Annotated in this window: 36 protein-coding genes (2 of these 36 running past the window's edge); 5 read left to right on the top strand and 31 right to left on the bottom strand. The window is 43.6% G+C overall.

What is annotated here, in order from left to right:
- From MHI16_RS03710 to MHI16_RS03630, 17 genes are all read right to left on the bottom strand, one after another.
- Nucleotides 1-2,386: the 5' portion of an SDR family NAD(P)-dependent oxidoreductase gene (locus MHI16_RS03710; protein ID WP_342498095.1), read on the bottom strand. It extends 4,847 nt beyond the left edge of the window; only the first 2,386 of its 7,233 coding nucleotides appear in the window; the start codon lies at nt 2,384-2,386; the stop codon falls past the left edge of the window.
- Between the two features lie 18 nt (nt 2,387-2,404).
- Nucleotides 2,405-6,910: a type I polyketide synthase gene (locus MHI16_RS03705; RefSeq protein ID WP_342498094.1), complete on the bottom strand. Its 4,506-nt coding sequence runs from the start codon at nt 6,908-6,910 to the stop codon at nt 2,405-2,407.
- Nucleotides 6,903-9,572 (bottom strand): non-ribosomal peptide synthetase, encoded by a 2,670-nt coding sequence (locus MHI16_RS03700; protein WP_058015503.1) that lies wholly within the window; start codon nt 9,570-9,572, stop codon nt 6,903-6,905. Before MHI16_RS03700 ends, MHI16_RS03705 begins: the two co-directional genes overlap by 8 nt.
- Nucleotides 9,573-9,592: 20 nt before the next feature.
- Complete coding sequence (locus tag MHI16_RS03695) at nt 9,593-18,682, bottom strand: amino acid adenylation domain-containing protein (RefSeq protein ID WP_342498093.1); 9,090 nt, start codon at nt 18,680-18,682, stop codon at nt 9,593-9,595.
- 19 nt (nt 18,683-18,701) lie between these two features.
- The gene (locus tag MHI16_RS03690) at nt 18,702-19,844 is read right to left on the bottom strand and encodes an acyl-CoA dehydrogenase family protein (protein ID WP_058015505.1); all 1,143 of its coding nucleotides are present in this window, start codon (nt 19,842-19,844) and stop codon (nt 18,702-18,704) included.
- Entirely contained in the window at nt 19,831-20,100 is a 270-nt protein-coding gene (locus MHI16_RS03685; protein WP_003214412.1) for an acyl carrier protein, read from the bottom strand. The genes MHI16_RS03690 and MHI16_RS03685 overlap by 14 nt, the downstream gene beginning before the upstream one ends.
- 27 nt (nt 20,101-20,127) lie before the next feature.
- Nucleotides 20,128-21,183: an HAD-IIIC family phosphatase gene (locus MHI16_RS03680; protein WP_058015506.1), complete on the bottom strand. Its 1,056-nt coding sequence runs from the start codon at nt 21,181-21,183 to the stop codon at nt 20,128-20,130.
- Between the two features lie 14 nt (nt 21,184-21,197).
- Complete coding sequence (locus MHI16_RS03675) at nt 21,198-22,055, bottom strand: 3-hydroxyacyl-CoA dehydrogenase family protein (RefSeq protein ID WP_058015507.1); 858 nt, start codon at nt 22,053-22,055, stop codon at nt 21,198-21,200.
- Nucleotides 22,052-22,762, bottom strand: coding sequence for an alpha/beta fold hydrolase (locus MHI16_RS03670; RefSeq protein ID WP_058015574.1), 711 nt, complete (start codon nt 22,760-22,762; stop codon nt 22,052-22,054). The genes MHI16_RS03675 and MHI16_RS03670 overlap by 4 nt, the downstream gene beginning before the upstream one ends.
- On the bottom strand, nt 22,759-23,739 hold the full coding sequence (locus MHI16_RS03665; protein ID WP_058015508.1) for a C39 family peptidase: 981 nt from the start codon (nt 23,737-23,739) through the stop codon (nt 22,759-22,761). The genes MHI16_RS03670 and MHI16_RS03665 overlap by 4 nt, the downstream gene beginning before the upstream one ends.
- Nucleotides 23,702-25,243 (bottom strand): serine hydrolase domain-containing protein, encoded by a 1,542-nt coding sequence (locus tag MHI16_RS03660; RefSeq protein WP_061407016.1) that lies wholly within the window; start codon nt 25,241-25,243, stop codon nt 23,702-23,704. The genes MHI16_RS03665 and MHI16_RS03660 overlap by 38 nt, the downstream gene beginning before the upstream one ends.
- Nucleotides 25,240-29,709 carry an amino acid adenylation domain-containing protein gene (locus MHI16_RS03655; RefSeq protein ID WP_342498092.1) on the bottom strand — a complete coding sequence of 1,490 codons (4,470 nt, stop codon included), beginning with the start codon at nt 29,707-29,709 and terminating at the stop codon, nt 25,240-25,242. The genes MHI16_RS03660 and MHI16_RS03655 overlap by 4 nt, the downstream gene beginning before the upstream one ends.
- A gap of 91 nt (nt 29,710-29,800) precedes the next feature.
- On the bottom strand, nt 29,801-31,000 hold the full coding sequence (locus tag MHI16_RS03650) for an MFS transporter (protein WP_058015576.1): 1,200 nt from the start codon (nt 30,998-31,000) through the stop codon (nt 29,801-29,803).
- A 133-nt stretch (nt 31,001-31,133) separates the two neighbouring features.
- Nucleotides 31,134-32,294 (bottom strand): CamS family sex pheromone protein, encoded by a 1,161-nt coding sequence (locus MHI16_RS03645; protein WP_235567085.1) that lies wholly within the window; start codon nt 32,292-32,294, stop codon nt 31,134-31,136.
- Between the two features lie 42 nt (nt 32,295-32,336).
- Nucleotides 32,337-34,343 carry an NAD-dependent DNA ligase LigA gene (gene ligA / locus MHI16_RS03640; protein WP_058015510.1) on the bottom strand — a complete coding sequence of 669 codons (2,007 nt, stop codon included), beginning with the start codon at nt 34,341-34,343 and terminating at the stop codon, nt 32,337-32,339.
- 44 nt (nt 34,344-34,387) lie between these two features.
- Nucleotides 34,388-36,610 (bottom strand): DNA helicase PcrA, encoded by a 2,223-nt coding sequence (gene pcrA / locus MHI16_RS03635; RefSeq protein ID WP_012009165.1) that lies wholly within the window; start codon nt 36,608-36,610, stop codon nt 34,388-34,390.
- 57 nt (nt 36,611-36,667) lie between these two features.
- Nucleotides 36,668-37,360 carry a heptaprenylglyceryl phosphate synthase gene (locus tag MHI16_RS03630; RefSeq protein WP_058015577.1) on the bottom strand — a complete coding sequence of 231 codons (693 nt, stop codon included), beginning with the start codon at nt 37,358-37,360 and terminating at the stop codon, nt 36,668-36,670.
- Between the two features lie 272 nt (nt 37,361-37,632).
- On the opposite strand from MHI16_RS03630, the gene MHI16_RS03625 reads away from it, so the two are divergent.
- Nucleotides 37,633-38,046 carry a DUF2283 domain-containing protein gene (locus MHI16_RS03625; RefSeq protein ID WP_058015511.1) on the top strand — a complete coding sequence of 138 codons (414 nt, stop codon included), beginning with the start codon at nt 37,633-37,635 and terminating at the stop codon, nt 38,044-38,046.
- On the opposite strand, the gene MHI16_RS03620 is transcribed toward MHI16_RS03625, so the two are convergent.
- Nucleotides 38,027-38,257: a hypothetical protein gene (locus MHI16_RS03620; RefSeq protein ID WP_058015512.1), complete on the bottom strand. Its 231-nt coding sequence runs from the start codon at nt 38,255-38,257 to the stop codon at nt 38,027-38,029. The two genes, MHI16_RS03625 and MHI16_RS03620, sit on opposite strands and share 20 nt — an antisense overlap.
- 139 nt (nt 38,258-38,396) lie before the next feature.
- Here MHI16_RS03620 and MHI16_RS03615 point away from each other — a divergent pair, with 139 nt between their 5' ends.
- Nucleotides 38,397-39,977 carry an FMN-binding glutamate synthase family protein gene (locus MHI16_RS03615; protein ID WP_058015513.1) on the top strand — a complete coding sequence of 527 codons (1,581 nt, stop codon included), beginning with the start codon at nt 38,397-38,399 and terminating at the stop codon, nt 39,975-39,977.
- Between the two features lie 102 nt (nt 39,978-40,079).
- Complete coding sequence (locus tag MHI16_RS03610) at nt 40,080-40,589, top strand: DUF3916 domain-containing protein (RefSeq protein WP_058015514.1); 510 nt, start codon at nt 40,080-40,082, stop codon at nt 40,587-40,589.
- Between the two features lie 116 nt (nt 40,590-40,705).
- On the opposite strand, the gene MHI16_RS03605 is transcribed toward MHI16_RS03610, so the two are convergent.
- Both MHI16_RS03605 and MHI16_RS03600 read right to left on the bottom strand, forming a co-directional pair.
- Nucleotides 40,706-41,020: a YerC/YecD family TrpR-related protein gene (locus MHI16_RS03605; protein ID WP_058015515.1), complete on the bottom strand. Its 315-nt coding sequence runs from the start codon at nt 41,018-41,020 to the stop codon at nt 40,706-40,708.
- A 552-nt stretch (nt 41,021-41,572) separates the two neighbouring features.
- Nucleotides 41,573-43,315: an adenine deaminase C-terminal domain-containing protein gene (locus MHI16_RS03600; RefSeq protein ID WP_061407002.1), complete on the bottom strand. Its 1,743-nt coding sequence runs from the start codon at nt 43,313-43,315 to the stop codon at nt 41,573-41,575.
- A 124-nt stretch (nt 43,316-43,439) separates the two neighbouring features.
- Here MHI16_RS03600 and MHI16_RS03595 point away from each other — a divergent pair, with 124 nt between their 5' ends.
- Nucleotides 43,440-43,661, top strand: coding sequence for a DUF2892 domain-containing protein (locus MHI16_RS03595; protein ID WP_058015517.1), 222 nt, complete (start codon nt 43,440-43,442; stop codon nt 43,659-43,661).
- Between the two features lie 31 nt (nt 43,662-43,692).
- Here the strand turns inward: MHI16_RS03595 and MHI16_RS03590 are convergent, their stop codons facing one another.
- The 4 genes from MHI16_RS03590 to MHI16_RS03575 are packed head-to-tail and all read right to left on the bottom strand — an operon-like array spanning nt 43,693 to nt 47,677.
- Nucleotides 43,693-44,958 carry a peptidase gene (locus MHI16_RS03590; RefSeq protein ID WP_058015518.1) on the bottom strand — a complete coding sequence of 422 codons (1,266 nt, stop codon included), beginning with the start codon at nt 44,956-44,958 and terminating at the stop codon, nt 43,693-43,695.
- A 14-nt stretch (nt 44,959-44,972) separates the two neighbouring features.
- Nucleotides 44,973-45,638: a 3-oxoacid CoA-transferase subunit B gene (locus MHI16_RS03585; RefSeq protein WP_058015519.1), complete on the bottom strand. Its 666-nt coding sequence runs from the start codon at nt 45,636-45,638 to the stop codon at nt 44,973-44,975.
- Complete coding sequence (locus tag MHI16_RS03580) at nt 45,614-46,300, bottom strand: CoA transferase subunit A (RefSeq protein ID WP_081042348.1); 687 nt, start codon at nt 46,298-46,300, stop codon at nt 45,614-45,616. The genes MHI16_RS03585 and MHI16_RS03580 overlap by 25 nt, the downstream gene beginning before the upstream one ends.
- 12 nt (nt 46,301-46,312) lie before the next feature.
- A complete protein-coding gene (locus tag MHI16_RS03575; protein ID WP_268467446.1) occupies nt 46,313-47,677 on the bottom strand; it encodes an aspartate aminotransferase family protein in 1,365 nt (454 codons plus the stop codon).
- A 190-nt stretch (nt 47,678-47,867) separates the two neighbouring features.
- On the opposite strand from MHI16_RS03575, the gene MHI16_RS03570 reads away from it, so the two are divergent.
- Complete coding sequence (locus MHI16_RS03570; protein WP_058015522.1) at nt 47,868-49,526, top strand: PucR family transcriptional regulator; 1,659 nt, start codon at nt 47,868-47,870, stop codon at nt 49,524-49,526.
- Here MHI16_RS03570 and ablB read toward each other — a convergent pair.
- The 7 genes from ablB to purL form a co-directional block, all read right to left on the bottom strand.
- Entirely contained in the window at nt 49,521-50,366 is an 846-nt protein-coding gene (gene ablB / locus MHI16_RS03565; RefSeq protein WP_342498091.1) for a putative beta-lysine N-acetyltransferase, read from the bottom strand. The genes MHI16_RS03570 and ablB overlap by 6 nt on opposite strands.
- Before the next feature lie 332 nt (nt 50,367-50,698).
- Entirely contained in the window at nt 50,699-51,973 is a 1,275-nt protein-coding gene (gene purD / locus MHI16_RS03560) for a phosphoribosylamine--glycine ligase (RefSeq protein WP_058015525.1), read from the bottom strand.
- A gap of 12 nt (nt 51,974-51,985) precedes the next feature.
- On the bottom strand, nt 51,986-53,524 hold the full coding sequence (purH, locus tag MHI16_RS03555; protein WP_342498090.1) for a bifunctional phosphoribosylaminoimidazolecarboxamide formyltransferase/IMP cyclohydrolase: 1,539 nt from the start codon (nt 53,522-53,524) through the stop codon (nt 51,986-51,988).
- Nucleotides 53,525-53,539: 15 nt separating this feature from the next.
- Complete coding sequence (gene purN, locus MHI16_RS03550; RefSeq protein WP_058015527.1) at nt 53,540-54,109, bottom strand: phosphoribosylglycinamide formyltransferase; 570 nt, start codon at nt 54,107-54,109, stop codon at nt 53,540-53,542.
- The gene (gene purM, locus MHI16_RS03545) at nt 54,106-55,146 is read right to left on the bottom strand and encodes a phosphoribosylformylglycinamidine cyclo-ligase (protein ID WP_061406996.1); all 1,041 of its coding nucleotides are present in this window, start codon (nt 55,144-55,146) and stop codon (nt 54,106-54,108) included. The genes purN and purM overlap by 4 nt, the downstream gene beginning before the upstream one ends.
- Nucleotides 55,147-55,241: 95 nt before the next feature.
- Entirely contained in the window at nt 55,242-56,672 is a 1,431-nt protein-coding gene (gene purF / locus MHI16_RS03540; RefSeq protein WP_058015529.1) for an amidophosphoribosyltransferase, read from the bottom strand.
- Nucleotides 56,648-57,671, bottom strand: the final stretch of a protein-coding gene (gene purL / locus MHI16_RS03535) for a phosphoribosylformylglycinamidine synthase subunit PurL (RefSeq protein ID WP_268467451.1). Its footprint extends 1,208 nt past the window's final position; 1,024 of the gene's 2,232 nt are visible here — the last part of the coding sequence; the start codon falls outside the window, past its right edge; its stop codon occupies nt 56,648-56,650. Before purL ends, purF begins: the two co-directional genes overlap by 25 nt.

Here is a 57,671-nt window from a genome sequence, read left to right as displayed (position 1 = left end):
CTTTTTGTAAAGAAGCGAGTGAAGCAAAGACACGCTGTTCATTCTGCGGCTTTTGCGGTTCAATGGCTGCCATCGTATTTGTTTGTGCAGAGAAATCGGTTTTATGAAATGGGTACCCAGGCAGCGGAATACGCTGCCTGTTCTTCTCATCTGTTAAAGGAAAGGCTAAGCCGACTCCTATTTCCCAAAGAACACCTGCGATTTGAAGCATGTCTCCATCAAGTGGTTCGGTTGTTTTTTCTACTCCCTTTTCAAATACAATCCCTTGTTTCATTGAAAGGTCAATGATCAAAGCTGGTGATTCTTGCTCAATCATTGGTGATTTTACAGGCTGATCCATATTAAGAAGACCTTTTGCAGACGATGGGTCGAAAGTGATTAGTTCCTCCCCGGTTTGCTGCAAGTAAACAGGCTGCTTTAGTGTCCTCTGAGGCAGGGAAGCCAGCCTTTGATTAACCGTCTCGGTGTCATGAAGATGATACACAATAGATACCACATCATTTAGCTCAAGGCCGCCTGCTGCATATAAAGCTGTCCAGACTCCGCTGCCTTCTCCAATCCAGCCATCTGGTTCAATTCCGATTGATCTTAGCATGTTGGCAAAAGCCGATGTCATGATCAGCATCGCCACTTCTGATTGACGGCTTTGTTTAGGATGGAACAGCTCATCTTTTTTGATAGGTACAGCGGGTTGGACAAGGCTTACGATTCGATCCACTTCTGTTTTGAAAGAAGGATCTTTCTCATACAGCTCGATGTAATCACGTAAACCTGACTCATGGTACCCCTTCAGCTTCATGTTGATCCGTTTATAAAGATGACTTTCTCTGCCTGCTGTCTCTTCATTCAGCAATTGCAGCTCCGCTAATAACTCTTCCCGCGTGGAACAGACAAACGCTTTTCGATATTTGAAAGCCTTTCTTCCACTTTGTAATGTATAAGCTGCTTCACCAAGTGAGAGATCAGGATGTGAGGAGACATATTCCTTTAAGTTTTTTGTCATGTTCTTCAGATCATGCGTTGATCTAGCTGAGAGCACAATTAATTCTTTGGACGAGGCCTTGCTGTTTGTTTTTCTCGGCTGTGCCTCTTCTAAGATGACATGAGCATTTGCTCCCCCTATACCAAAGGCACTGACTCCAGCTCTCCTTGGCAATTGAGATGTCTTCCACTCCTCTTTGTCTGTCCCAACATAAAATGGGGTTTGATCAAAAGAAATACGGTGATTCGGCTTCTCAAAGTGCGGCATCGGGGCAAATTGACGATGATGCAGCATCATGACTGTTTTGATAAAACCAGCTACGCCGCTTGCGGCATCTAAATGCCCAATATTGGCTTTGACTGATCCAATTCGGCAATAGCCTTGTTGATCTGTTTGAAAAGCACGAGTAAGCGCCTCAATCTCAATCGGATCTCCAACAGGCGTACCCGTTCCATGTGCTTCGATATAAGAAATCGTCTCTGGTTCTGTCTCAGCCATTTCTAACGCAGATTCAATAACACTTGCCTGTCCACTCACACTTGGGGCTGTATAGCCGACTTTATTACTTCCATCATTGTTCGTTGCAGATCCTTTTACGACAGCATAAATAAAATCTCCATCTTCTATCGCATCTTTTAATCGTTTTAGTGCAACAACGCCTGCACCTTCACCAAAAACGGTTCCTTTTGCTTTTTCATCAAACGGACGGCAATGACCATCAGGAGAATAAATCATTCCTTCTTGGTATTGATAGCCTGTGATTTGCGGCTGATGGAGTGTGACACCTCCTGCTAAAGCAAGGTCACATTCACCGCCGATTAATCCTTGGCAGGCCATATGGATCGCAACAAGCGATGTGGAGCAAGCCGTTTGCACCGATACGCTTGGACCTTTTAGATTTAATTTATAGGCAATTCGAGAAGCAAAGGATGGGTCATTGAGATGCATGATTTGAAACACATCTTCGTTCTTTGCAAGTGACGACATATGCTGCCCCATCCACGATAGATTGCTAGATGCCCCAGCATAAAGACCAATTAAACCTTCGTATTGCTCAGGTTCATAGCCTGCATCCTCAAGCGCATGCCATGTGCATTCATGCATCAATCGAATTTGCGGGTCCATAATCGATGCCTCTCGCGGAGAGTAGCCAAAAAAGTCTGCATCAAATGATGATGCCTGTTTTAAATATGGCTTTGCCTTGACATAATCAGAACGTTTTAGCAGCGTCTCATCTACACCCGCTGCCTTTAATTCTTCATCAGTGAAAAACGTAACGGATTCTTTCCCTTGCGACACATTTTCCCAAAACGCTTGCACATTCGGTGCCCCAGGAAATGTACCTGCTAATCCTACAACTGCAATTTCAAGTCCAGATTCGCTCCATTGCTCTTGATCAGACATACGCTGCATTTCTCCCATCTATTTTCGTTTTAATCTCTGTTTACGGCGGTTTTTCCCATCTGCCATCGCCTGTTTGCGGAGATTAGATGATTCAGTGACAGCTTGCTTTTCTTCCTTCACGCCATGTATCTTCTTCAGTTCTGCAGCCAATGACGCGATCGTTGGATGACTATACATCATGACCACTGGAACCTCTATCCCATAAATTGATTTAATATGACCGCTCATCTGCAGCAAATCAAGGGATGTCGCACCCATTTCAAAGAAGTTCTCATTCACATCCGGTTCATGAGGAAAAAAGGAGCTGAGTGCATCACTCAATGAGACTTCTAGGCGATCATCTATGACCTGCGATATTTGTTGCGACGACTCTTTTTCCTCCTGCATAGGTGTTAAGCGGTGCTTTATTCTCTCACCCATGTCTCGAACAGAAACAAGAATTTGTGGATAGTCTAGACGAAGCACTTCCTGAAAGGCCTTGATTCCTTCTTCTGGTGAAATTCCCGCCTGCTCCTCGAGCGCCATCATGTCATTGACTTTGGCCGCTAATGCTGAGTCGTGTGCCATGCCGACTTTTTCCCATCGATCCCAGTTTAATGAAATCACTGGCTTTCTTTCCTGTCTCTTCGCATGAGCAAAGCTGTCCATAAAAGCATTGGAAGCCGCATAAGCCACTTGTCCAGCCGCTCCAAGAAAAGACACTAGGGATGAACAAAGTAAAACGAAGTCGAGCGTTTCATTCTTGAGTGCTTCATCCAGCACATAGGTCCCGTTGATTTTTGCCTGACACATGCGAATTTCATCGTCTGCTGTTCTTGCTTGGATGATCTTCCCATCTGCCTCTCCTGCCGCATGGATGACACCATGTAAATCGCCAAACGTTGTATGAGCCAGCTGGACCGCTTTCTGCACAGCGTCTTTATCCGACACATCACCGTGTACAGTTAGTACATCAGCTCCTAACTCTTCAAGAGTCATCAGCTTTTTCACGGTTTCAGCTTCTTTCCCATCTGCATCACTCAGCTCATGCCATGCAGAGCGTTCACGTATCTGTGATCGGCTGAGGAACACAAGTTTTGCTTGATACGTTTCTGCTAAATGTTGAGCTAGTGTGAAGCCAATGCCTCCCATACCGCCGGTCAGGAGGTAAACACCATGAGTCCTGAAAGGCTGCGTGGACGATTCCTCTTTACTTAAAGGTGTACTTGAAGCTTTTCGAACCCACCTGCTGTTCCCCCGATACGCCACAAGCGCCTCTTGATCGTGCATTGCCACCTCATATGAAAGAAATAGCGGCCAGTCCGCCTTTGTTTCCTGACATAAATCAACGTGCTGACACGCAATATGCTGATATTCTTGAGGAATGGTCAGAGCTAGTCCAGTGCATGTTGCTTGAAGAGGATTGACCTTCTCCATCCCGATGACATCATGCGCTTGATTTGTCACAAGATGAAGACGGATGGTTGTGTTATGATGCTGACTGATGAGCCTGACGAGATCGAGTACAGATAAGTAGTTTGGCTGATCACCTGTATCTTCTGTCAGTTCATCATGCATCCAGATGATCTCTTCCGGTATAAACCCAGATTGGTGCAGTTCAGCCATAACCCACTCTAAGTGTGACAGCATATGAACGTCAGCCTTCATCAACTGGTCATTTTCTTTGATCGTATGATCACTTTGACAGACGCTGACAACTTCTGCATGCCGTTCTTTCAAATAGTCGCCAATATGACCACTTTTCTCAAAAACCAAGATACGCTTCCCTTGATGATGCTGCTCTTTTAGTACAGGTGCAGAGCGCTCCCACACCGGTATATAAAACCAGTCTTCAAAATCAGCGGAGAATTTCTCACCCTTTTCTGATGGCGCTATAGCGGTCATCAGCTGATCTGCTTTAAACTGCGGAGAGGGGAATATTTGATGCTCGAATGGATATGTTGGCAGTGACACTCGATATGGGGCCTTTTCTTTTCTGACAGCGCTCCAGTTCGGTTCCACTCCAAAACTCCACAGCTTCCCTATAGCTTTTTTCATATATTCATCATCAGCAGCTTGTTCTTTTGGGTGTCTCACCAATGAAACAGCTGCTGCTTTGTTCACATCATAGTCCTCATGTCGTTTCACAAATTGAGTCAACGTATGACCTGGCCCCACTTCAATGAAAACCACTTCTCCAAGTCCAAGTAACGTCTCTAATCCTTGACTAAATAAAACAGGCTGCCTGATATGAGATGCCCAGTAATCAGGCGATGATGCTTGCTCATTTGTTAACCAGTTCCCTGTCACATTCGAAAGAATCGGAATCTCGCCCTGTTGATAGGTGATTTCCGAGAGAACGTGCTTAAACTGTTCGGACGCTTCAGCCATCATACTCGTATGAAAGGCGTGAGAGGTTTTCAATGTTTGGACAGAAGCTCCTCTTTTTTCAGCTTGTTCGAGATAGATCTGTAATCGTTCTGAAGGACCGGAAACAACAGATAATTGCGAGCTATTCACCGCAGAAAGCTCGACACCTTCAGGAAGATCATGTTCAATCTCTTCGGCAGAGAGTGACACTCCGGCCATTTCACCCCGAGGCATTTTTTGCATCAAACTGCCTCTTTTTAAAACGATACGGATTGCATCTTCAAGGTGAATAATACCGGCCACGCAGGCAGCTGTTATTTCTCCAATGCTATGACCAATGAAATAATGCGGACGTATGCCTAGTCCCATCAGCTTCGATGCGAGCGCATACTCAAAACTAAACAAGATGATTTGTGTATATGATGTTTGCTGCATGAGCTGTTCTGCTTTTATGAACTCTTCTTCGGTTGTTGGGTATAACACGTTCTCGATCTCAACACCTGATAAAGATAAAATGATGGCAAAACATTTCTGAAGCATTTGTTTAAATTCAGGATCTTTCTCATATAAATCTTTGCCCATATTCACATACTGAGCACCTTGTCCAGAAAACATCCAGACGACTGCAGGCTGTTGAAAGGCCTTTTGCGGCTGTCCCGCTGACTGGAATGTGCGGTCAGGACCTGCAAGAAAAGCTTGTCGATAAGGAAAATGCTTTCTTCCCTCTTGCAGTGTAAAGGCAGCCTCGGATAGTGTGACACGCTTTTGATCTTTTAAATAAGATGTCATTTGTTCAGCAGATTTTTGAACCGCCTGCTTCGATCTTGCAGAAATCACCATTAGTTCATGATCTCTTTCTACTGACGGTTTGTCGGCGGCGGGTGCCTCTTCCATGATCAGATGTACATTCGTTCCACCGACTCCAAATGAACTAACTCCGGCACGCAGCGGCTGCTCTGTTTTCGTCCATGGTACGGGTGTTGTATTGACATAAAATGGACTTGATTCAAAATCAATTTTCGGATTCGGCTTTTTATAATGAAGGCTAGGCGGCAGCATCTGATGGTACAGACTAAGCGTTGTCTTGATAAAACCTGCAACCCCTGCGGCTGAATCAAGATGACCAATATTGGTTTTCACAGACCCAATCGCACAAAACTGTTTTTTATCCGTTTGAAAGGCTTTCTTTAGTGACTCAATTTCAACCGGATCTCCAAGAGTTGTACCTGTGCCATGTGCTTCAATATAAGAAATACTCTCAGCTTCTACACGACTGATGTTGAGTGCCTTTTTAATCACTTCGCTTTGTCCTTCTATACTTGGTGCTGTGTAGCCAACCTTCCGCCCACCGTCATTGTTATAGGCTGAACCTTTAATCACGCTATAGATATGGTCCTTATCTTTTAGTGCCTGCTTTAATGATTTGAGCACAACAACGCCGCAGCCCTCACCGCCTACGGTACCTTCTGCCTGTTCATCAAAAGCCCGGCAGTGCCCATCTGGCGACATGATCATCCCCTCTTGATACATGTATCCTTTTTTGTGAGGGGTCGTAATGGTGACGCCGCCTGCGAGAGCCATTTTACATTCTCCGGTAATTAAGGCGCGCGCCGCCATATGAATGGCAGTCAAAGAGGAAGAACAAGCTGTATCAACAGCTACGCTCGGCCCCTTCAAATTCAATTTATAAGATACCTTTGTGTTCATGAAGTCTTTATCTGTTAACTGAACAGCCGCAAATTGTTCGGAAGAGTGATTCGTTCTCATCAGCATGGAAGCAGCTTGCCAATATAAATTAGCAGAGGCGGCTCCAAATAAACCAATTGGTTCCTGATAGGTTTCAGGGTTATAGCCTGCATCTTCAAGAGATTCCCACGCCACCTCATGAAACATGCGGATCTGCGGGTCCATTACTTCTGCTTCACGCTGTGAATAACCAAAGAAATCTGCATCAAAATGATCATGCTGATCAACTGCTCCTTTGGCACATACATATTGCTCATGATCCAATGCTTCTTTCTCAACCCCTGCCTCAAGCAGCTCTTCCTTCGAAAAGAACGTAATAGACTCTCTTCCATTTGCAAGGTTGTCCCAAAAATGATGAATATTCTTTGCTCCTGGAAAACGGCAGGCCATCCCAACCACTGCAACCTCTAATCCTGTGAACTTACTCATCTATCATCCCGCCTAACAGTTGAGCGGCACTTTCTAAGTCATCCGCTTCATTTTCTCTATCATCTTCGATTTGTTTCTCTTGCCCTGATGCTTTGTTTTTTAATTGAGCAGCTATTTGTGAAACAGTTGTAAATTGGAACAGCTCCATCACTGTCAGCTCCTGCTGAAATTCCTCCTTCACTTTATTGGACAACTCAACGATATTAAAAGAGTTCCCGCCTAAGTCAAAAAACGGTTCATCTATACGAATCTGCGAAGCAGGGACTTGTAAAATAGAGGCGAAAATACGAACAAGCTTCTGCTCTGTTTCATTATGTGCTTGAATGGTCACAGGCTCTTGATTGTCTACCAGCTGATCTTCTGGATTCGGCAGTGCTTGGATATCCAATTTCCCTGATAGATTCAAAGGAAATTGCTCTATTTGGATGACATGTCTCGGCACCATATAACCTGGTAATCTATCACTTAAAGACTGACGAAGCGCGCGCTGATCTATCACTTGTTTTGCCATCATGTATGCGCAAATGTATTGGTCCTGATCCTGCGTTTCCTTAGGAATGACAATGACATCTTGAATCAATCCTTGCATATGCGGGTCATCAAGAATCGCTCTGCGGATTTCCTCTAGCTCAATTCGATATCCCCTAATTTTCACTTGACTGTCGTTTCTCTTTGCAAATTCTAATAAACCATCAAACCGCCATCTTGCAAGGTCTCCCGTACCATATAACATCCCGCTGCTGAGCTCTGGTTTTTCAATAAATTTCTCCTTGCTCAGATCAGGGTGATTGATGTACCCACGACCTACACCATCGCCTGTTATATATAACTCTCCAAAGACGCCAATCGGAACTGGCTCTCCTTGCGCATCACATATGAAAATATGCTCATTCGGCATCGGCTGTCCAATAGGAATGACTTGCTCATCCCAGTCTTGGGGAATCAAAAAGGATGATGACTGAACCGTACATTCAGTCGGCCCATACGCATTAATCATGATCGGTTTTTCACCTGATATATGCTGTAAAAATTGATCCATCAGCTCTTTTGTGAACACCTCTCCGCCAACCAGCAACATGTTCAACGCAGGCAGGTCTTGTCTTGATTGCGCTGCTGCTTTGTTCATCAGCTTCAAGTGGGAGGGGGTCACATCAGACAGCTGAATGTGATGTTCTTGGTAAAACGACCATAACGCATGCCCATCCATACGGACTTCATCTTTGGCAATATGCAGCGTATGTCCGAGGAGCAATGCTGGGAACAATGTTTGAACAGACGCATCAAAAATGTGTGAAGCTAGCATCCCTACTTGCAAAGGATCAGGGAGTAGATCAAAAAAGCGCGTTTTCATTCCAAATACCAAATTTATGACATGACGATGTTCAATAACGACACCTTTCGGATGCCCTGTTGTACCTGATGTATACAGGACATACGCCATATCGGAAGGCGAGATAGACCAAGTCAGATTCTCTTTTATTGATGATTCTTGAAGCATGTCTTGAATCACATGAACCTCGACATCCAATCCTTCGTGTCCTTCTGCATCCGAGACAATAGCTGCAGCGCCGCTGTTTTTGAGCATATACCGAATTCTTTCGATCGGCAGATGGACATCAATCGGTAAATAAGCATAGCCCGCCTTTAAGATGCCAAGAATGGCAATGACTAGTTCAGCAGATCGATACATTTTGAGTCCAACAGGAGTCTCACGTGTTATCTGACTTTGAGACAGTCTAAGCGCAATGCGATCAGATAAATGATCAACCTCTTCATATGTATAGGAGGTAGTGCCAAACACAACAGCCGTTCGTGCTGGATGCAATTGAACTTGTTGTTGAAATAAAGACACAATATCACGGTCCACTGGATAAGCGAGCGACTCCCCTTGAAACGAATCAAACAGCTGACTTTTCTCTACATCAGATAAAAATGAGTGTGTGCTCATCATTTGCTCAGGCGTTTCGAGACATTGCTCTGTGAATCCCATGAAATGATTGGAGAACTGCTCCATCATGTGGTCATCATAAATGGAAGCATCCCAGTGAACTTCAGCATGAAGGTGATCTTGTTCTTTCTTCCAAACAATAAGCACATCCGCATGCAGCTGCTCTCGGTCAGCATGCCCATGCAATGGTTCAAATGCACATGCCAGATTGACACGCTTCTTGTCTTCTCCTACTGAACGCCAAAGCTCATCCATTAATATTTGAACAGGATAGTTTTGATGACGCACTGCCTCCTGAAACGATTGTTTCACTGCCTCTAGCCCTGCGCTAAAGCTCATATGAGGCTCAATCTCTGCCTTAAGCGGCAGCATATGATTGATGGCGGATTGATTGGCAGACTGTTCCATTGTAGGAACAGTCACCATCAACTCAGTTTTTCCGCTATAACGTTGAAGCAAGCCAAAAGCTGCTGTGGTTAGCACGATAAACAGCCGCAAATCAGAATCTCCGCATAATTGTTTTAACGAATGATTCATAGCCACAGGGAAGGACGAATGAAGCGATCGGTTCATTGCAGCAGGCTCGGCCTTTGAAACCGTATGAGGAATGCGGCCATCAAGCTGGACACCTGATAAGATCGATGTCCAGTAGGCTCTTTCCCTCACCCTTTCCTTCGCCGCTGCTTTCAGTTGAAAATCATCATGTTCAATCACTCTTCCATTCACCTCTTTACTTATATTTTCAAGTCATCTAATTCGAAAAGAGATACGTCATCTAATTGCTGGAACGAAGAAGTCAGTTCGATCTCCTCTATTCTTACAGCATCTACTGAAACAGCCCGCATGATGTCTTTCAGCAAGCCCGCAATCCGCTCTATGGTTTCCTCTGTGAAAAGCTCAGTATTATATTCGATCGTTGAAGAAAGACCGTCTTCCTGCTCATACGCAATCCAGAGTAAATCAAAGCGTGACGTTCCTGTCTCATACGGATAATCACTAAAGGTTAAACCGCCTACCTTCAGTTCTGGCTGATTCATGTTTTGCAAGGCGAACACAGCATCAAACAATAGATTCCGGCTGACACTCCGGCTTAACTGAAGGTCTTGAACCATTTGTTCATATTGATAGTCTTGATGTCCGAAATCATCGATGACGTGTGCTTTCACATCCTCTAGGAATTGCTGGTACGTCAGCTCTGCTTTAGGATACAAACGAAGTGGCAGCATATTGACAAAAATACCGATCACTTGCTGCAGCTCCTCTTGTTTTCTCCCTGCTACCGGAACCCCGACCGTGATATCTGATTGTCCGCTTAATTTGTGAAGCAAAATCTGATATACACTTAACAAGCCCATAAACAGTGTGGCGTCTTCCTTTAAAATCACCTGTTTAAATGCGTTTAGCTCCGCTTCTTCTATACGGAACGTATAATGCCCGCCGCGGAATTGTCTCACCTCTGGTCGATCGAAATCTGTTGGCAGATCAAGGAGGGGGGCACCCTCTAACCGATCTTTCCAGTAATCACTCGATTCTTTCAGTGCTTCTGATGCTAGCAGGTCATTTTGCCATTCTGAAAAATCTTTATATTGCAGAGCGAGAGGCTCAAGCGTCCTGCCGTCATATAACTGCATAAAGTCATTGACCAAAATATCTTGAGAAAGACCGTCTGAAATAATGTGGTGCATGTCCAGCATGAGCACGAATTCCTCTTCTGCCAGCTTCATCACACCGACTCTCATCAATGGAGCCTCACTTAACGTAAAGGCAGTCAAAAATTGTTCAATCACTTGTTTTTGCTCTTCCTCAGATCCTTGTGTCGATCCCTTAGTGAGGTCAAATAATGTGACTGCAAATGGTACCTCTTCTTCAATCTTTTGATAAGGGACACCATTCTCTAATACAAACGCAGTCCGCAAACTTTCGTGTCTCTTAATAAGCTGCTGAAATGCCCATTCCAACCTGCTAATATCGAGTTTCCCTTTGATTCGTCCCGCTTTAAACTCGTTGTATCCTGTGCTGTTTACATCCATTTGCTGCATGAGATACAACCGTTTTTGCGCAGACGACAAAGGATAATGCTCCTTCACTTCTGCTTTTTCAATCGCATGATAAGCAGCAGTATCTGCTTGATCGATATATGCTGCCATTAATCGTATCGTAGGTATTTGGAAAAATTGTGGCAGCGTCAGCTCTACACTAAATGCACGATGAATGATACCAATGAAGGTAATCGCCTTTAGAGAATCTCCACCCATTTCAAAGAAATGATCATCTATGCCAATTTCATCAATCTTAAAGAAAGCTTGCCAATGTTGACTTAATGCTTTCTCCAGCTCCGTTTCTGGTGCCGCATAATTCGTGGAAAGCGCTGGACGAGAATACAAATTGCCATCTTGTTCATGCTCACCACCGCTCTCTTCCTCAAGGGATAAACGGTCTACATATCGGTGAATACGATTATGTAAAGATGTTGTTGAAATAACCATTTGTTCCACTTGATCCAGTGAAAGCAATCGTTCAAAGATCATTCTTCCTTCTTTTTCTGTAATTAACGTTTCGGTGACATCATCTCCGATTGGAAGATCAAGCTGCTTCCCTTGCTCAAATTCCCAGCCGTCAAAGCTAATGACAGACCACTGTGTTTCTGAACGCAGATTGCGTTCATACACGTACGCATCGATGAAATGATTCACAGCTGTATAGGCTGTAAAGCCGAGTCCGCCCAAGATCGGTGACAAAGATGACAGGACAAAACAGAAATCAAGGGATCGATCACCTAAGGCATCATCAAGATGAAGTACACCATTCATCTTCGCTTCAAAATGCGGCTCCGAAAAAGTGACATCTGTTTGCTCCATCACCTGGAAAGATTGGTCGCCTGTCACTCCAGCTGCATAGATCACGCCATTGATCTGTCCATATGACGCATCCACTGTGTTGATCAATTGCTGGATATCTTCCTTGTGACGAACGTCTACTTTCTGAATAAGAACGTCTGCGCCTGCCTCTTCCAGTACCATGACCCTTTGTATTTTTTTCTTTGTTGGATCCTGATCATCATGCGTAGACAGCCATTCTTGCCACTTGCTCCTATCAGGGAGCCCAGATCTGCTCGTTAAGATCAATGTTCCCTGCGTTTGCTCGGCCAAAGTCTGGGCGATATTCAATCCAATAAACCCAAGTCCGCCAATTAAAATGTACACACCATCTTTTTTAGCCAAATGAGCATGTCCCGTTTCGGGAACTGAACCTTTCGCATACTTTTTCACATATCGTTTATTTCGTCGATAGACCGTGAGAAGCGGTCCAGACGCTCGATCTAGCTCATCGCTTATTTGCTTTAGCAATCTCTTTTCTTGATCCCCATTTTCCACTGGACGATCAATATCAAGAATGCGGTAACGTAAGTTCGGTGTTTCTTGTGAAATCACCATGGCAGGCCCTAGATGGATCGCTTTTTCAGGATAAAGTACAGGCTCACCGCCAACGGCATACGTCAATGAGGAAAGAACTGTAATCGATACCTTTTGGTCCAACACATATTTTTTCAGTGCCTGGCCGATGTAAAGCAAGGAGTAATAAGCTTCTTGCTGCGTTTGCTTCACCCATTCTTCTTCCGTTTGAGATGGCTGTCTTTCTGAAAGCCCCCATAGATGGCAAACTTTTGACACGTTGATTTCGTCATCTGCCAGATTTGATATGAGCCTTTCATAATCAGATGGCTCATGTGACCGAATGGTATAGTTTTTTTCGTCATGCTTCGTAAATTCATTTCCTTTACGAACCATGACGGACTCGTTCCGTTTCGTCAGGAGCTCAGCCGCAACCTTCTCTCCAAAAGCAGATGGATCTGCAAACAAAAGCAAGGCTCCGTCAGACGTATCTTCTAATGGCACGCAAGGTAAAAGATCCGCTTCCCAATGAGGGGTATAGAACCATTCATCCATTTGCTGCTTTCGTCCAGACTGCTTTGGTTTGTCTTGTTTCACACGATCTTCTGCATCATACCAATAGGAGGTTTGATCAAATGCATACGTTGGCAGCGGCATTTTCCGCGGCTGACGGTTTAAATGGAACCTATCCCAATCAATAGATAATCCGTTTGTCCATAGACGTCCAATTTGACCAAGTAAAAATTCAGTATCCGTCACATCTTGTTTTGCATGCCTTAACACATGACATACATGCTGGTTCAGGCCGTTCAGCGACCGATTGACCATCACGCTTAAATCTTGTCCTGGTCCAATCTCAATTAATTGAATATTGTCCTCTTGTAAAATATTTGTGATCCCTTCAGCAAAACGAACTGTATCGGTCATATGCCTTTTCCAATAAGACATATCCTTCGCTCTCGTATCTGTCATCCAATCTCCTGACAAATTCGAAATGAATGGAATGCGAAGAGACTCGGCTTTCATATGTGTTAATTTTTCTCCGAATTGCTCAGCTGCCTCCTTCATGACATGTGAGTGGGCGGCAATGGTTCCACCTAATCGCATACACATCAATCTGTTGCTTTTCAGCTCTTGTTCAAATTCACTGATCGCCTCTTCTAGACCTGACACAATACATGATGAATCATTGACAACCGCGAGAGAAATATCTTTTGGAAGCATCGGTTTTAGCTCTGCCTCAGGTAATGGAACACTCATCATGACGCCAGCTGGTGACGACTGCATCGCATTCGCACGATAGGCGACCATGGACATTGCGTCCTTTAAGCTGAATAGCCCTGATATGGCGGCTGCCGTTAATTCGCCAAAGCTATAGCCGATCATTGCATCAGGACGAACGCCCCATTCAATGAAAAGCATGGATAAGGCATATTCAATGGCAAAAATGGCTGGCTGTGCATATTGAGTACTTGCCAATTGTTCACGCGCCTTTTCTGTTTCAGCCGCTAATGGGTACAGAATACGTGCAAGACTTCGTCCCGTTGCTTCTTCATATGCTTGAAAACAAGCATCCATTTGCTTCTTAAAGTAAGGCTCTTCCCGGTACAGATCTAATCCCATATTGAGATATTGATTGCCTTGTCCAGAAAACATAAAAATAATCTTTTGTTTCTCCACATGCGAATGCATGAGCTTTCCAATGCCCTTGCCTTGCTTTTCTGTTAATACGCGCAAAGCATCTTCTCTGCTTGCCGCAACAAATGTCTGACGGAAACCAAAGGATTGTCTTCCTGTTTGCAGCGTATAAGCTGCGTCTGCCAAATTGATAGAAGGCGTGTTGTCTATTTGGCTTGCGAGTTTGGCTTTCATTCGTTCCAAGCTCGTTTTGCTCTTTGCTGAAAGAACAAGCAGCTCAGCAGAACGAGGCATTTGCTGACGGTCTCTTTGTGGCGCTTCTTCTAATATGACATGTGCATTCGTTCCACCCATTCCAAATGAGCTCACCCCAGCCCGCCGCAAATGGGAAGCTGGCTGCTTCCAGTCGGTCAGCTCAGTATTGACAAAGAAAGGACTATGATCAAATGCAATGTTTTCATTGGCTTTTTTGAAGTGAAGACTAGGTACAAATGTGTGATGCTGAAGCGAAAGCACAGCTTTGATCAAGCCAGCTGCTCCTGCCGCTGCATCCAAATGTCCAATATTGGTTTTCACAGACCCAATGCGGCAAAATTGTTTTTTCTCTGTGTCGAAAGCCTTTGTGAGTGCCTCTATTTCAATCGGATCACCAAGTGATGTGCCAGTTCCATGTGTTTCCACATATTCAATCGTATCTGGTGAAACATCTGCTTGATGCAGGGCATCCTGAATGACACGTGTCTGTCCTTCGACGCTCGGAGCATTGAAACCAACCTTTTGATCACCATCATTGTTGATGGCAGAGCCCTTAATGACTGCATAAATATGGTCGCCATCTTCTATGGCTTCACTAAGTGCTTTTAAAGCAACAAGACCAACACCATCTCCGCCAACAGTTCCATCCGCTTGATCGTCAAAGGCGCGGCAGTGGCCATCACTTGATTTCACCATGTTCTGTTGATAAACATAGCCTGATTTCACTGGGTGCAGGATTGACACACCTCCCGCAAGAGCTACATCTGAATCACCATTCGCAATGGATTGACAGGCCAAATGCAAGGCGACCAAAGAAGTTGAACAAGCGGTTTGCAGCGTAAGCGCCGGTCCTTTCAAATTCAATTTATGGGCAATTCTTGTACTTACGGTGTACGTATCATTGAGTGAACCCACTTCAAACAGCTCTGACATACTGCTATCAAGGGAAGCGGCAAAACGCTGAATCCATTGGAAGTTCGATGTGGACCCAGTAAACAACCCAACCTTACCCGTATAATCTTCTTGCACATACCCCGCATCTTCTAGCGCCTTATAGGCGTACTCATGCAGGAGACGTATTTGAGGATCCATCATTTCTGCCTGACCTGGCGAATAACCGAAGAAGGATGCATCAAATAAATCAGGTCCATCAATGACACCTTTTGCCCTCACATAATCGGATCGTTCGAAGGTTTGACGGTCAATACCGGCTTCTAGAAGTTCTTCATCGGAAAAGAAGGAAATTGATTCTTCTCCATTCTTCAAATTTCGCCAAAATGCCTCAACATTTTTCGCACCTGGGAATTTACCAGCCATTCCAATAATGGCAATCGGCTCATTGGCTTTTCTTGTCTTTTGTTTTACAGGCTGCGCGTCTGCCGCTACTTGCTCTGAATCGCCGCTTAAATATGCGGCAAGCTCTCTAATCGTTGGGCGGCGGAACATTTCGACCATTGGAATGCTTTGATTCAATTGCTTAGCGAGCTGTTGATTGACGTGGATCAAATTGAGTGAATGCCCGCCAATGTCAAAGAATTTATCATGGACACTTACCTCATCTAAACCGAGGACTTTTTTCCAAATGTCTTGAATAACTTTCTCCGTATCAGAAAGATTGGCAGATCCCGCCTGTTTTTTCGTTTGCTGCGCCTGTTTCAAAGCAGGTAAAGCTCGTTTATCTAGTTTGCCATTTGCAGTCAATGGCATATCGTCCAATTGAACAAAGTGAGTTGGGATCATATAATCCGGCAGTTGATCAGCCAACGCTTGTTTTATTGCCGCTTGATCAATTATGGCTGTCGTGACAACATATGCAGCCAAACATGGTGTACCAGAAGCATCTGGCTTTACAACAACTGCTGCTGCTTTTATTCCTGGCTGTTCATTCAGCCAAAATTCAATTTCACCAGTTTCAATCCGGTAGCCTCTCAGCTTCACTTGATCATCATTTCGACCTAAAAATTGAATGAGCCCATTAGGGAGAATGCGCGCTGCATCACCTGTTTTATAAATTTTTTCACCTGGCTGGAAAGGGTGGTCGACAAATCTTTCTTCAGTTAGTTCTGGGCGATTCAAATAGCCTTTTGCGACACCTTTTCCGCCAATATATAATTCACCGACGGCTCCTTCCGGCATGAGATTCATATGTCTGTCAAACAGAAGAATATCTGTATGCTGTGCAGGCTTACCAATCGGTACATACACGTCTTGATCGAGATCCTGATCATATCGATGAATCATGCAGCCAACGACCGTTTCAGTTGGTCCATATTCATTCACAATTTCAATTGGCTGCGGGAAGGACTGCTGAATGGATTTCGCTAAAGATGTTTCCAGCTGCTCTCCGCCTAAAATGAAACATTTCATTTGGCTGTCTGGGAAAGACAAATGCTTAATAAACTGTAAATGAGATGGTGTCAGTTTCATCACATGCACGCGATTGTCTTTTATGATGTCTTCGACAAGCAGCTGCCGGTTTTCATGGTGATAAATCATGATGGTATTTCCTGAAATGAGCGGCGTGAAAATAGAAGTAACCGTCAGGTCAAAGGACAGTGAAGTGTACAAAGCAAAATGCCTTGTTTCTCCTCGAACATATACTTGCTTCGCCCATTCAATATAGTTGGCTAAGCCAAGATGATGAATGAGTACACCTTTTGGTCTTCCGGTCGTTCCTGATGTATAAATGCAGTAGGCTGTTTGGTCTGAGGTGATGGCTTCTGCCAAGTTGTCTGATGGTCCGGTGTATAGATCCGGCTGCGTGATATCGATTTTTTCTCCATGATAGGCGTAGGTGAGCCCTTTTATTGGGTGAGTTAAGAGCCATTCTACTCCGCTGTCTTCTAATAGATATTCTATTCGTTCCTGCGGATATTCAGGATCAATCGGCACGTATGCACCGCCAGCTTTTAAGATCGCTAAGCAAGCTATCACCATTTCAATGGAATGCTCTGCTAAAATGCCGACACGCTGCTCCTGTTTGACCCCTTTGTTTTGTAAATAATGTGCGAGCTGGTTCACTCTCTTATTGAGTTGTTCATATGTAACCGTCGTATCGCCAAACTCAACTGCAGCTGCCGCTGGCGTTCGCTCTACTTGTGCTTCAAATAGGTCAATCACCGTTGGCTCATTGCTAGATGTTGCTCCGCCATATTGCTGGAAGACCGCCAACTGCTTTTCTTTCTCTTCTTCTGATAGCAGCTGTAGTTGAGCAGCAGTTTTGTGCGGATGAGCACAGGCATCAGACAGGAGATGAAGAAAATGCTGACACCACTTTTCGATTTGCTCAGCTGAAAAGCTGACGGGGTTATACACCAATGAAAAGTGCAGCTGATCATCAAATGCCTGGACACTAAGCGTGAGATCGAATTCTGTCTGCTCAGTCATCTCAAATCCACGAATACGAATTGGCTGATCGTTTTTCGTGAGCATTTGATCTAATGGATAGTTTTCAATGACGACGATTGAATCAAATAATGATTGCTCTGCAGTCATTCCTGCATAATTCTTTAAGGCAGATAGCGGGGTATGTTCATATTCATTTCTTACAGCGATCTCACGGCTCACTTCCTGCATCTGTTCAAGAATTGGCCGTTCCTGTTCGAATGAGACCCGCAGCGGTAATGTGTTAATGAACAGCCCAGTCATCTTTTCAATATGAGGGACATCTGCATTTCTCCCCGATACTGTTGTCCCAAACACAATATCATCTTGGTTGGCATACTTAGATAGCAAAACTCCCCACAGCGTATACATCACAGATGCCAGCGTCACGTCATATTGATTCGTGAATTTGCTCAGGCTCTCGGCAATGGAAGGATCCACTTGATGTTCATATTGATGAAACACTTCTGAATGTTCATATGCGCCGCTTGACTTCGGAAGCAGTTCTGCATAACTCCAGCCGTTGAAAACATTTTCCCAATAGGCGGCTTGTTCTTCAGTCTGTTGAAGGTTTTTCTGCTGCCATTTGACAAAGGATTGGTAGGATGGTCTTTGTTCCAGAAGAGGTTTGTCCCCATTCGATAAGCGCTCATATGCACTCATCCAATCGCTTAATACAATCCCAAGGCTCCAGCCGTCCAATAAAATGTGATGGAAGCTAATGAGAACCCAGCTGACTTCATCATTCACTTCACATAACGTCAGGCGAAATGGGACTTCCTGCAGATCAAAGCGTTCTTCTCGGTTCTGTGCCGTTACCTCTTCTTTCAGCACATGAAGAGGCTCCTTCGCTTGTGTCAAATCACGATAACGAATGTCTGGCTGATGCTGCTTCAGTACAATTTGTACTGGTCTTGCGAGTTCCTGCCATCTGAACAATGTTCTAAGCATTTCATGCTGTTTGGTGACATTCGTCCATGATTGTTCAAAAATGTCTCGATCTATTGGTCCGTCTATTTCGATCAGCAGTTGTTCAAAATAAGCTGTTCCGTTCGGTTCCATTAAATGATGAAACAGCAGTCCTTCTTGGATCGTAGTGATACCTAACATATTTTCAATGTTCTGTTTATCCAGCTTCTGCGGCTGTAAGGCCATGGGCTCATCTCCTTTCTCTCTAAGAATGTTTCACGAAATAATGGCGTAAACCATAGTTAGCAATAACCTGCTGCTGAATTTGCGAAGTCCCTTCAATAATTTCAAGCACCTTCGCTTCACGATATAGTCTTGAAGCTGAGTTTTCCCGGCTAAATCCACTTCCGCCATGAATTTGGACATTTGTATTTGTAATGTCAACAGCGATTTTAGAAGTGAAATATTTTGCAATGGATGTTTCTGTGATCGCATCAGGATGATTCGCTTCTCTCATTTCCCCAGCCTTTAGGCATAAAGCTCTCGCTGCATGGAGCTGGGTCACTGCATCCCCGATCATGCCTTTGATCATTTGATGCTTGTACAATTTTTCATTAAACTGTGTTCTTTTACGCGAATACGTGACAAGAGAATCAACAGCTTCTTGTGCGATGGCAAGCCCTGCCCAAGCGACACTGTATCTTCCATGGTCTAATGCAAGTGACACCACATGGTTAAATCCGCCCCCAACTGGTCCTAAGACACAGTCTTCATGCACCCGGACATGATCAAAGGTCATTTCCGCTAAATATGACGCTCGGTTGGCCATCATTCCTGTAATTCTCTCAATCTCTACACCCGGCTGATCTCGATCGACAAGGAATGCCGTGACTTGTTCACCGTCTCTTGCAATCACAATAAAGAAATCGGCAATCGCTCCAAAGGAAATCCATTTTTTCGTCCCATTTAATACATAGGATTGTCCTTCCTTTTGATAGCTTGTTTCAACATGATTGGCATCTGAACCAATATTCGGCTCTGACAAAGCAAAGGCTCCGATTTTTTCTCCTTTAGCTAATTCAACAAGCCAGCCTTGTTTTTGATCTTCTGTTCCATAACGAAGAAGGGCTTCTCCTACAAGTGAATTTACTGTCAATAATGTGCGTACATTACAACAAGCTTTTCCCACTTGTTCTGTGAACTGTCCATATGCGATCGGATCAAGCCCCAGCCCTTGATAGGAAGAAGGGATACCTGCTGCCAAGTAGCCTCGTTTCGCCATATCTCGAATCAGTGACTCTGGCAAATGTTCCGTCTCATCGAATTCATTGGCAAACGGACGGATATGTTCATCGCAATACTGACGAATGTCTTCAATGGCATTGATCGTTTGTTCAGCTGTTTTCATGAAGAGCCGCCCCCTGTTGTTTTCTCTCAATTAAGGCGACAATGCGATTGACCGTACTAAAATGAGCAATGTCGAGGTCTTCGTTGTCTAATTGGAATTGAAAATCATGTTCGATATAGTTCACTAGTTTCATCGCAAATAGAGAATTCACAAAGCCTTGTTCAAAAATATGATCATCATTTCCAAGCTCAATTTCCTCATCAAATACCACTAGGTTTTGCTCGATATAGGCTCTTACTTGTTCGTGTAGGTTCATGATTTAATCTCCTCGCTTTTCGCTTTTTTATTGTTTGGCTGGGTCTTTCTGATTTAATTCGATATTGACATCTACGTATTCTGGGAAAGGCTGTATCATGCTTAAATCATTTTCAAACAAGATATAGCCATCCTCCCCCTTCTCAATTTCTTTGAAATTGGCAAACTTATATGTGATGTACATCATACGGTTTCGATCGGTTTGTTTAAAATCAGCGACAAGCCGCTTTCCTCGCTTTTTCGCTTCTTGCAAAATCGTTGTGAGTAAGATGGTCCCGACACCACGAGACATGACGCGGCAAGACATAAGCAGCAGTTTAACATGCCATGTGTCACCTGTTTCTTCTATTAATGAAAGTCCAATTTTTCCATAGGAACCGAATTTATCTTCAAGTTCACAGACAAGCAGCAAGTGGGAATCTGATTGACGGAAGAAATCAAGCTCTTCATAATCGTAGGTTTTCCCGCTCGCATTTAATTGATTGGTACGGACGGTCAATTCTTCAGCGCGCTGGAGGTCTTGTTCTCCTGCTTCTGATATCACGAATTTCATTTGTAAAGACGCCAAGAATTTCTCAGGCGGCCCTTCATATTTCTCTTCTTCCTGCTGCCTTTTGTCCGCTTCTAAGTACATTCTTCTGCGTCGTCTAGCATCTTCTGTGATAAAGACTGGACGCAGGCGATCATCAGTGAGTAATGACAGATAATCCACTGCATCCCAGCACGTAATCTCTGGATGAACAGCCTTCACTTCTTCCCGCTCAAATGGCTGATCATCAATAAAGAGAATGGTATCTTTATGAATATTTAGGCGCTCACTAATTCTCTCTAATGAACTAGATTTGGCATTCCAATGAATCTCTGGATAGAGAAAGAAATGTTCAATTCCGAAGGCAGAAAGCTTTTCCTTCACGGCTGCTTCATCATTCCGGCTTGCTATAGAAAGAAGGATGCCACGCTTATCTAACTCTGTTAGTACTTTCTTCATCGATGGTTTTAACATCACTTCATCTGACTCAAGTAAAATTCCATCCCATAATGTATGATCTAAATCCCAGACAACACACTTGATTTGCTTAGCCATTGGTTATTCTCCTCTCACATGTCATATTGGAAAAAGCCCTTGCCTGATTTTTTGCCGTACTCGCCTGCATCAACCATTTTGACAAGCAGAGGACATGGGCGGAACTTCGGATCTTTGTAGCTCTCGTATAAAACAAGCAATGAATTCAAAATCGTATCAAGCCCAATTAAGTCTCCTGTCGCAAGTGGTCCCATTTTATGACCGAAACCTCCGCGGAAAATTTTATCGACATCCGCTGGCGTGGCGACTTGATCTTGCACCGCCCAAATCGCTTCATTGATTGTCAGCATCAGCACACGGTTGGAAACAAATCCAGGAAAATCATGCACCACAACTGGTGTTTTATCAAACGATTTCAAGAAACCTTTTGCCGTTTCCACTGTTTCATCAGAAGTGGCTTTTCCTCTAATCACTTCAACTAACGCTTTAAGAGGAACAGGGTTCATAAAGTGCGCCCCAATGACATTCTCAGGATGATGCATAAGGGACCCTACCTTTGTGATCGAGATACAGCTTGTGTTTACAAAATAGATGGTTTCTTTCGCACAAATATCTCGCAGCTCTTCATAAATAGGTTTTTTTATCTCCCAATCTTCCGTCACATTTTCAATGACGATATGCGCATCATGTAAGCCTTCAAGTGAAGTTGACAGCTGGATTTGAGACAGAACATCCTCTAAAGACAATGAGATTTTCTCCTTTCGCACAAATTGAACCAGTTGATAGGTCTTCTTGATTTTTTCCAGCGCTTCGTTTAATTTTTCTTCTGTGACATCAACTAATGTGACTTGATAGCCATTTGCTGAAAGGTCTAATGCCATATCAGCCCCCATGACACCTGCTCCAATCACGCCTACGTGCTTCGTGTTCATTTCTCCAACACTCCAATTCGCTTTAAAATGACATTGATTTTTTCTACGACTTCATTTGTTAATGAATGAATAAAAAAGTGATCTCCATCGAATTCGAAAAACGCACAATCTTCGCTTGTATATTGATCCCAATCCTCTAAATCAAACAGCACAGAAGGCAAATCACGCGTACCATAAAAAATAGAAATTGGACAAGCAGCTGGAACGACTTCATCACACAAATAGGTCTCCAAAAGCTGAAAGTCTGCTCTTAAAATCGGCAGAAAGAAATCAAGCACTGCATGGTTATCAGCAAGTTCCTCAGGAACGCCTCCCATCGCAATGATCGCCTCTTTTAATTTGGAATCTGACAGCTGATGATAGACTTTCTTTTCTGGAATATGTGGCGGGAAGCGCCCAGAATAAAAGACATGGACAGGCTCTCTGTTTAACCTTGTTTTCATTCTTTTTTGTAATTCATATGCAAGGACGGCTCCCATGCTATGACCGAAAATGGCATAGGGCTCTCCTTCTTTCAAGGAAGATGATGCCTGGTCATAGAGATCATCTGCGACCTGCTGTAAATCGGTTAGAACAGACTCTGTCATTCTTGTCCCGTGCCCAGGGAGTTCAAGGGCATGAATTTCTATCGACCGGTCTATATAAGATTTCCACGTACTGAATACGGTACTTGCTCCACCTGCGTACGGTAAGCAAAATAATTTCACGATACGCCACACTCCCTTTTGCATTTCATTTCCAATTCCTCCAGCCAGTGTTTTTCATCATGAATGATTTGTTCTAAAGAAGCTTTGATATTGGCTTGGTACCTACTAGACATCTCACCTGAAAAAAGGAGTTTCGCTGCCTGATGCCTCGCTTTCTCCCATTCTGCTAAAATACGTTCCATCCATCCCACCAGCTCAGGTAGATCGTCTTTGATGAGATTCAGTCGATACAGCTCCACTTTCTTCGTATTGATGATCTGATTGAAAGACGCCACGAGCCTCTCAATATCATCCCATTGCGAAAACTGCTCATAAAATGTTTCAAGAGCTGTGATTCCTTTTTCTATTGCGTCTATCTGACCATGCATATTTCTCAGGAAATAAGTCGTTTTTTGATTAAATAACTCAGTCGAGAGCTTGTCTGGATCAAAGTAGAAAGCCGCATAGGAATGAAATTGATCATTCGGCTGAAAATGATCATGAAAGGTGTCATACCCTTTCTGTACATCTTTAAATGACAGCACTTGATGCTCGTAAGACAAATTATCTAAATGCCGATTCTCTAATACGTGAAAGATTTGCTGATTTTCATCGAATCCAGTGATTAAAATGGAATGACGGCTATGGGTTGTCAAATACTCTTTTCTGCCTCGCTGAACGTAAGGGTCTACCCAAACGATTACCGGGCGGTCACATGTCACATCTTGCTTGACCTTTTCAATGAGGTTGGGACAATACGCCATTTTTTCGACTTGAATGCCTTGTGCATTCATAATTTTTTCTGGATCGTGTGCCGACATCCAGTCAATCTGTAGCAAGCCATTCTCTGTAAGCACGTAGGCAAATTGATCATTTAGTAAGTATGGAGCAACTTCTTGATTATGCAGCTTCACAATTGGAAAAAAGCAATTGAAGAAACAGCTGCGATAAAACAAATCATTATAAGGATGAATGCCCGAAATCTGTTTGACGGTCATCTTTTTTTCCTCTCTTTCCAGCAGGAGATGTCACCATAAATCCTTTGATGAAACCAATCGTACAAAACCAAATGAAAAACAAATAATAAGAAATCGCTAATTCAATGAGAGAGGAAGGTCCCCATACAAAAGTCATTTTCCAAGGCAGCCCATTAAAGGCTAGCTGCGCAACAATCATTGGCAGGAGCAATATCCCAATTAGCAGCAGCACCCAGCCGCTACTTTTCAGCCAGACGCGCAGTGACATGTCTCTGCGAACTAAAGCGCCGTTTTTTACACGCTTTTTCCACTTGATAAAACGAACGATAGACACTATTTGCAGCAAAATGAACAGACATGTGGCACCAAGGCTCAATTGATCAATGAGCTGAAAAGGATCCATTGATGACTCTGCTTCTTCATTTGTACCTGTGATTGTTTTGGCAATTAGACGTGCCGTTTGCTCCGTGTAGCTACTATTCATATTTGCTAACACTCCGATCGCAATCCCTTCTTTTGGCTGGATCAGAAAAAATGATGAATAGTTTGGGTTAGAGCCTGCATGAAAAAGCGAGTCCACCTGCTCATGCGCCTTTTCTATATACCAGCCGGCATTGTAATAGACATGCTTCCCTTCTTCTGGGACATTCACAGTTAAGTGATCAGGATTTTTTACAAAGCGAGACCAAGTTGAATCGGTCAATTGATATTGCAGCCAAGTCCCCACATCCTGACTATTCATCACAATATAGCCTGCAGGGGTGTTACCTCGATATTCTGGTGCTTTAAAAACATGCGGAGCAAGGAATTGAAGTTTAAATCCTTCTGAGACAGCACCGGATTTCATCCGTTTTAGCCCAGCCTCGGTTTGGTCAAGATGATGCCTTTTAAATAGCTCTTTCATATAAGCCTCATACGATGTTCCTGTTACATTTTCAATGATGAGACCAAGGACATCATAGTTGATGGTCGCATATTCAAAGGAACTGCCTGGCTTACGATTAAGCTCGATTGATTTCAGCTGATCAACTGTTTTTTTCAATGCATCCTTTGTAGTATCAGGCTGGATCAGCGCAATAGATTGAAAAGGAATGCCGCTTGTGTGATGCATTAATTGCTCCACCGTTAAACGCTGAGGCTTTCCATTGTATGTTGGAAAAAAACCTGGAATATAGCTGCTCACCGGATCTTTTAAATGAAGTTTTCCTTGCTTCTCTAACTCCACAATCGCAAGAGCGGTAAACGCTTTTGATGTAGATCCAATTTCAAAGAAAGTGCTGGCTGTCACTTGCTTCTTTTTCTTTCGATCCGCATATCCAAAGCCTTTTTGGTACACCACTTCGTCCTTTTTCACAACCACAACGGACATGCCTGGAATGCGTCCAAGCTCCATCTGTTGCTCTATCACTTGATCAATGGTTTTAGATGAAATCGCTGCTTTTGCATGTATCCCCCCGGCAAAGCTGCTTATCCATAAGATCGCTAATAAAAATGAAAGATACATAACATACTGATTTTTCCTCATGTAAATAATGAATCCATTTCTTCAAGGGACATATCCACTGTTTCAAAATCAGACGGTGTAAATTCGATTCCTTCTTTCTCTAAGCAATGCTGTACAAGACGCTCAATTTGCTGTTCTACCGCTTGCAATAGCTGCGTCATGTCTGTTTCACACAGCTGTTTTTCGCTGAAAGAAAGATGGAAAATCAGCTGACCACCCTTGATGGTAGCGACCATATCGATGACGGTTGTTAATGGATTATCCAATGACGAGTCAATCCCCGATGTAAAGTAAGACATCTCATAATCAGATGATTGTTTAAGCACTTGATCAATTTCGCCTAGATAGTTAAAACGTAATTGTGGTGCTGAATGACGAGGAAGCTGCTGATTGATGAGTGACAACAGCCCATAGTCTGCACCTTTATTTGGCACTTCTCGTATCGTTTCTTTGACAACACGTATGTGATCTGAAAGAGATTCAGACACATGGACATTCACAGGGTACATGGTGGTGAACCAGCCGAACGTTCTAGATACATCGATCTCATCCTCTACAGCATCCCTGCCATGACCTTCTAATTCCAAAGAAATCCGCTCTTGATTCGTTTGCTGATAACAGGCTTGCGTCAAGGCTGAAATTAACAGTTCATGCGGCTGCGTTTGATACGCTTGATTCGCTTGATTGAGCAATTGATTCGTGAGTTCCACTGATAATGCGTTGGTTAATTTGATTTCGTCTCTGACATATCCCTCATTTGAGGAAACTGGATACAGAGGCTGAATATTTTGCACCGCTTTTTGCCAATAGCTGACCGACTCTTTTACACCCTCTGATCCTGCATACTGATTCACCCGCTCGGCAAATGTTTGATAGGAATGGGTTTTAGACGGAAGTACTTCTGCTGTAACCTTCTCTGCATGCAATAATTGAATCAAGTCCTCCACAAGAATTTGCCAAGACATACCGTCAGCTAATAGATGATGGGCGGCAAAGATGAGATGTGATTGAGAATCAGTTTGACATAGCGCTGCCTGAATCAATGGTCCTTGATAAAGATGAGTCCGTTGCTTGACCTGATATCCTACTTCTTGTAACGCTTCTTCCACATTCTCTTCTGACAGTGCTGTGAAATCGTGTATCATCAGCGGAATCTCTTGAATGTGTTCATCATAATAGAGTGTGTTTGTTGCCTCATGTACTTTTAACCTTAGTCCGTCATGGTGAATGACGAGCTCTTTGAGAGCTTTCTGCACAATAGTTTCATCCATCTTTTTCTTTGAATGAACAATGATGGATTGATGCCAGAAATGTTCATCTTTTAACCGCTGGGACCAGAACCATTCGATAATTGGGATCGATTTCACATCACCCATAGCTTGCTCTTGTGAGATATATATGACAGGTTCCTGCTGAACCACTTGTGCCATTTCTCTAAAAATGGGATAAGTAAAAAGATCCTTGGTTTTTAAATAAAGTCCTTTGTCTTTTAACTTCGCAATAAATTGAATCGCCTTAATGGAATCTCCGCCAAGCTGATAAAAATGATCAGCCGGTTCGATTGTTTCATGCCCTAAGATGTCTTTTGCTGTATTTACGATGATCTCTTCAATGTCCGCTGTTTCCTTGGACCACTCAACAGCTGTTTCCACTTGAGACAGCAATGGATCAGGCAGTGCTGTCCGATTGATTTTTCCGTTTTGAGTGAGCGGGAGCTCGTCTAGTACAACAAAATAGGCAGGTACCATATAAGCTGGAAGCTGATCTGATAATTTCTTTCTCAGTAAAAAGGACGTCGTCTTTTTTTCTTTTAATTCAATATAGGCAGCAAGCTGTTTTTCTCCTGATTCATCGGTTAGATCAATAACAGCTGCTTTATCAACTTCTTCAAGTGCCATCAATGCAAGTTCAATTTCACCGAGCTCAATCCGGTAGCCTCGCAGCTTGATTTGATGATCAATCCGGCCAATGTAATCAATCTTTCCATCATTTGCTCGTTTGGCGATATCACCTGTTCGATACATGCGGCGGCCGTTTACAAATGGATTGGGCAGAAAGCGTGATTCCTGCAAATCAGGTCTTTGCCAATACCCTCTGCCAACCCCTGCGCCTGAAATATAGATTTCTCCCACTGTCCCAGGCAACACAGCTTGCTGATTCCCATCTAAAAGGTAGATCTCTGTATTGGGCATTGGCACACCAATTGACACCGATGTCCCTCCATCATCTTGATGGAATTGATGAATCATACAGCCAACGGTTGCTTCAGTTGGTCCATATTCATTAAAGATGGATATCCTTCCATCACTTGCCTCTGTGATTCTTTTTGCCAAAGCGGTCGATAATTGTTCTCCGCCCACAATCATCCGTTTCACAACTGATTGAGAAAGTGCAGCATCAGTTAACAGTGCCATATGAGCTGGTGTCAGCTTGATGACTTTTGCTTTTTGATCAAACAAAATATGTTCTAATAAAAAGCCTGGCTGATCCTCTTGACGATAGATCACCACTGTACTGCCAATGACCAATGGCGTATAAATGGATGTCACAGTTAAATCAAATGCAATGGATGAATACAAGGCAAAATGATCATCTGGTGAATCAGTATAGTGTGTTTTAGCAGACATAATATAGTTTACTAAGCTTCCGTGCTCAATCATGACTCCCTTTGGCTGTCCTGTAGAGCCAGACGTATAAATCATATATGCGACGTCTTCATCATTCCCAGTGAATGGATGTTCCGCATTATACTGAGCGAGCTGATTCCACACGTTGCTGATATTGTACGTATCGCCATTAAATTGGTATGCAGATGCGTCATTTGTGAAAAACAGCTTTGCCTGGCTGTCATCCAAAATAAACTGAATGCGTTCCTCTGGATACTCAGGATCAATCGGTACATATGCGCCTCCAGCCTTTAAAATCCCCAGCAGCAGCACAATCAGTTCTGGTGAATGATTCATACATACGGCAACAAAGTCATGTCTTTGTAAGCCATGTGTTTGAAGAAAATGCGCCATTTGATTGGTTTTTCTCTCAAGTTCACCGTATGTCATGCTATGAGATCCGTCCTGAAGTGCAATCCGATCAGGAGAAGACGTTGACATGTTTGTGATCAATTCATGGATTTTTTGTTTCTGTGGAAATTGCACGCCTGTATCGTTCCATTGATATAGCTCCCGATGTTCCTCGTCTTCTGTCATGAGAAGTACGTCTTTTAACAGCTGCTTTGGCTGAGCAAGTATGGTTTCGACAAAGAGAAGCATTCTTTCGTGCAGAAAGTCGATGTCTTCATTGCTGTAATCTGAGATCTTGTAGTCATATTGAAGCTCGATTTGCCCTTTTTCATCCCATTCTTTCACAGCAACTTGTAAGCCATAGGGCTGGAAGCCATTGTAAAGCTCTATGTATTCAACTTTGTATCCTTCCATCTCCTGCACCATATTTGTGCTGTAGGAGTTGATATAGATTTGAAAAAGCTGATCATACCCTGCTTTTGCAAGCTCTAAATCTTTGACAAGTGCATCATAGGGATAACGCTGATGCAGGAAGTAAGCCTTATAGCTTTTTTGAACGTCTGTTAAACTTTCTAACAAAGATAGATGAGGATCCATCTTCATTCGGTATGGCATTGTACTCACGGTCATACCGGACGTGGCTTTTTCCTTTTGTCCGGAACGATTGAGAACTGGCGTCCCAATAATAAAATCTTTTTGCTGGTATCTTTTATGCAAGTAAATGAAAAGTCCTAAAGTAAATAAAGAGTTGATTGAACAATGATGGGTATCTATAAATTCATAGATTCGTTCTGAGAGTTGGCGATCAAGGTAATGGCTTTGCCGACGGCCTTTGATTTGGTCAGTTCCCTGTACCAAATAACTATTAGACACATCAGATAATGCTTCTTTCCAAAATTGCTGATCTTTTTTAAATCTTGGGGAGTTCCTATATTTTGATTCTTTATCAATAAATACAGAATGATTGTCTGCTTCTTGTTCGATAGAGGAGCTTTGGGTAAGAGCAGTGTAAAGCTGGCTAATTTTATCGATGATTACTTTCATCGACCATCCATCTGCTACTGTATGATGGCATTTGATGAAATAACCGGATTGTTGTTCACCGATTTTTAGTACCGCAAATTCGGCGAGAGAGGTTTCTGTTAATTGAAATGGTGTTTTGAAGGCTTTTTCGGCCCATTCTAGCATGTCTTCTTGTGTGGAAAACTCATAGGTAGGAATAGTGTGATCGGCGTTTGGGTCAACGTATTGAAGCGTTTCACCATCTTTCTCTATTAGCTTGAGACGAAGTGATTCTGTCATTATGATACAAGATGCAATGGCCTGCTTCAGTTTATCGAGCTGCAACGGCCCATTGACGAAAATGATCCCGCCAATATGATTGATCGGTGTTTCTGGATAAAATGTTTCCATGTTCATCACGCGCCGCTGCGGATGTGTTAATGGCCAATATACTAAACTACTAGTCAATTACGCCACCTCTACTTTTCATATAGTTAACATTTCTACGAACATATTAAAGCATATAATAGTATTTTTGTAAATAATTGAGATAAAATGTCTAAATTTGTTCATTTTTTAATCTAGACGCTAGGAAGGCCGACACAGTAAACAGGGCGACATTTATAAAAAAGACGACTCTTGCCCCAAAGAGATCGGTCATGGTACTCATAACGAGAATGGACATCCCGTATATAAAAGTTGATAGTGTATGTTGAGCTGATAGTATTTTGGGCAATTCAATTTCACTCAGTGTATCTTGTACATAGGTCCGAATGGAAATGCTGCGAAGCTGAAAGGCTGGCCCTAATAAAAAGACAAACAACAAACTCATCCATGCAGAATGATTCAATCCTAAACAAAGGGTTAGCACAGCAACGATCACCGAACTGTAAAAAATGTGATCAAACAAACGCTGTTCCACATGTTTTGCGAACCGCAGTACGAGCAGGCCGCCTAGAATGGTTCCGCCAAAATAGCTTGCGTTAATAAAGCCCCACCATGTTTCTGGCTGGTGTAAGACTTCTGTGACATACACAAGAATAATGGCACCAGTCCATATACTTCTACCACTCATGGATAGCATTTCTAATATCGTTAATGTTCGAATAGTAGGCTTAGCATACATGAGCTTCCATCCTGAAAAGACCCTTGTAGTAAATGATTCAGACTGTTGCTCTTGTTTAGCTGCAGCCCCAGTATCAATGATAAAGAGCATAGATAGGAGCGACAAACTGTATAAAACAAGTGTCGTCAATAGGAGAAACTGTGGTCCAAGAATGCCAATAAACAGCCCTCCTAACAGCCAGCCTAGTAAAAGGACCATTTGGTCAGAAGTTAAGATATAACTATTAGCTTTTAGTAAAAAGTTCTTTTCTACTAAACGCGGGATCATCGAATTTCGAACAGGAATCGTTCCTCCATCTATCAAAGAAAGGAAAAATACAATAATAAAAAAGAAAGGAATAGTAAAAGTTGATAATTGTAGAATATAAATGAAAATCAAGCAGCCGAAGAAAGCAATTTGACACATTTGTAAATAGATAATGAGTCTTTTTAGCTTAAATTGATACATAAAGAAAGGAATAAGTACCGCCCCAAGTGCTTGTCCAACAAACTGCGAGACAGCCACCATTGAAGCAATCAGTGTAGAATTTGTTAATTGATATGTCAGGATGGTTAAAACGAGGACATATAACGAATCCCCAAAATTAGCTAAGGATTGTCCCCCTAATAAAAAGTAAAATGATTTGTTTTTCATATTTGTCTCCATTTTCTCTTCATTATCACCCATAATAATACATTATTTTCTACACTTCTACTTTTTATAACAATATATTCTTAATTTGATACATTTTTCCTAATTTAAAAAACCGCCAAAAGGCGGTTTTTATTTAGTCATATATATGGATGGTTGGTTCTTTGTCTTCAGCATTTTTCGTGATCAAGGCTTCTTGTTGATCTGATGATGTGATGTTAATTTCGATATTGGTACTCTTATAGTAATCCATCACTTCACCTGTTAAATATTGCGTGAAGGCTACGACTTCCGTTTTTCCGTAGAACTGCATTGGAATTTCGACTTTCATTTTTTGCAGGTTCCCGTTTTTGTAAAAGCCTTTTCCTACGACACCCGTGTAATTCGGGAAGTAGTCTTCGACTTTTGTTTTGAAGCGGTCAAATCGCTCGGAATCATCTTTGTAGTTGCCTTTCGCATTATCTGAAGGGAAGAAGACATTCTCCTCTTTGATCGTATCCCAATTGCCAATATCAGCTGAGCCTGCTTTCACATCTGTTTTGGCGATAAAGTTTCCTGGCACGATAGATGATTTTGGTGCTTGCTTATAAAGGGCAATCATGACAGGCACTTTTTGCAGCCCATCCATTTGACGAATTCGTTTGATCACTTGTTCAGCAATTTTTTCGCCTTCTGACAGTAGTTTCTTTGAATTTTTCGAAGAATCGATCGTCACTTCTTGCTGCGGATCACCGATATTTTCACGGTAATAATAAACAGAGTTCAGCGCAAGTCCAATGACAACTCCGCCAAGCTGTAAGCTGTTTTTATCTTTTCGAATTAAGTAATTATGCTCTAGCATCGAAGCTAAGTAAATTGGACTATTTTCATTTTTAGACTTTGTTGAACCTGAGTTCGGGAGAGCAGGATTTAAGCCTAAATTCTTAAAGTCCTTATCTTCTTTTTCTGCCTTTTTCAGATCACTGCCTGTTTTTTTGCGCGCCAGCCAGCTGAGGACAGTGTCCTCATCTAAATGCTGTCCTTCTTGGAAAAGGTAGTCGTTTGTATTAAATGACTCTGTTGCGAGACGCATGAGTCCTGTTTCAAATTCATCGATGTCCAAGCGTGTGTTGAGACGCTCTGCTGTTAATCCTCTCGCAGCTCCTTGTTTAAACGGCAGCACCATTTTGTAATAAGAGTCAGAGATATTGTACATCGGGATGATGGCTGTTTCCTTCGTTTCATCCGTTTTTTGTGTGACCTCTTCCTCATCCTTTCCCCCAAAAGGTGCACACGCTGACAATACCAGTGTGAGCATTGTCAGCAGCAATAACAACTTTTTCAATAGAAAACACTCCTCTTATTTCTTTAGCTCCTCGAGCATTTTAGCTTCGTCCCAAATTTCAATATTGAGTTCTTCTGCCTTTGTCAGCTTACTTCCCGCTGCTTCTCCAGCAATGACTAAATCTGTTTTTTTACTCACACTACCTGCCAGTTTACCGCCTAATGCTTCGATCGCTTCTTTTGCATCGTTTCGCGCCATTTCTTCTAATTTCCCTGTCAGCACAATGGTTTTGCCTGCAAAATAGGAATCACTTTCTTCAACCTTCACCGGTTTTGGTCCTGTATAGGTCATATTGACCCCAAGCTCTTTTAGTTCATTTAGCAGATTGAGTATTTCTTCTTTCTCAAAGTACGTGACGACAGCATCAGCCATTTTTTCACCGATTTCATCGACTTCGAGTAATTGTTCTTTCGTCGCTTGCTTTAATTGATCGATATCGCCGAAATGCATCGCCAAGGTCTTTGCCGCTTTAGAGCCAATAAATCGGATACCGAGTCCAAATAGTAAACGCTCTAAAGAGTTTTCTTTCGATTGCTCAATCGAACGCAGTAAATTATCGACAGATTTTTCGCCCATTCTCTCAAGTTGAATGAGCTCTTCTTTCGTTAATCGGTAAAGATCGGACACACGAGAGACAAGCTGTTCTTGGAAAAGCTGTGTAATGACACGCTCGCCAAGCCCATCAATGTTCATTGCATTGCGGGAAACAAAGTGAATGAGTCCCTCACGTATTTGGGCAGGACATTCTGGATTGATGCAGCGTAAAGCTACTTCGCCTTCAATTCTCACAAGCTCACTATGACACTCTGGGCATTCAGTCGGCATGTGAAACGGCTTTTCTTCTCCTGTACGCTGATCGATCAGTACGCCTGCGACTTCCGGAATAATATCGCCCGCTTTTTTCACAATCACTTGATCAAAAAGGCGAATATCCTTTTCTTTGATCAAATCTTCATTATGAAGAGAAGCACGCTGCACTGTCGTTCCTGCTACTTTGACAGGCTCAAGGATCGCCGTTGGTGTGATGACACCTGTACGCCCGACACTTAGTTCAATATCAAGCAGCTTCGTCACAACCTCTTCAGCTGGAAACTTGTACGCAACCGCCCAGCGGGGACTTTTTGCTGTAAAGCCGAGCTCTTCTTGCTGTGCTAACGAATCGACTTTGATCACAATTCCATCGATTTCATATGAAAAGTCGGCACGCTTCGTTTTCAGTGTTTCAATGAGCTCAATCACTTCCTCAATCGTTTGGCACGTCCGTCTTTCTTTGTTCGTTTTAAAGCCAAGTTCGTCGAGAAGATCAAGTCCTTCGCTTTGCGATTCAACACCAATTTCATCAAGCTCCGCTATACTGTAGACGAAAATATCAAGGTTTCGTTTCGCCGCAATTTTTGTATCAAGCTGACGAAGTGAACCTGCCGCCGCATTACGCGGGTTTGCAAACGGCTCTTCTTCGTTTTGTAATCTTTTTTCGTTTAATGCTTCAAAAGAAGGTTTTGGCATAAATGCCTCGCCTCTCACTTCAATTGACAAAGGACGTTTGATTTTGAGCGGGATGGAACGAATGGTTTTGAGGTTTTCAGTAATATCCTCACCTGTTGTCCCATCTCCACGTGTAGCACCTCGGACAAACACGCCATTTTCATAACGGAGAGAAACAGCGAGTCCATCAATTTTCAGCTCGACATTGTATGCGATATCGTCACCGACTGCTTGACGAACCCGGCGGTCAAAATCAAGAAGGTCCTGTTCATTAAATGCATTCCCAAGGCTGAGCATCGGTGTGCCGTGACGCACTTTTTGGAAGGAGTCTAACACAGCGCCTCCTACTCTTTGCGAGGGAGAGTCCGCTGCTTTTAAATCAGTGTGCTCTTCCTCTAAAGAGATCAGCTCACGCATCCGCGCATCATATTCAGCGTCAGGAACACTTGGACGATCAAGTGTATGATATTCGTAGTTGTATTGGTTCAAAATCTCGTGCAGTTCCTCGATCCGGCGTTTCGCTGCTTCTTTATCCATCTGCTTCTTCCTTTCAATTCATCCGTTTTATAAGTCCTATTGGTTTATTGCTTCTCAATTGGCGCAAATGCTGCGAGAAGACGCTTAATGCCTGTAGGGCTTGGGAAGGCAATATCAAGCTCTGTGCTGTCTCCACTGCCTTTTACACTGACAACCGTTCCAACGCCCCATTTTTTATGAGCCGCTTTATCGCCCACAGCCCAGCCAATACTTCCGCCGCCTGTGTTTTGAATGGTTTGAGTTTGCGGACGTGAGACAGGTCCCCGTCTTTGCGGTCTTTCTCTTGTTTGGCCAAATGGTGTTTTCGTTTCTTTTTTCTCATTTAGGTTGTCCAATAAATCGGCTGGTATTTCTCGAATGAATCTTGATTCAAGGTTCATGTTTGTCCGGCCGAAGAGTGTTCTCATCTTGGCACTTGATAAATAGAGCTCTTCTTCCGCCCGTGTGATGCCTACATAAGCAAGGCGGCGCTCTTCTTCCATCTCTGCATCTTCCATTAATGAACGGCTGTGCGGGAAGACACCTTCCTCCATGCCCATTAAGAAGACAACAGGGAATTCTAGACCTTTTGCTGCGTGAAGCGTCATTAAAATGACCGCATCCTGATCTTCTTCCTCATTTTCATCCAGCTTATCGATATCTGCGACAAGGGCGAGATCTGTCAGGAAGGTCACAAGGGACTTGTCTTCATTTTGTTCTTCAAAGTTCTTAGTCACAGAGAGAAACTCGTCAATATTTTCTAGACGGCTTTGTGCTTCAATTGTTTTTTCTACCTTCAGTGCTTCACGATAGCCTGTTTTCTCTAGGATTTCTTCTGTTAATTCTGTGACAGATAAATAATCCTGCATATTTGTCATTTGATCAATGAGCTGTTTAAATTCATCAAGCGCATTGGCTGCCCTTGCACTGAGTCCAATGAAATCTACCTGAGCAAGTGCTTCAAACATAGACAGGTCATTCATCTCCGCATATGCCGCAATTTTATCAACAGATGTAGCACCGATTCCGCGCTTTGGTACGTTCACAATTCGTGCAAAGCTAATGTCGTCATCTGGGTTAGCTACTAGGCGTAAGTACGCCAAAATGTCCTTGATCTCTTTTCTATCATAGAACTTCGTGCCGCCGACAATGTTGTATTGAATGTTTGACTTCAATAATGTTTCCTCTATCACACGAGACTGAGCATTGGTCCGATAAAGAATCGCAAAATCGGATAATTTACGCTTGCCACTCTGATGAAGCTGATGAATCTTTCCAGCAACAAATTGTCCTTCACCGAATTCATTATCTGCACGGTAATAGGCAATCTTTGCTCCTTCATCATTTTCTGTCCAAAGATTTTTCGGCTTACGGTTTGAATTGTTTTGAATCACCGTGTTTGCGGCATTCAGTATGCGTTTAGTTGATCTGTAATTTTGCTCAAGCAAAATCACTTCACTAGAAGGATAATCTTTTTCAAAGGAGAGAATGTTTGTAATATCCGCTCCACGCCAGCGATAGATGGACTGATCTGAGTCACCGACCACACATATATTTTGAAAACGTTGAGCGAGCAGTTTCACAAGCATGTACTGCGCTCTGTTCGTATCCTGATACTCATCGACATGAATGTATTGAAATTTTCGCTGATAGTGTTCCAATACTTCAGGGATGCGCTCAAACAGACGAATCGTCATCATAATAAGATCATCAAAATCGAGTGATTGGTTCTTGAGTAATCGTTTTTGGTAATCTGTATAGACGTCGCTGACCACTTGATCATAGAAATCACCGGCTGTTTTGGCGTATTCCTCTGCGTCAATGAGTTCGTTTTTTGCACTGCTGATTGAACCTAAAATGCTGCGTGGATCAAACTTTTTAGGATCGATATTTCGTTCTTTTAAAATGTTTTTAATGACTGAAAGCTGATCAGACGTGTCTAATATAGAAAAGTTGCGATTTACCCCAATACGGTCAATATCGCGTCGTAAAATACGCACACACATGCTGTGGAACGTAGAGATCCAAATGTCATCCGCACCAGGCCCTAAAATGGCTTGTACACGCTCACGCATTTCACGTGCTGCTTTATTTGTAAACGTAATCGCTAAAATGTTCCACGGAGCCACATGCTTTTCTGCCATTAAGTAAGCAATTCGATGTGTGAGCACCCGTGTCTTTCCGCTCCCTGCTCCTGCCATCAAGAGTAGCGGACCGTCTGTTGCTTTGACCGCTTCTTTCTGCGCGTCATTCAGCCCTTCTAATAGATGATTCGATATTTCATTCATTCCATTCACCGCCAATTCGAACTTATGTTCTATTTTAACCCGTTTCGTCTTGTTTGACTATGATGATTTTTTGACTGCGCTCACTGTCTTTAATGCTTCTTTGAAATTGTCATAAATGACGTTTCCTACAACAACCACGTCCGCATGCTGTGCAAATTCTTCTGCCTGTTTTTCGTTTTCAATGCCTCCGCCATAAAAAAGAACCGTATCAGAAAGCACTGCTTTCGTTTCTTTCACAAGCTCTATATCTCCAAGCGTTCCGCTGTATTCTAGATAAAAAATGGGCAGCTTCATCAAATGCTCTGCCACTCTTGCATATGCTCTTACGTCATCGATGTCCAGCGCTGTATTTGCTTCTGTGAGCTTGGCCGCTTTACATTCTTCATTTAAAATCACATAGCCTTCAGGCACGATCTCTTCCATTGACATCAAATCACCGAATTCCTTCATCGCGTCCTTGTGAAGCCCAACAATCCAATCAGGGTGAGAGCTGTTTAAGACGGTCGGGATGAAATACAGATCGAAGCCCGGCACAATCATTTCATGTGTTGAGATTTCGAGCACACATGGCACAAGAAACCGGCGGACCTTTGACATCAACTGGAGCACGTTGTCCTCTGTCACATTGTCACTGCCGCCAATCAATATAGCATCCGTACCAGATTCACAAATCGCCTCTAGCTGCTCATCGGATATTTCTTTATTTGGATCGAGTTTAAAGACGTGCTTCCACTCGGTAACATCATACATGAAAAATGTTCCTCCATTCGTTTCATTCCATTTAAATATTATAACAAAATCAGTGACCGCAAAAAATGGGTAACCTCCTTCAGCTAAAAGTTTCATTCTTTTGAAAATGGTGTTCGTGACTTTAGGATAGAATGCTGAAAACATTTAGGAGCTGAGATGGCTGATCTTTGACCGTTCACTGATAGGAAAGCTTTGTATCACCACATGTTATTATACAATAAAGGGACATTTTACTATTGTTCAAAAAACCATACATAAAGCAGGTGACCCACTTGAAAAGAACCATCACATATGACCAAACGATCGACATCGGATACATCTATCTCCTGCCTGTGGGAATCGGGACAATCAAAGAAACCATTGAATTAGATGTGAATGAATGTGTAAACGCAGATATCGACAAAGAGGGCCGAGTAGCTGGTCTGGAGTTATTCGCAGAAGAAGCCGAGGTTTTGAAGCATGCACCTGTTTATGAGGATGAGCTTTCGTTACGTTTTACAGATCAGGACGTTCTCTCAACCTGTCATTTATCAGGCATTGAATTTCATTTCTCGACGCCTGAACACAAAGGGCTGATCGGTTTTACGATTGTCGATCCTCTTCGATATAACATCAAAAGAAAGACAAGAAAAAACCGTTTTGAATGGTCAAAACGGTTTTTCCAAACTATTGTCTCACTTCATTGAAATAATGGACGGATGTCATGGCCCCTTCATCGACCATTTTGTTGTCTTGAATATCTAATGGATCAGGGTGTCCAGCTTTTTCAGGAATCTTTTCATCTGAGCGGAACATGCTTGCCCATTTTTTGAGATGCTGTTTGTTTTTTACTGCTAATAACACAGCACCACCAACCCCTAATCCTGCAAGTACATACCCATTCGGACGCTTATTCATGTATGTTCCCTCCCCTTATGATCTTATTTGTAAGTTACCCCGCCTTTTCATTTCTAAACATCACAATCTGTTGAAGTGGTTTCTCTTTCAATGAAAAGTGGAATAACAACAGCAATGATAGAGAAAAGAGGGGATCTTCATGACAACAACTTTCATTGTCATTGGCGCACTATTAGTAATTTGTTTCATCATACCAATCATTTTATTCATCTGGATTTGGGTGCGAGATGAAAAACAGGAAGAGCATTCTGTCCTGCGAAATTATCCGGTCATTGGAAAACTGCGGTTTATTTTTGAAAAAATAGGACCTGAGCTTCGCCAATATCTGTTTCTGAATGATCGGGAGGAGCTTCCTTTCTCAAGAAGAGAATACGAGCAAGCTGTCATGTCTGGGAAGTACAAAAGCCGGACGATGGGCTTTGGATCAAAACGTGATTTTGACAAGCCTGGTTACTACATTCGCAACGTCCTATTTCCAAAGCAGCGAGATGAGTTACGCATCGATCAAACTGAAAAAATCCAAACAAAAGTGTACCAGATTGATCAAGACAATTTACTGCGAAGAAGTGAACATACCAAAGAGGTTGAAGCAAAACCTTACTATCTCCATCAAGACGATGTCCAAGTGATTGGCGAGCACACATGTCAAAAGCCTTTCCGTGTAAAAGGCCTGATTGGACAGTCTGCCATGAGCTACGGATCTTTAGGCGACAGGGCCATTACAGCACTATCCTCTGGATTAAAGATGGTCGGCGGTACGTGGATGAACACTGGTGAAGGCGGGCTTTCTCCCTATCACCTCAAGGGCGGAGCCGATATCATATGCCAAATTGGGCCCGGTCTATTTGGTGTGAGAACAGAGGATGGCACTTTTTCCTTTGAAGAATTTAAGAAAAAAAGCGAGCATGAGGAAGTCAAAGCCTTTGAGCTGAAACTGGCACAAGGAGCTAAAACACGCGGCGGTCATATTGACGGCAAAAAAGTCACCGAAGAAATTGCGAATATCCGTAAATTGCCGCCCCACCAATCCATTGACAGCCCAAACCGATTTGAGATGTTCCACTCCATTCCGGATATGTTTGATTTCATTGAACAGCTGAGAAGTATAGGTGGAAAGCCTGTCGGCATCAAGCTTGTGGTCGGACATAAAGAAAACATTGAAGAGCTTGCAGCGTACATGAAAAAAAGCGGAAAGCATCCCGATTTCATTACAGTGGATGGCGGAGAAGGCGGCACTGGTGCATCCTTTCATGAATTGGCAGATGCCGCAGGGCTGCCGATTTTCACGGCACTCCCAATGGTTCATCAAATATTGAAGGAATACGGTGTCAGAGATCAGGTAAAACTCTTTGCTTCTGGCAAACTTCTCTCACCTGATAAAATTGCAATTGCCCTTTCCATGGGTGCTGACTTTGTCAATATCGCACGAGGACTCATGTTTTCAGTCGGATGCATTCGCGCCCAAGTGTGCCACACGAATAAATGCCCAGTCGGGGTCGCCACAACTGATCCAAAGCTGCAAAAGGGTTTATCAATTGAAGAAAAGAAATACCGAGTTTGCAATTATATCCTTTCTCTAAGAGAAGGCTTGTTTAACTTATCCGCAGCCGCTGGAATTGAATCTCCCATTCATTTTAATGAGAAACATATTGTCTATAGACAAGAGGATGGTCAGACAAGTGAAGTGCCTATCTTTACAGGAACACAGCCATCCGTATAGTTTGAGAAAGGTGCGTTTTTGCACCTTTTTTTCAATTGACATTTTGGCTCAATCGCGTATAAAGAACTTAGGGCAAATGACCAGGAATTGGAGAGTTGGAGGATGCGTGAGAAAAAGGTTCGCGGGATGAAACGGAAGACGAATGAGATGGTGACAAGAATTGAGGAAAGTACACGAGAGTTCCCGGCAGATATTGAACAAAGTTATTGGCATCTGCCTCTACCGGTTGCTTATGATTTTATTTGTACAAGCAAAACACCTCAAAAAATCAAGCGATTGTCCATCCAGACACTGATAAATAGAGCTGAACATCTCATTGATTTGAAGCCAATTGATGGAGAAGTATATCGTGTCGTGGTTACAGTAGATGCCACTGAATTATGGGGTTCACAAATCATTGTGTTTAAAGGAGATTCCTATTTTAAAGACTTTTTCAATAGACATGATGATGATCAGAGTTGGCTGCCTCTTTCCGGTGCGAGAAACATTCAAAGGGAATGGGGTTTATCTGTGCCAAAGGATAGGCAAATCATAGGTTTTAAAGACATCATCGCTGACGAAGATGGCATCTCTTACGAAGGCGAAAGATGGTTTATCGGCGAGCTAAAATAAAAAACAGGACCCGCTTCACTCAGCCAGTCCTTGCTTGTCTTTTCAGCGCTCTTCATAAAAAAAACTGTAAACAACGCCATTCTTGTTGAAAAGGATTGTTTACAGTGAAAGCTGCTTTATTTTGTTTCGTCATTTGTCTGCTGTTCTGCTACGCGGTCAAGTGCCATCGTATAGGCATCATTTCCATAGTTCAAGCAGCGTTTGACACGTGAGATGGTTGCAGTGCTCGCACCTGTCTCCGTCTCAATTTTATGATACGTGTTCCCCTCGCGAAGCATACGCGCTACTTCAAGACGCTGTGATAAAGATTGGATTTCATTGATGGTACACAAATCATCAAAGAATCGATAGCATTCTTCCAGGTCTTTAAGGGATAAGATGGAGTTGAATAACTGATCTAAGCTTTTGCCCCTTAATTTATCAATTTGCATCTTTATACATCTTCTCCTTTACTATTGGCACCGCTTCGCACGACAATCTGCGGAGAAAGCGGTATCTTTCCTGACTAATTTTTTTCAACCTCAGCAATGAGCTTTGAACGAATCATGACAGGTTTGGTTATACGCTGGAAATGCCGTCAGTTCTTTCGTAAGCCGAAGCTTCTTTATCGTATACAAATTCGACAAGTTCTGTCATTTTCCTTGTTCGACAATCTGACAAACTTGTTTGCTTCCGATATCAAGATCACTTCTGCTTAATTAGGTCTGCCCTAAAAATACAGGCTGTGCGGAAAGCTCGGCGAGACCACAAACATGCGCCCCGCCTCGCTCATCAATTATTCAAAATATGTTGGTCGGCCAGCGTAACCGACAGATTCATTTTTCAATCAGGGCATTTCACTCGTCATGTCAAAGCCCTCTGCTTCAACAACTCCACATAAGCATTTTCACTTACATGCCAGTGAAGAGATCCACTGCTCACGTCTGACCTATAACAGCTGTCAGAAATGTGGCAAAGATGATACAGCTCCACTCTGTTATATTTTAACGCATTATAGACGGAAAGAGTACAGTTTTTTTCATGACATCAAATATTCCTCTTGGTGTCACTCGAATATACGGTAAATGTGTACTTTGGAAAAAGACAAGTGTATCAATTGGGCAATCAAACGGATAGCCTCGCTCAATGAGCAGCTCGCGTAAGGTTTGTATCTGCTGAAGAACAGTCTCAAACGGTTCAGCAGATGCACAGCCTGATAATTGCAGCGGAATTTCGTGCAAAATTTTCCCGTTCTCTGTGAGGACGATCCCCCCGCCGATTTCTTTCATTCGCTTATGTGCCAGCATCATATCTTCTTTATTTTTCCCGATCACCAAAATGTCACCCGTGAGCGAAAATGAGCTGACAAACCCTTGCACTTTGTTTGCAAACCCTTTGAGCATCGTATTCACACGCCACTCGCCTTTTCGGTCAATCAGGCTAAAGAAACTTTGATCATGATCACATGACAGCTGATTCACAGAGTTATCAATCTCCACTGTATAAGGCTCCATGATGACTGCATTTCTCATTTTGACACCTAGCGGCATGGAAAATTGCAAATCACTCGACGTTAGATCGTAGCCTAGATCTAATGGAACAAGCCCGCCATTTTCCCATTTTGTTTCATGAAATTGATGCTGGTTCTCGCCATCTAATTTGAGGATAACCCCTTTAGATATGACCGTTTCAGGATTTGGATTCATTGGATCATCTAACACATTCAAAGAAGCCAATCGGCCAGGACCGACAACACCTAATAGGTCATCAATTTGATAGTATTTCGCAATGTTAAAGGTCGCCATATTGTATGCATCGATGATAGGCACGCCTTCTTCAAGGGCAATTGAAATCAAACGATTAATCATACCCTCCTCATAAAAATGAGGCGCTGCTCCATCTGTTGTATAGAAGAAGTGATCATAGTGTCTAAAATCACGCTCGTGCAGCTCTCTTAGAATGTTCACTAAATCTGGGCGGATGGAAGAATGACGAAGTGAGACATGGTAGCCAAGGGACAAGCGTTTTAGCACATCGTCTGCATTCATCGCTTCATGATCGCTGTCCGCGCCAAACAGCTTCATTTTTGTTAGCGTTTTCTCAGAAGCTCCGGGGAAATGCCCTTCAATTCGTTTCCGCTGCTTCTTCGTTTCTTGCATGCAATATAAAATGAGATCATCACCGTCCATCAATCTTGGCCAGCTTGTTAATTCGCCGCCTTGAAGAACGTCAGGATGATCAATCCATTCCTTGCGATAGTTGATAGGAAGCATCTCATCTTCATATCTGACCTCGGTTTGAAGATCGTATCTAGACCACCAGAAATACTGAAATGGCTGCTGTTTTAATTCACATAGAGTGGAAAGCGCTTTCTTTTCATTGCTCTGCAAAAGAAGAAATAAGTTATCACTGACCATTGTTGTTGTGCCAAATTGAGACACATATTCTGCAAGTGATTGGGGATTATAAATATGGAACGGATGCGCGTGAGGCTCTATATACCCAGGCACAATGTATTTCCCTTCACAATCAATCACACGTTTAGCTGATTTATTTTGAGGAAGCTCTGCTCCGACATAAACAATTCGATCATCATGTATCCAAATATTTGCCTTCACCCATTGTTTTAAAAACGGGTTTAGCACGAGTCCATTCGTTAAAAGGAGTGTTGGAACTATTTTTGAGTCGACTACATCGATTTGTGTGCGGATGTCATTGTTTCTCCAATTAAAAGTACGTTCGGACATTCACATACTCTCCTTCATTTGTATTAGCCCTATCGTAACATAACGAACCACGTTACGCATTAATGAAACGTTACAATTTCTTGAAATCACACTTAAAATATTTAAAAAAGGAGATTTACCTTCAATGAAACCTAATCTCGGCTTAATGGAAGCGCTCATTCGAATTGCCTGTGGAATGACAATATGTACTGTGGCTGGTTCTTTATATGCTAGAAAACCATGGAGTAACATGCTGCTTTTCAGCATCATGTGCGGCGGGATGAAACTGGCATCTGGTATTCTTCGCTTTTGCCCAGTGACGTATATGTGTGAGCAGCAGGACACACATAAAGAGAAGGCTGATTGAAACAGCCTTCTTTTTTGTGATCGTTTTTATATCACTCCGCTGCTTCACACCATTCCACCATCGTACCTGCGATAATTTCTGCGGCTTCAATAACATGCTCAATGTCGATGGATTCATTCGGAAAATGGGCAAGCTCCGTTGTTCCAGGTCCAAATACGATGATCGGGATACCTGCCGCCTGTGACAGTAATCCGCCGTCTGTTCCCCAAGGAGCGGCTTCGATCTTTGGCGGCTCCTTCTTGACCGCTTCATATTGTTCCTTCAATAGATCTAAAAGTGGATGGTCAGTATCAATTGAGCCTGGAAGCCATCTTGCACCAAACCATTCGACCTCGACAGGATGCTCTTTGAACCATTCATCCTTTTCCCCAAGTCCCATCATCCAATTTTCTAATTCCTTCTCTGCCTGCTCAACCGTCTCCCCTGGCATCACACCAAGTCTGCCCTCCATTGTGACCAGATCCGCTACAGAGGACGGCCAGTCACCGCCTTGAATTTTCCCTATGTTGATAGGGATTGGAATCGGGATATGCTGAAATAACGGCTCGGTGATGCGCTGATTTCGTTCTTCTTCAAGTGCTGCTATATGCGAAAGAACGATCATACTTTTTTCAATAGCGGAAACGCCGTGATATCTTGTTCCTCCATGAGCTGCCCTTCCTTTAATATGCAGTCTGAACCACTTAGATCCCTGCTGAATCGGAAAGATTTTCATATGACTTGGTTCTGGAATGATGGCCGCATCTGCTGTATACCCTCTCAGTATGGCTGCAAGGGTGCCTGCACCGCCGCTCTCTTCTTCGACGACACTATGAAACACGACATCTCCTTTCAGCGGAATCTGGAGCGCATGCAGTGCTTCTAGTGCAAAGAGTAAAGAAACGTTTCCGCCTTTCATATCTGTTGCCCCGCGTCCATAAAGTCTCCCGTTTATGATATGCCCGCTGTAGGGTGGATATGTCCATTGTTTCGTATCTCCTGCTGGCACAACATCGACGTGCCCATTTAGTAAAATGGATTTGCCGCCCCCTTTTCCCTTCAATCGTCCGGCGACATTGGGACTTTCTTTAAAGGAACGCCTCGGGGAATAGAAATACGGATGTTCGAGCAGGTCTTCTCCGCCAATGTCCCATACATCTACATCAAAACCAATGGCGGACAGCTTATTTGCTACGATTTGCTGCACACCTTGTTCTTTTCCTTGTGTGCTCTCACATTGCACCATTTGCTGAAGAAGCGCAATCGCTTCATCTTGGTGCTCTCTCATCCAGCTTCTGATACGTGTGATTGGCTGCAAGTCATTCATCCTTTCTACACAACAGATTTGACATCAGGCGCTAAAATTAAAGGTGCCTCTGTCGCCCTTATGACATCTTCCGGCTGATACGGCGGCATGACTTCACGTAAAATGAGCAGCTGCGATTTGACCTCAATGACTGCCATATCCGTAATGATCAGATCCACACAAGACTTAGCAGTTAAAGGAAGTGTACAGGCAGATTTCACCTTTGATTCACCGTGTTTATCGAGGTGGCTCATCACTACCACAACCTTTTTCGCCTTCTGCGCAAGCTCAATCGCTCCGCCCATCCCAGGTACTCGTTTACCTGGCACAATCCAATTCGCAAGATCGCCCTGACTGCTTACTTCAAGTGCACCTAAAATGGTCATATCCAGCATGCCTTTTCGAATGATGCCAAAAGCAGACGTGCTGTCCATGTATGAGCCGCCTTTTGTTAACGTAATAGGAAAGCCGCCGGCATTGCACAAATTAGGATCTTCTTCCCCTTGTACTGGTGAGGCGCCTGCCCCCATAATGCCGTTTTCAGCATGAAGCCATACGTTGTAATGCGCTGGAATGTAATCAGCCGCAAGGGTTGGGATGCCGATCCCAAGATTGACGATCATGCCATCTTCAATTTCCTGCGCCGCCCGTCTGGCTATGCGGTGTCTTATATCGTTGTCTCCCATGCCCATGTCCAGTTCACTCCTTTTGATTGCACAATCTGGTTCACAAATACGCCTGGTGTCACGATTTCCTCTGGATGAAGACTACCTACAGGCACAATCTCTTCCACTTCCGCAATGGTCCAGTCTCCTGCCATCGCCACAATCGGGTTTGTATTCCGTGCACTTTTATCAAATATCAGATTTCCTGCTTCGTCTGCTTTGAGGGCATTCACAATGGCAATATCCGCTGTCAGCGCAGGCTCAAGGATATAGGTCTTTCCGTTTAACGGCACGAGCTGCTTCTCATCGAGATTGAGGCTATCCATGCCGACATCTGTCACAATGCCTGCCAAACCCATCCCGCCTGCTCGTATTTTTTCTGCTAGAATGCCCTGCGGGTAAAAATGAACGTCTAGTGTACCTGCCTGCATTTTCTGTCCGGCTATTGGATTTGAGCCAATATGAGAAGCAATGATCTTCTTGACTCTTCCTTCTGTGATCAGCCGGCCAACACCTATTTGCGGGAAGCCTGCATCGTTTCCGATCAATGTCAGATCTTTGATATTGGCTTCTAAAATGGCCTCGATCAATGATGGCGGCGACCCTACGCCGCCAAACCCGCCAAACATGATGGTCATTCCGTTCCTAAAATGCGTGATCACTTCATCTACATTCACTGTTTTGTTCATCATCTTTCCTCCCTACATCGCAGATGGGAAAAACCCCCTGTTGATGACTTCTTGTTCGACCTGCGTGATTGTCTGCTCAAATAATTGAATGAGTTCATCCATCCCCTGCTGCGTGATAGAAAGCGGCGGTGCAATCATGACCGCTGCACCTCCTACTCCATCCTCGCCAGCGCTTGCTGGGTATACGAGCAAGCCGTTTTGCTTGGCTGTCTCAACGACTAAATGCGTCATTTGAGCATGGGCAGGAAATGGGGTTTTCGATAAGCGGTCTGCGACAAACTCGATGCCAATGAGCAGTCCCTTTCCTCTCACATCTCCTATGATGAAATGGTTTGTTTGTAAATCCTTTAATGCATTCATTAAATAGCGGCCAGACAGATCCGCTCGTTCAGGAAGCTGATGTTTTTTCATATATCGAATAACAGCCAGTGAGACGGCTGCTGAAAGCGGATTGCCGCTATAGGTATGACCTGCCATCACAGATCCGGAACCGCTCAGAATCGGCGCGATGACATGATCTGCTGAGACGGCTGCCGCAATCGGCGAATAGCCAGCACTCATCCCTTTGCCGAGAACCATAATATCTGGAACAACTCCCCAATGCTCCATCGCAAACATTTTCCCAGTTCGTCCAAAGCCTGTCATGACTTCGTCTGCAATCATTAAAATATCGTTTTCCTCACAGACACGTTTCATTGCTTCAAAATATCCGTCTGGCGGTACTAGCGCCGCTCCCGATGCTCCGACAATCGGCTCTGCAATAAAAGCAGCAATCCTCTCTTTTCCTATACGCTGAATGACGGTATGAAATTCCTGGACATACCATTCAACCTGCTTGCCCTCTTCCTTCGGCAGCCATGAACGATAGCTATATGCCGGAGACAGCACTGGATTCTTTTCGAGCAATGGTTCAAAGCGCTCTCTCCTTGCAATATGTCCTGACATCGACAGTGCACCGAGGGTGATGCCGTGATAACTCATCCATCGTGAGATAATGTGATTCTTCTCAGCCTTTCCCTGCTCCTGCCAATGCTGAATAGCAATTTTCATAGCCGTTTCCGTTGCCTCTGAACCACTTCCGACAAAAAAAGACCAGTTCAGGTTACCTGGACAAAGCGTACTCAATTCATAAGCAAGTTCTTCTGCTGGTTCATTTGTGAATTGTGATCTGTACGTAAAGCTCACTTTTTCCGCTTGATCAGTCATGGCATCAATGATTTCACGTATGCCATGTCCAATACTTGCCGTGACAGCCCCCGATGAGCCATCTATATATTTTTTTCCATCCCGATCATATAAATATATTCCCTCTCCTTTCACAGCCACAGGATAATGCTGATTCAATATCGGTTTGATTAAGTAATCCCGAGTCTCCACTTTGCCATTCCTCCCTCTCTCGTCAGCAGCTGCCTCTTTCTTTTTCATGAATCGCAAGAAAATTTTGTATACTTGTTATAAGATTAGCTTAATCAAGAGGGCAGTCATCCTCCATTCGCCACATGCCCGAATTTCAGACGCATTTTTTATACATCGTGTATAAGAGTGTTCAAAAGGAGGTCATGAGCCTATGGCGATTCTCGTCAAAGATGCACTTTCGCTCGATATCATGAAGGGAACAAAGCTGCTTGCTGGAGAAAATGGACTGGACCGACTCATTGAGTGGGTGACCATCGTTGAAATTATCGAAGACACGTCGAGGCTTTCCGATGGAGAATTGCTCGTTACAACCGGATTCGGACTCGCGGACAATCAAGAAAGACGCGACCGGCTTGAGGAATTGATTCAATCTCAAAGGCTATCAGCCATCGCGATTTATAAAGGTGTGTACTTAAGCGACATTCCAGCATCACTCATTCAAGCGGCGAAAAACAGCGGCATTCCGCTCATTGAGATTCCGCCGCACATCAACTTCTCAGATATTACAAAAGCCGTCTTAGAACAAATCGTGAGTAGTCAGCTTCATCAGCTTAAATATTCATCCGCGATTCATCAAAGACTGACCCAATTAAATGTAAGGAATAAAAATGTAACGCAAATTACAGAGGAACTGGCACATCTCACTGCAGCGAACATTGTCGTTCTTGATGTCTTTTTACATCAAACAGCGGCTCATCTCATCAAAGATGAAGTGACATACTCTCCTGCTTTTGGCTTTCTGACAGATCATGAACCAATTGATACCATGCCCCTTCTCAAGCAGGCAGAGGAGAAAGGGCGGCTCGTCTATGACACGTGCGGAGCGTTCGTCCTCGCCGCATGTCCGGTGATTGCGATGGGTGATATTTTTGGGTTTATTGTGTCTTTAAAGAAAAAGGATACGTGGCATCATCTCGACGCGATTGCCATCGAGCATGCCGGGGCAGTGTATGCGATTGAATGGTTGAAGCAAAAAGCCATTCAAGATACAGAAAACCAAATGCAAGGACATTTGTTAGATGATATTTTGCAGCAGCAATATACAGAAGAAAGCTACGTGGTCGAACAAGCAACAAAGCTGCAATATGATATGAGCGATGAGCAGGTGGTGATCTACTTTCAATTCCAGCATCAGCACACACAGCTCGATCACCAAATGATGCAGCGTCTATCGCAATTACTCACTTCGATCTTTGAACGCAGACATATTCCTTTTTTGCTAAAGACAAGGCTCGATTCCATTTTTGTCCTAACACCAGCAGGAAAAAAAGCGTTTCAAGAAGCGGAGTGGTATCGCGCAGCAGAGGAATGCCGGAGCACTTGGTCTTATTTTTTCCCCGTCCATCCGATTGTCATTGGTATCGGAAGAGCCTATGACCAGATCAGTCTCTTTGCAAAAAGCGCGAAGGAAGCCCAGTATGCAGCTAGGCTTCTTCCGCTTTTAAAAACAGACGAGAGCATCATTCATTATCAAAAGCTCGGCTTATATGGGATGCTTCTTGAAATGAATGAAGCGGGTATGAATTTGCATGATTTTTACGTGGAGCTGCTAAGTCCGTTGCTATATACGAAAAAACAAGGGGCTGACCTGATTCATACACTCGAAGTGTATTTGGCGCACAATGAAAATATTCAAAAATCTGCGGGAGAATTATTTATTCATAGACATACGTTAAGCTACCGGCTGAAACAAATTGAAACGAGAACAGGCTGCAGCCTCAAATCCACTGATGATCGGATGAAGCTGCAGCTTAGTATCATGGCTTACCGCCTATCTGGTCTGCTTGATCAGATGAGAACCATTTCATGATTCATTTGGCGTTTTAACCCATAGATTCATATCTTCAATTTTGTCAAAAATATAGCAGTTGTTTTGGAAGCGCCCGGTATACGTATAACCAAGCTGATAAAACACTTGATTCATTCCATAGGACAAAGCACGGGCAAGAGAATAAAAGACATAGATATGCATCGACCGGAGTTCTTTTTCAAGGGCTAGAATCAAATGATGCATGAATCCTAGTTTTCTATATGAAGGAAGGGTCGCACAGTCTGTTAATTCTGCATGACCATACGGCGCATTGATCTCAGCGGATGCTGCACTCACAATGTGTCCGTCATGTTCAACAACATAAAAAATGGTCCCTTCCTCCATTACCTTTTGAATATAATCTGACTCGTTCATTGGCGTAGGGTACGTTTCAAAGACGGTATCATAGAGCTTTGCCAGCTTGTGAATATCCTTTGGATCGGCTTTTCTCATCACATACTCATCCTGCCATGTGCCTTGGTCTTTTTTGATTACTTTTGCTTGAATGGATGCGACGATCTCATCTTCCTGCAGCCAATACGAACTGTTCATTCGATCCTCAGTGAGAAAAAGCGACATACCGTAAGCGTCACTTCCAAGGAAATAATGAGAAAACACCCCTTCAAGCCGAAAGCCTTTTTCTAAAAAAAGCGGCACATGCTCACGTCTTACTTTCACAATAACCTTAGAAGCCTTACAGTCCGTCGCTTCCTTTAGAACCGACTGAATCACATCCCGCACCCTGCCGCTGTAGTCATCCAAACGGATTCGCTCATTAAATGAATCAATACAGATCGAGGCAGAAAAACGCTCGTTCGCAAGTTCCTTCAATTGCACCATACACTCATTCCTCTCTAATGAATTAGTTAATAAAGAATGTCCAAATTAGAAATGACGAAATAGCGATGCCAGAAAAAATTGAAAGTATCATATATAACTAATGGCTGAAGCTTTTTTCATTTTATTGTGCTTAATGGCAATCAACATGATGTTATTTATAGTTATGAGAAATAAAATAAGTATGACGATTGCAAAGATAATAAATGCTTTGATTTCCATGTTTCCTCCCAATATCTATTCGTGATCCCATACTACTTCTTCATATTCAATCGGCATCCCTTCTCATGAACAAAAAACACCTTTCCATCTCATCAGATAGAAAGGTGTTTTGATTAAACGGATTTTCCCGCAGCCTTCAGCGCACGGGCGCCAATGTCACGGCGATAAAATAGACCTGGTTGAATGATTTCTTCAACCGCTTCATACACTCTTGATCTTGCCGCTTCAAATGTGTCGTCAAATGCGGTCACATTTGCTACACGGCCGCCATTTGTGACGAATTGATCGTTTTCTTTTTTTGTTCCTGCATGGAAGGTCACGACATCAGACACCGTCGTTTGCAAAGCGCCGATTGGCGTACCTTTTGCGTAGTCCTCAGGGTATCCTTCTGAAGCAAGAACCACACTCACAGCGGCAGTGTCTTTCCACTGTAAGTCCACATCTTTTCCGTCTAGAATATCGAGGAAAACTTGAACTAGATCTGATTCAAGACGAGGAAGAACCACCTGCGTTTCAGGATCGCCAAAGCGTGCGTTGAACTCAATGACTTTTGAGCCTTCTGGTGTCAGCATTAAGCCTGCATATAAAATGCCTGTAAACGGACGCTCTTCCTGCACCATGGCGCGAGCCGCCGGTTTGACGACATCTTCCACCGCTTTTTGGACGACTTCATCTGAAATTTGCGGAACTGGTGAATAAGCGCCCATCCCGCCAGTATTCGGTCCTTTGTCATCTTCAAATGCACGTTTGTGATCTTGCGCGATCACCATTGGGTACACCTTTTCTCCATTGACAAAGGCCATCAATGAAAATTCCTCACCTGTTAAAAATTCCTCGATGACGACAGATGCACTCGCATCGCCAAACTTTTCATCCTCTAAAAAGTCATGCAGACAGCTGATCGCCTCTTCAAGTGTCATTGCGACTGTCACGCCTTTTCCTGCTGCGAGACCATCGGCTTTAATGACAATCGGCGCACCCTTTTCTTCCACATATGCCTTCGCTTTTTCAAACGATGTGAAGGTCGCATAAGCGGCGGTTGGGATCTCATAATTTTTCATTAAGTCTTTTGCAAATTCCTTTGAGCCTTCAATGACTGCGGCTTTTGCATTTGGACCAAATACCTTTAGACCTGCCTCTTCAAATGCATCGACGACACCTGCAATTAAAGGAACCTCTGGACCGACAATCGTTAAACCGATTTCATTGTCTTTTGCAAAACGAATTAATGCCTCATGATCACCTTCGTCGATTGGGACAAGCTTCGCAGCATCTGTCATTCCATCATTGCCGGGTGCGACAAATACTTGGCTGACAAGTTCACTTTGGTTCACTTTCCATGCGATGGTATGCTCTCTTCCGCCTCTGCCGATAATTAATACGTTCACACTGTCATCCCCTTAATGTTTGAAATGTCTAACGCCAGTGAAGACCATGGCGATGCCGTATTCATCTGCTTTTTGGATTGATTCTTCATCACGAATGGAACCACCTGGCTGGATGATCGCTGTGACGCCTGCCTTTGCAGCAGCTTCCACTGTATCGCCCATTGGGAAGAACGCATCAGAGCCTAGTGCGCTTCCTTTCGCTTTTTCACCTGCTTGCTCAATCGCAATATTTGCTGAGCCGACGCGGTTCATCTGACCAGCGCCGATGCCTGCTGTCATTTGATCTTTAGCGAGAACAATCGCATTTGATTTCACATGCTTGACGACTTTCCATGCAAGCTTTAAGTCTTTCCATTCGTCTTCTGTAGGTTCTCTTTTCGTTGGAATAGAGATCGTTGCTTCCTCTAAGCCATACGTATCAATATCCTGCACAAGCAGTCCGCCATGAACACTTGTCATCTGCTTTTCTTTTTTCCCAAGATCTGCTTCTACATCTAATGTTAATAGACGAAGGTTCTTTTTCGCTGTTAACACGTCAAGCGCTTCTTGGCTAAACGATGGAGCGATGACGATTTCTAAGAAAATCGTATGCAGCACCTCGGCCGTTTGCTTGTCTACTTCACGGTTAAGCGCCACAATGCCGCCAAAAATAGAAGTTTCGTCTGCTTTGAATGCTCGGTCAAATGCTTCTGCAATCGTTTCTCCTGTACCAACGCCACACGGGTTCATATGCTTCACAGCAACAGCCGCTGGCTCCGTAAATTCACGTACGATTTGAAGAGCTGCATCTGCGTCTTTAATGTTGTTGTAGGAAAGTTCTTTTCCATGTAATTGCGTTGCAGTAGCTAAAGAACCTTTGCTTGGAAGAGCATTTTCATAGAAAGTCGCCGCTTGGTGCGGGTTTTCTCCATAACGAAGGGATTGTTTTTTCTCAAACGTGACGGTGAACTGCTCTGGCTCTGTTTCGCCAACAAAATTCGTTAAATAATCCGCAATGAGGGCATCGTAAGCAGCTGTATGACGGAATACCTTCGCCGCAAGCTCACGTTTTTTCTCAAGTGACACGCCGCCTTCTTTGATTTGCTGAACGACTGTATCATAATCACGAGGGTCGACAATCACTGTGACGTCTTGGTGGTTTTTCGATGCCGCACGAAGCATTCCCGGTCCGCCAATATCAATGTTTTCAATGGCTTCTTCATACGTTACATCGTCTTTTGAGATCGTCTCTTTGAAAGGATAGAGATTCACGACAACAAGATCAATCGGCTGAATGCCATGCTTTTCAATCTGTGCCATATGCTCATCGTTTTCTCTCACTGCCAATAATCCACCATGAATGTTCGGATGGAGCGTTTTGAGTCGTCCGTCCATGATTTCAGGGAATCCAGTGACTTCAGAAATCCCAATGACATCAATGCCATTCTCTTGAAGAAGCTTATGAGTACCTCCAGTTGAAATGACTTCAACACCAAGTTCTGTTAATTCTTTCACAAAAGGTACAAGATTCGTTTTATCGGAAACACTGATTAATGCGCGTTTGATCGTCATGCCTTCGTCACCTCATTAAGATAATTCTAAAAGTGATTTGATCACTTTTGGATATAGTGTGTGTTCTAGTTCATGCATTCTTTTTTCAATTGATTCAAGCTCTTCGCCTTGTTCAATATAAATCGCGGCTTGGTCAATAATCGGACCTGTATCCATCCCTTCATCGACAAAATGGACAGTGATGCCCGCCACTTTGACGCCTGCTTGATAGGCTTGTCCGATGGCATCAAGACCTGGAAAGGCTGGCAGCAAGGATGGGTGGATATTCACGATTTTCCCTCTGTATGCTTCAAGTAATGTCGGACCGATCAGTCTCATGTACCCCGCAAGGAAAACCCATTCTACTTCATGAAGCCTCAGTTGGTCGATGATCGTTTGTTCAAAAGCGGCTTTATTTGGAAAAGCCTTCGGGGTAAAAGCAAAGGAGGGAATGCCTTCTTTCTCAGCACGCTCCAGCACCTTTGCACCCGGTTTATCACAAATCACAATGGCGGCCTCAGCCTGCCACTTTTCTTCTTTTAACGTATCTATAATGGCTTGAAAGTTCGTCCCGCTTCCAGAGGCGAAGATCGCAAACTTCTTCATGAGAGGCTTCCACCGCCGAATGTGACACCTTCTCCTTTTTGAACACGTCCGATGAGAAATGCTTTCTCTCCATCCTGTTCAAGCTCTCTAATCACATTAACAAGATCGTCCTCTTTTACAGCTAAGACAAAGCCAATGCCCATATTAAACACGTTGAACATCTCTTCTGCCTTTAACTGACCTTTTTCTTGAATAAAGGAAAAAATGGGTGGTACTGGCCATGAGCCGTTATCAATCTCAACGCCAAGACCTTCAGGCAGCATACGTGGTAAATTCTCAATAAAACCGCCGCCTGTTACATGTGCCATGCCGTCAACTTTGCCGGCTTTTACTTGTTTGAGAACGGGCTTCACATAAATTTTTGTCGGTTCAAGAAGCTCTTCACCGAGCGGTCTTGTAAAAGGTGCATACGTTTGATGCAGATCAAGACCAGCGTCTTCCAGCAAGACTTTACGAACGAGAGAGTATCCATTGCTATGAATTCCGCTTGAGCTGAGTCCAATAAGCAAATGTCCCTCTTTGATGCTGTTTCCTGTCACGATTTCGTCCTTTTCAACGACACCTACCGAAAAACCAGCAATATCATATTCTTCTTCTGTGTAAAGACCTGGCATTTCGGCTGTCTCACCGCCGACAAGTGCTGAACCAGACTGCTCACATCCGTCAGCCACACCTTTGACAATCGATTCAATTTTTACCGGATCTGCTTTTCCAACGGCTAAGTAATCTAAGAAAAAGAGCGGTTCTGCCCCCTGTGCAAGCACATCGTTGACACACATGGCCACGGCATCGACGCCGATCGTATCGTGTTTATTCATTAAAAAGGCAAGCTTTAATTTCGTTCCGACACCATCTGTTCCTGAAACAAGAACGGGCTTTTTGTATGGCAGCTCAGATAGATCAAACATACCGCCAAATCCACCTAGAGCGCCCATAACACCTGCTCGTTTTGTACGTTCAACATGTGTTTTCATTCGTTTGACGGCTTCGTACCCTGCTTCGATGTCGACACCGGCGTTTTTATATGCTTCTGACATCCCATTCACTCCTTTTAGCTGCTGCTTTCCATGTATTTTCGGCAGAATGAAAGAGCAGCATATCAACTCATCTTGACTGCTGCTCCTTTATTCGATTATTTCGTCAGGACCGTTTCCTTCACATGCGGAAGAACCGTATCTTCATATATTTCAGTCGGGTATTTCCCAGTAAAGCATGCCAAACACTGACCGCGCTGCGGATCATCATACTTCCTGCCAATCCCGTCCATTAAACCGTCTACAGATAAAAATGCAATGGAGTCTGCACCGATTTCCTGTCTAATTTCTTCCACTGAATGAGAAGAAGCAATCAGCTCTTCGTGTGTGGATGTATCAATTCCATAAAAACATGGATGTGCGATTGGCGGTGAACTAATACGTACATGGACTTCCGTCGCACCCGCTTCTCTTAGCATCGTGACAATTCTGCGACTTGTTGTCCCGCGTACGATGGAATCATCCACCATCACGACACGCTTTCCTTCGACTACACCGCGTACAGCAGACAGTTTCATCCGTACGCCCTGCTCACGCAATGCTTGAGACGGCTGGATAAATGTCCGGCCGACATAACGATTTTTAATCAATCCGAGCTCATACGGAATACCTGTTGCTTCGGCATATCCAATCGCTGCAGAAATACTGGAATCTGGTACACCTGTCACAACATCTGCTTCGACATGTGCTTCCTCAGCAAGCTTTTTGCCAAGATTCTTTCTCGCACTATGCACATTGATACCGTTAATATTGCTGTCAGGTCTTGAGAAATAAATGTATTCCATGCTGCACATGCTGCGGTTAATGTTCATCGAGAAGCGCTCAGATTTGAGGCCTTCATCATTAATAATCAGCATTTCGCCAGGCTCCACATCACGTAAATACGTGGCACCGACAACATCAAATGCACAAGTTTCAGAAGCGACAACATAAGCATCCCCAAGCATACCAAGTGAAAGCGGGCGTAAACCGTTCGGATCAAGCGCCACGATCATTTCTGTTTCCGTCATGATTAAGAAAGCATAGGCTCCCTTAAGCATGGACAGTGCATTTTTGATCTGCTCTTTTAATTCCATATGCCCACTGCGCTTAATTAAATGAGCCAGCACTTCGGTATCAGAAGAGGTCTGAAAAATACTCCCTTGGTTTTCTAGCTGCTGCTTTAACTGCGTTGCATTCACTAAGTTTCCATTATGAGCAAGGGCAAGGCTGCCATTGTTTTGCGAACGGAAGAAGAGGGGCTGCACATTTTCAAAGCCGCCTCCACCTGCTGTCGCATACCGAACGTGTCCAATCGCACCTTTTCCTTTCAAATCCTTTAGCTCACCGTTTTGAAAGACTTCCGTAATCAGTCCAAGGCCTTTGTGTGACGTCAGGTTCTCACCATCTGTTGCAATGATTCCCGCACCTTCTTGTCCTCGGTGCTGAAGGCTATGCAATCCGTAATATGTGATTTGCGGGGCTTCTTCGTGTCCCCAAACCCCAAAGACACCACACTCTTCATTTAAGCCTCTGATTTCAGCAAGCATGGGATCGCTCCTTTCCATGCACGTTCAAGCTCGTTGACCGCTGCATGAATCCATTGTTGTCCTTCTTGATTTTTGACAGTAAACACACCATCATTTGTCACCGTTCCGACTTCTTTCGCATCTTTGACAGCCGCGGCAAACGCTTCGCGGTGCTCCGGTTTCACTGTGACAACAAAACGTGACTGTGTTTCACTGAATAATGAAGCTTCGCTGTTTAAATCGATTTGGATATCTGCACCAAGTCCGTCAGTTCCAAATGTACTTTCAGCAAGTGCTACACCAAGTCCACCTTCAGACACATCGTGTGCTGATTGAACGAGACCGTTTTGAATCGCGGCTAGCAGAGCTTCCTGACGCGCTAGCTCTACGTTCAAATCAATTTTTGGTGCTTTTCCGTAAATACGGCCTTCTGTCATCTTTTGAAGCTCACTGCCTGCAAATTCTTCTTTTGTCTCACCAATGACGAAAATCACATCGCCAGCCTGCTTGAACGATTGAGTCGTAATATGAGCAGTATCTTCAACCAAACCAACCATCCCAATAACTGGAGTTGGGTAAATCGCTGTTCCATTTGATTCGTTATATAAAGAGACGTTCCCACCGATTACTGGTGTGCTTAGCGTGCGGCAAGCTTCGCTAATCCCGTCAGCAGACTTTTCAATTTGCCAGAAAATTTCTGGTTTCTCTGGGTTACCGAAGTTTAGGTTATCTGTCACTGCTAGCGGACGAGCGCCTGAGCAGACAATGTTACGTGCTGCTTCTGCGACGGCGATTTTCCCGCCGACCTCTGGATCAAGGTAGAGATAGCGCGCGTTACAATCTGTTGTCATCGCTAGGGCTTTTTTCGTTCCGCGGATTCTTAAAACGCCAGCATCAGAGCCCGGTGCAACGACGGTATTTGTCCGAACCATGTAGTCATACTGATCATAGACCCATTCTTTACTTGCAATCGTTGGCTGCTGAAGGAGCTGCTTTAATGTCTGTGCTGCATCTGTGATC

Source organism: Bacillus sp. FSL K6-0923 (genome assembly GCF_038630825.1).
GTDB lineage: Bacteria > Bacillota > Bacilli > Bacillales > Bacillaceae > Bacillus > Bacillus pumilus.
The sequence above is the reverse complement of the archived record's forward strand: the minus strand, read 5'-3'. Positions and strand labels throughout refer to the sequence as shown.

Coding starts and splice junctions, on each gene's coding strand:
- MHI16_RS03680 (WP_058015506.1), bottom strand. CDS start 21,183: ATGGCTAAGCAAATCAAGTGTGTTGTCTGGGATTTAGATCATACATTA.
- MHI16_RS03660 (WP_061407016.1), bottom strand. CDS start 25,243: ATGAGGAAAAATCAGTATGTTATGTATCTTTCATTTTTATTAGCGATC.
- MHI16_RS03650 (WP_058015576.1), bottom strand. CDS start 31,000: ATGAAAAACAAATCATTTTACTTTTTATTAGGGGGACAATCCTTAGCT.
- MHI16_RS03580 (WP_081042348.1), bottom strand. CDS start 46,300: ATGAACAAAACAGTGAATGTAGATGAAGTGATCACGCATTTTAGGAAC.
- purH (WP_342498090.1), bottom strand. CDS start 53,524: ATGACGATCAAACGCGCATTAATCAGTGTTTCCGATAAAACGAATCTT.
- MHI16_RS03620 (WP_058015512.1), bottom strand. CDS start 38,257: ATGAATAAGCGTCCGAATGGGTATGTACTTGCAGGATTAGGGGTTGGT.
- purN (WP_058015527.1), bottom strand. CDS start 54,109: ATGAAGAAGTTTGCGATCTTCGCCTCTGGAAGCGGGACGAACTTTCAA.
- MHI16_RS03675 (WP_058015507.1), bottom strand. CDS start 22,055: ATGAACACGAAGCACGTAGGCGTGATTGGAGCAGGTGTCATGGGGGCT.
- MHI16_RS03615 (WP_058015513.1), top strand. CDS start 38,397: ATGACAACAACTTTCATTGTCATTGGCGCACTATTAGTAATTTGTTTC.
- ablB (WP_342498091.1), bottom strand. CDS start 50,366: ATGGTGCAATTGAAGGAACTTGCGAACGAGCGTTTTTCTGCCTCGATC.
- MHI16_RS03570 (WP_058015522.1), top strand. CDS start 47,868: ATGGCGATTCTCGTCAAAGATGCACTTTCGCTCGATATCATGAAGGGA.
- MHI16_RS03600 (WP_061407002.1), bottom strand. CDS start 43,315: ATGTCCGAACGTACTTTTAATTGGAGAAACAATGACATCCGCACACAA.
- MHI16_RS03665 (WP_058015508.1), bottom strand. CDS start 23,739: ATGACCGTCAAACAGATTTCGGGCATTCATCCTTATAATGATTTGTTT.
- MHI16_RS03690 (WP_058015505.1), bottom strand. CDS start 19,844: ATGAAAACAGCTGAACAAACGATCAATGCCATTGAAGACATTCGTCAG.
- purF (WP_058015529.1), bottom strand. CDS start 56,672: ATGCTTGCTGAAATCAGAGGCTTAAATGAAGAGTGTGGTGTCTTTGGG.
- MHI16_RS03645 (WP_235567085.1), bottom strand. CDS start 32,294: ATGCTCACACTGGTATTGTCAGCGTGTGCACCTTTTGGGGGAAAGGAT.
- purM (WP_061406996.1), bottom strand. CDS start 55,146: ATGTCAGAAGCATATAAAAACGCCGGTGTCGACATCGAAGCAGGGTAC.
- MHI16_RS03630 (WP_058015577.1), bottom strand. CDS start 37,360: ATGTATGATGTTACCGAGTGGAAGCACGTCTTTAAACTCGATCCAAAT.
- MHI16_RS03605 (WP_058015515.1), bottom strand. CDS start 41,020: ATGCAAATTGATAAATTAAGGGGCAAAAGCTTAGATCAGTTATTCAAC.
- MHI16_RS03585 (WP_058015519.1), bottom strand. CDS start 45,638: ATGGGCATGGGAGACAACGATATAAGACACCGCATAGCCAGACGGGCG.
- MHI16_RS03595 (WP_058015517.1), top strand. CDS start 43,440: ATGAAACCTAATCTCGGCTTAATGGAAGCGCTCATTCGAATTGCCTGT.
- pcrA (WP_012009165.1), bottom strand. CDS start 36,610: ATGAATGAAATATCGAATCATCTATTAGAAGGGCTGAATGACGCGCAG.
- ligA (WP_058015510.1), bottom strand. CDS start 34,343: ATGGATAAAGAAGCAGCGAAACGCCGGATCGAGGAACTGCACGAGATT.
- MHI16_RS03705 (WP_342498094.1), bottom strand. CDS start 6,910: ATGAGTAAGTTCACAGGATTAGAGGTTGCAGTGGTTGGGATGGCCTGC.
- MHI16_RS03685 (WP_003214412.1), bottom strand. CDS start 20,100: ATGAACCTACACGAACAAGTAAGAGCCTATATCGAGCAAAACCTAGTG.
- MHI16_RS03695 (WP_342498093.1), bottom strand. CDS start 18,682: ATGGCCTTACAGCCGCAGAAGCTGGATAAACAGAACATTGAAAATATG.
- MHI16_RS03610 (WP_058015514.1), top strand. CDS start 40,080: ATGCGTGAGAAAAAGGTTCGCGGGATGAAACGGAAGACGAATGAGATG.